Annotated in this window: 39 protein-coding genes and 1 pseudogene; 24 read left to right on the top strand and 16 right to left on the bottom strand. The window is 69.4% G+C overall.

Annotated features, from left to right (window positions below; all coding sequences use genetic code 11):
• Window positions 1–269: 269 nt before the first annotated feature.
• The 8 genes from cas3 (at window position 270) to GSY65_RS00160 (ending at window position 11,263) form a co-directional block, all read left to right on the top strand.
• Window positions 270–3,125, top strand: coding sequence for a CRISPR-associated helicase Cas3' (cas3, locus tag GSY65_RS00195; protein ID WP_236579629.1), 2,856 nt, complete (start codon window positions 270–272; stop codon window positions 3,123–3,125).
• Between the two features lie 626 nt (window positions 3,126–3,751).
• The gene (gene casA / locus GSY65_RS00190; protein ID WP_236579628.1) at window positions 3,752–5,347 is read left to right on the top strand and encodes a type I-E CRISPR-associated protein Cse1/CasA; all 1,596 of its coding nucleotides are present in this window, start codon (window positions 3,752–3,754) and stop codon (window positions 5,345–5,347) included.
• Between the two features lie 63 nt (window positions 5,348–5,410).
• A complete protein-coding gene (locus tag GSY65_RS00185; RefSeq protein WP_159765106.1) occupies window positions 5,411–6,076 on the top strand; it encodes a type I-E CRISPR-associated protein Cse2/CasB in 666 nt (221 codons plus the stop codon).
• A 1-nt stretch (window position 6,077) separates the two neighbouring features.
• Window positions 6,078–7,268, top strand: a complete 1,191-nt coding sequence (cas7e, locus tag GSY65_RS00180; protein WP_159765104.1) for a type I-E CRISPR-associated protein Cas7/Cse4/CasC — start codon at window positions 6,078–6,080, stop codon at window positions 7,266–7,268.
• Window positions 7,265–8,056, top strand: a complete 792-nt coding sequence (gene cas5e, locus GSY65_RS00175) for a type I-E CRISPR-associated protein Cas5/CasD (RefSeq protein WP_159765102.1) — start codon at window positions 7,265–7,267, stop codon at window positions 8,054–8,056. Before cas7e ends, cas5e begins: the two co-directional genes overlap by 4 nt.
• Window positions 8,053–8,763, top strand: a complete 711-nt coding sequence (cas6e, locus tag GSY65_RS00170) for a type I-E CRISPR-associated protein Cas6/Cse3/CasE (RefSeq protein WP_159765100.1) — start codon at window positions 8,053–8,055, stop codon at window positions 8,761–8,763. Before cas5e ends, cas6e begins: the two co-directional genes overlap by 4 nt.
• 47 nt (window positions 8,764–8,810) lie before the next feature.
• Window positions 8,811–10,397: a Mu transposase C-terminal domain-containing protein gene (locus GSY65_RS00165; protein WP_159765098.1), complete on the top strand. Its 1,587-nt coding sequence runs from the start codon at window positions 8,811–8,813 to the stop codon at window positions 10,395–10,397.
• Window positions 10,394–11,263 (top strand): ATP-binding protein, encoded by an 870-nt coding sequence (locus GSY65_RS00160; protein ID WP_236579627.1) that lies wholly within the window; start codon window positions 10,394–10,396, stop codon window positions 11,261–11,263. The genes GSY65_RS00165 and GSY65_RS00160 overlap by 4 nt, the downstream gene beginning before the upstream one ends.
• A 567-nt stretch (window positions 11,264–11,830) precedes the next feature.
• On the opposite strand, the gene GSY65_RS00155 is transcribed toward GSY65_RS00160, so the two are convergent.
• The 4 genes from GSY65_RS00155 to GSY65_RS00140 form a co-directional block, all read right to left on the bottom strand.
• Window positions 11,831–12,040, bottom strand: coding sequence for a hypothetical protein (locus GSY65_RS00155; RefSeq protein ID WP_100572703.1), 210 nt, complete (start codon window positions 12,038–12,040; stop codon window positions 11,831–11,833).
• Window positions 12,041–12,092: 52 nt separating this feature from the next.
• A complete protein-coding gene (locus GSY65_RS00150; RefSeq protein WP_159775454.1) occupies window positions 12,093–13,604 on the bottom strand; it encodes a UvrD-helicase domain-containing protein in 1,512 nt (503 codons plus the stop codon).
• A 589-nt stretch (window positions 13,605–14,193) separates the two neighbouring features.
• Window positions 14,194–15,087, bottom strand: coding sequence for a DUF6083 domain-containing protein (locus GSY65_RS00145; protein ID WP_159765096.1), 894 nt, complete (start codon window positions 15,085–15,087; stop codon window positions 14,194–14,196).
• Window positions 15,088–15,247: 160 nt separating this feature from the next.
• Window positions 15,248–15,511 (bottom strand): helix-turn-helix transcriptional regulator, encoded by a 264-nt coding sequence (locus GSY65_RS00140; RefSeq protein WP_159765094.1) that lies wholly within the window; start codon window positions 15,509–15,511, stop codon window positions 15,248–15,250.
• A gap of 523 nt (window positions 15,512–16,034) precedes the next feature.
• Here GSY65_RS00140 and GSY65_RS33470 point away from each other — a divergent pair.
• Window positions 16,035–16,691 carry a hypothetical protein gene (locus GSY65_RS33470; RefSeq protein WP_236579626.1) on the top strand — a complete coding sequence of 219 codons (657 nt, stop codon included), beginning with the start codon at window positions 16,035–16,037 and terminating at the stop codon, window positions 16,689–16,691.
• A gap of 126 nt (window positions 16,692–16,817) precedes the next feature.
• Here the strand turns inward: GSY65_RS33470 and GSY65_RS00130 are convergent.
• A pseudogene (locus tag GSY65_RS00130) lies at window positions 16,818–17,186 on the bottom strand (DUF6193 family natural product biosynthesis protein).
• A 244-nt stretch (window positions 17,187–17,430) separates the two neighbouring features.
• Between GSY65_RS00130 and tap the strand changes: the two are divergent.
• The 7 genes from tap (at window position 17,431) to GSY65_RS00095 (ending at window position 30,967) form a co-directional block, all read left to right on the top strand.
• The gene (gene tap / locus GSY65_RS00125; RefSeq protein WP_159765090.1) at window positions 17,431–19,683 is read left to right on the top strand and encodes a telomere-associated protein Tap; all 2,253 of its coding nucleotides are present in this window, start codon (window positions 17,431–17,433) and stop codon (window positions 19,681–19,683) included.
• Between the two features lie 12 nt (window positions 19,684–19,695).
• Window positions 19,696–20,253 (top strand): telomere-protecting terminal protein Tpg, encoded by a 558-nt coding sequence (gene tpg, locus GSY65_RS00120; protein WP_159765088.1) that lies wholly within the window; start codon window positions 19,696–19,698, stop codon window positions 20,251–20,253.
• A gap of 482 nt (window positions 20,254–20,735) precedes the next feature.
• Entirely contained in the window at window positions 20,736–22,352 is a 1,617-nt protein-coding gene (locus tag GSY65_RS00115; protein ID WP_201452417.1) for a DUF2397 family protein, read from the top strand.
• Window positions 22,349–23,701, top strand: a complete 1,353-nt coding sequence (locus GSY65_RS00110; protein WP_201452416.1) for a DUF2398 family protein — start codon at window positions 22,349–22,351, stop codon at window positions 23,699–23,701. The genes GSY65_RS00115 and GSY65_RS00110 overlap by 4 nt, the downstream gene beginning before the upstream one ends.
• Complete coding sequence (locus GSY65_RS34230; protein ID WP_159765086.1) at window positions 23,698–28,695, top strand: SbcC/MukB-like Walker B domain-containing protein; 4,998 nt, start codon at window positions 23,698–23,700, stop codon at window positions 28,693–28,695. The genes GSY65_RS00110 and GSY65_RS34230 overlap by 4 nt, the downstream gene beginning before the upstream one ends.
• Window positions 28,692–29,957 (top strand): TIGR02679 domain-containing protein, encoded by a 1,266-nt coding sequence (locus tag GSY65_RS00100; protein ID WP_159765084.1) that lies wholly within the window; start codon window positions 28,692–28,694, stop codon window positions 29,955–29,957. Before GSY65_RS34230 ends, GSY65_RS00100 begins: the two co-directional genes overlap by 4 nt.
• 95 nt (window positions 29,958–30,052) lie before the next feature.
• Entirely contained in the window at window positions 30,053–30,967 is a 915-nt protein-coding gene (locus GSY65_RS00095; RefSeq protein ID WP_201452751.1) for a transposase family protein, read from the top strand.
• A gap of 53 nt (window positions 30,968–31,020) precedes the next feature.
• On the opposite strand, the gene GSY65_RS00090 is transcribed toward GSY65_RS00095, so the two are convergent.
• Window positions 31,021–31,647 (bottom strand): hypothetical protein, encoded by a 627-nt coding sequence (locus tag GSY65_RS00090; RefSeq protein ID WP_159765082.1) that lies wholly within the window; start codon window positions 31,645–31,647, stop codon window positions 31,021–31,023.
• Between the two features lie 42 nt (window positions 31,648–31,689).
• A complete protein-coding gene (locus tag GSY65_RS00085; protein ID WP_159765080.1) occupies window positions 31,690–32,820 on the bottom strand; it encodes a hypothetical protein in 1,131 nt (376 codons plus the stop codon).
• A gap of 491 nt (window positions 32,821–33,311) precedes the next feature.
• On the opposite strand from GSY65_RS00085, the gene GSY65_RS00080 reads away from it, so the two are divergent.
• From GSY65_RS00080 to GSY65_RS00060, 5 genes are all read left to right on the top strand, one after another.
• Window positions 33,312–34,451 carry a nucleoid-associated protein gene (locus GSY65_RS00080; RefSeq protein ID WP_159765078.1) on the top strand — a complete coding sequence of 380 codons (1,140 nt, stop codon included), beginning with the start codon at window positions 33,312–33,314 and terminating at the stop codon, window positions 34,449–34,451.
• Complete coding sequence (locus GSY65_RS00075; RefSeq protein ID WP_236580168.1) at window positions 34,432–35,424, top strand: RelA/SpoT domain-containing protein; 993 nt, start codon at window positions 34,432–34,434, stop codon at window positions 35,422–35,424. Before GSY65_RS00080 ends, GSY65_RS00075 begins: the two co-directional genes overlap by 20 nt.
• Window positions 35,421–36,056 (top strand): hypothetical protein, encoded by a 636-nt coding sequence (locus tag GSY65_RS00070; RefSeq protein WP_236579625.1) that lies wholly within the window; start codon window positions 35,421–35,423, stop codon window positions 36,054–36,056. The genes GSY65_RS00075 and GSY65_RS00070 overlap by 4 nt, the downstream gene beginning before the upstream one ends.
• Before the next feature lie 50 nt (window positions 36,057–36,106).
• Window positions 36,107–38,524 carry a DEAD/DEAH box helicase gene (locus tag GSY65_RS00065; RefSeq protein ID WP_159765074.1) on the top strand — a complete coding sequence of 806 codons (2,418 nt, stop codon included), beginning with the start codon at window positions 36,107–36,109 and terminating at the stop codon, window positions 38,522–38,524.
• A gap of 367 nt (window positions 38,525–38,891) precedes the next feature.
• Window positions 38,892–39,278 carry a GNAT family N-acetyltransferase gene (locus GSY65_RS00060; protein WP_236579624.1) on the top strand — a complete coding sequence of 129 codons (387 nt, stop codon included), beginning with the start codon at window positions 38,892–38,894 and terminating at the stop codon, window positions 39,276–39,278.
• 677 nt (window positions 39,279–39,955) lie between these two features.
• Here GSY65_RS00060 and GSY65_RS00055 read toward each other — a convergent pair.
• The 4 genes from GSY65_RS00055 to GSY65_RS00040 all read right to left on the bottom strand — a co-directional run bounded on the left by GSY65_RS00055 (window position 39,956) and on the right by GSY65_RS00040 (window position 47,856).
• Window positions 39,956–40,099 (bottom strand): hypothetical protein, encoded by a 144-nt coding sequence (locus GSY65_RS00055; RefSeq protein ID WP_159765072.1) that lies wholly within the window; start codon window positions 40,097–40,099, stop codon window positions 39,956–39,958.
• A gap of 876 nt (window positions 40,100–40,975) precedes the next feature.
• Window positions 40,976–45,157 carry a hypothetical protein gene (locus GSY65_RS00050; protein ID WP_159765070.1) on the bottom strand — a complete coding sequence of 1,394 codons (4,182 nt, stop codon included), beginning with the start codon at window positions 45,155–45,157 and terminating at the stop codon, window positions 40,976–40,978.
• A 744-nt stretch (window positions 45,158–45,901) separates the two neighbouring features.
• Window positions 45,902–46,114 carry a hypothetical protein gene (locus GSY65_RS00045; RefSeq protein ID WP_159765068.1) on the bottom strand — a complete coding sequence of 71 codons (213 nt, stop codon included), beginning with the start codon at window positions 46,112–46,114 and terminating at the stop codon, window positions 45,902–45,904.
• 867 nt (window positions 46,115–46,981) lie between these two features.
• A protein-coding gene (locus tag GSY65_RS00040) for an IS5 family transposase (protein ID WP_443043178.1) occupies window positions 46,982–47,856 on the bottom strand; the annotation gives its coding sequence in 2 pieces (ribosomal slippage) (window positions 46,982–47,464 and window positions 47,467–47,856; 873 coding nt in all).
• 939 nt (window positions 47,857–48,795) lie between these two features.
• Here GSY65_RS00040 and GSY65_RS00035 point away from each other — a divergent pair.
• The 3 genes from GSY65_RS00035 to GSY65_RS00025 all read left to right on the top strand — a co-directional run bounded on the left by GSY65_RS00035 (window position 48,796) and on the right by GSY65_RS00025 (window position 51,625).
• The gene (locus GSY65_RS00035; protein ID WP_159765066.1) at window positions 48,796–49,347 is read left to right on the top strand and encodes a hypothetical protein; all 552 of its coding nucleotides are present in this window, start codon (window positions 48,796–48,798) and stop codon (window positions 49,345–49,347) included.
• A 97-nt stretch (window positions 49,348–49,444) separates the two neighbouring features.
• Window positions 49,445–50,716 carry an AlbA family DNA-binding domain-containing protein gene (locus GSY65_RS34225; protein WP_159765064.1) on the top strand — a complete coding sequence of 424 codons (1,272 nt, stop codon included), beginning with the start codon at window positions 49,445–49,447 and terminating at the stop codon, window positions 50,714–50,716.
• A gap of 486 nt (window positions 50,717–51,202) precedes the next feature.
• The gene (locus tag GSY65_RS00025; RefSeq protein WP_159765062.1) at window positions 51,203–51,625 is read left to right on the top strand and encodes a hypothetical protein; all 423 of its coding nucleotides are present in this window, start codon (window positions 51,203–51,205) and stop codon (window positions 51,623–51,625) included.
• A 94-nt stretch (window positions 51,626–51,719) separates the two neighbouring features.
• Here the strand turns inward: GSY65_RS00025 and GSY65_RS00020 are convergent, their stop codons facing one another.
• The 5 genes from GSY65_RS00020 to GSY65_RS00005 all read right to left on the bottom strand — a co-directional run.
• Entirely contained in the window at window positions 51,720–52,856 is a 1,137-nt protein-coding gene (locus tag GSY65_RS00020; RefSeq protein WP_159765060.1) for a hypothetical protein, read from the bottom strand.
• A gap of 243 nt (window positions 52,857–53,099) precedes the next feature.
• Complete coding sequence (locus tag GSY65_RS33455) at window positions 53,100–53,993, bottom strand: hypothetical protein (RefSeq protein WP_236579623.1); 894 nt, start codon at window positions 53,991–53,993, stop codon at window positions 53,100–53,102.
• Window positions 53,941–55,647, bottom strand: coding sequence for a DEAD/DEAH box helicase family protein (locus GSY65_RS00015; RefSeq protein WP_236579622.1), 1,707 nt, complete (start codon window positions 55,645–55,647; stop codon window positions 53,941–53,943). The genes GSY65_RS33455 and GSY65_RS00015 overlap by 53 nt, the downstream gene beginning before the upstream one ends.
• 256 nt (window positions 55,648–55,903) lie before the next feature.
• Complete coding sequence (locus GSY65_RS00010; RefSeq protein ID WP_159765058.1) at window positions 55,904–56,389, bottom strand: hypothetical protein; 486 nt, start codon at window positions 56,387–56,389, stop codon at window positions 55,904–55,906.
• On the bottom strand, window positions 56,386–57,671 hold a 1,286-nt coding region (locus GSY65_RS00005; RefSeq protein ID WP_159765056.1), incomplete at its 5' end, for a hypothetical protein. The genes GSY65_RS00010 and GSY65_RS00005, both read right to left, overlap by 4 nt.

The following is a 57,671-nucleotide window of genomic DNA, read 5'->3' as shown; positions in this document are numbered from 1 at the left end:
ACACGTGTAGGGACGCCGAGTGCACCTTCGGCAGCGTCAACACGCTCGACGGACCCCCGCGCGCGTGGGGAAACAGGGCCCTGAGAGGCCCGTGATGACCAGCAGGGGCGAACCCTCACAGGATGAGGAAACCGGCGAAACCCGGATCGCAGGCTACACCCTGCCTTCCCGGGGACGTGTGCCGGGGGAGGTGCTCTGCATGCGGCAGGATAGGTGCAACACCCGTGATTCCAGGGTGGGTTGACGTAGAGCGGGAGCGTTCAGTGGGGGTGCGGGAGGATGCCTGGCGCGGCGGGATCGATCTGACGCCGTGGGGCAAGTTCGACCGCGGCGTGTGGGCGGTGTATCCGCTGCTGTTTCATCTGCTGGATGTCGCGGCGCTCGCTGGCGTGGTCTGGGACCGGTACCTGACCCGCGGTCAGCGCCGACTGATCGCCGCCGGACTGGGGCTCACTCTGGCTCAGGCGCGCTGCCAGGTGATGTTCATCGCCGGCCTGCACGATCTGGGCAAGTTGTCGGCGTTCCAGGAACAGGAGGCGTATCCCTGGGCCCGGGTCAGCGACACCCTGCGCGCGGACATCCGTGACTGGCAGCGTATGCCGCACGAACGGGCGTCCATGCACAGCGCGCTGCACCTGCTGGCCGAGGCCGGCTACCCAGCGGACACCTCCGACAGCCCCGGAGTGCTCGTCGCCCAGATCCTGGGCGGCCACCACGGCCGGTTCCTGCAGGTCGACATCGACGGCGCAGCCAAAGCCTCCCGGGTCAACCTCGCCATGGGCGGGCCGGCATGGCAGGATCTGCGCCGCCGCTACTTCGCCCTGCTGCGCCATCTGACCGGCGCCACCGCGGTGCCCGCGGACGTGTCGGTGCCGGCGGCCGTGCTGATCACCGGAATCGGCATCATCGCGGACCGGCTGGCCAGCCAGCGCCACTACTGGCTGCCCAAGGCCCAGGCGCCCGCCTTCGGCGCCGGCGAGCACTTCGCCCAGGCCGTCCGGGACGCCCCCGCCGTGGTAGAGGAGTCCGGGCTGGCCCGCATCACTCTGCCGCAGGTGCCGTTCACCCAGGCCCACGGCGGTCTGGAGCGGCCGAACGCCCTGCAGGCCTCCGTGATCGGGCAACTCACTGCCGCGGTGGGGGACAAGGGACCTGGCATCCTGGTGGTCACCGACGCCACCGGCGGCGGAAAGAGCGTCACCGCGCTGGAAGCAGCACGGATCTTCAACGCCTCCGGGGACACGGCCGGCATCCTGTGGCTGCTGCCGACCATGGCCACCACCGATGCCGCCTACGACCTCCTCGAGGCCTACGTCTCGGCCCACCATCCCGAGCACGCCCCGGTCTCCCTGGTCCACAGCCACAGCTACGACAACACCTCCTATACCGACCACCGCCTGGCCGCCCACGACCCCTCCACCAGCGACGCCTACTGGCCCGACAACAGCGACGGCGACGATGAGGAGAGCAAGTCGGCTGCGGGGGAGCGGCCCGAAGAACGCGTCACGGTGCCCGACGGCTGGCTGCGCGGCTGGGACAGGGCCCTGCTGGCCCAGTTCACTGTCGCCACCCACGACCAAGCCCTCATGGCCGCCATGCCGGTCCGCTTCAGCGCCCTGCGCATGCTGGCCCTGTCCGGGCGGACCGTCATCATCGACGAAGTCCACGCCCTGCCCCCGTACATGCGGCAGACCCTGTCCCGGCTGCTGCACTGGCTCGGCGCCCTGGGCTGCCCCGTGGTGCTGCTGTCCGCGACCCTGCCCGGCCACATCAGCAGCCAACTCGTCAGCAGCTATCTCGACGGCGCCGACCACCCGCACCCCGAAACAGCCCACCTGGACTGCCGGCCCCCCTACCCGGGCTGGCTCTACGCCGCCGCCTCGGACGCCTCCCTCACCCGCATCGACCCGGCCGCGGCCAAAGCCCACGCCGACCGCCACCGCCGCCGCGCCGACCTCCGTCTCCACCCGGTGCGCCACCCGTCCTGCACCGACCCCGAAAACACACCCGCCCGGGAGAGCCGCCTGGAGCGGATCACTCAGGAGATCGCCCCCGTCGCCCGCTCGGGCGGCTGCGCGGCGGTGTACTGCGCCACCATGGCCGACGCCCAGACCACCTACACGCATCTGCGTACCGCCCTCGACTGGCCGCACGGCGGCCCTGACGGCCAGCTGCTCCTGCTGCACGCCCGCCTGCCCGGCTACCAACGCGAGGCCCTCACCCGCCGTATCCGCACCGCCCTGACCTCAGCCGGCGAGCGCCCCGGGCGGCTGGTAGTCGTCACCACCAGCCTGCTGGATATGAGCCTCAACATCGACGTCGACGTCATGGTCAGCGACCTGGCGCCCCTGCACACCCTCCTGCAACGCCTGGGCCGCCTGTGGCGCTTCGACCACATCAAGCGGCCCGACTGGCTGTGCGGCGGTCGCCCCCGCCTGATCGTCCTGGAGCCCACCGACCATCGCGGCCGCACCCTCCTCCCGCCCGCCTGGCGCCCCCTGGACTCCCCATTCCTGCCGCTCGCCACCGCCGCCTATCTCGCCCGACGGCCCGAGCAGCCGCTCACCCTGCCCGAGGATGTGCAGCAGCTCGTGGAAGCCGTACACGGAGACGCCGACACCCTGGCCCGCACCGATGCCGCCCTGCGCCGCAGCCACACCCTGCACCAGGCCCGCACCCGCACCGAGGAACACCACAGCCTGCTGCACCTGGTCCCGGCCTGGCACGACACCCTCTCGCTGTCCGATCTGCACCGCCAGAACCTGCACCCCCGCGAGGCCGCCACCCGCCTGGGCGCCATGCCCCGCCGCCTCCTGCCCGTCTATCGCGTGTCCGGCGGCCGCCTCACTCTGGACGCGGCCGGCACCCGGGCGCTGCCCGAGCACCGCAAACCGACCACCGCTCAGATCCGCACGATCCTCCAGCACACCCTGCCCGTCCCCGCCGCCTGGGTCGCCGGCCGCACAAGAGACCACCACATCCCCGAGTCCTGGCGCAGTCACGCCCTCCTCGCCGACCTCGTCCTGCTCCTGCAGGACGCCGGCGATCCCTCCCGGCCGGTGCGCTTTGGCCGGCACCGTCTGCACCTCGACGGCGCCCTGGGACTGGTCCACACCGAAGACTGAGCCGCTTCCCGCCCCACGCCGCCTGCCCGAACCCCCTCATAGGCATCGCTGTTGCAGGAAGGCCGGACCTTCCTGCCCGGGGCACGCAGCTGCGCGGTGCCAGAAGACAGAAGACCGCGAATTCTCATCTCAGGCCGCCAGGACTTCTCATCCGATGCCCCCTGCCGCGGCTGGGACCAGACAGGACCTGACATCTGAGCGAGAACCGGCAGTGACATCGAAATGAGAAGTGACAGCCGTCGCGCCCGTCGGCACGGATCGAGGAGGGCGATACAGAAATGTCTCACCTTCAAAAAAGGGACACCGACCGGTAATTGTCGGCTGGACTATGTGGTTCGGAAGCTGCTCGTCTATAGCTAATATGGAAAACGCGGAGCCGGGCTGACGTTCGAGTCCGGTCTCGCGCGCCCTGCCTGCTGCGCCGTGTGCACCGCACCCTTGGTGCCCCCGTGGTGCAGGGGCGGCACGTCGGCGTGGCCTGACCCGGCCCGCGCCCGCCCCGTCTGCCCCCTCCTTTCCTGCCGCCCTGGTGCGCTCCTTGTGCCTTGGCCTGCGCAGAATTACCGCTCCGGCGCGCGAGTCTCCCCGAAATACATCTCTTGTTCGCACCCGGCAATGGATCCTGTGTGTCTTCCCCGCATTTTGAGACCGACAAAGAACCGTGCATTCCCGTCCTCTTCCCGGACGGACGCCAGGAGGAGTTGGGGTGGCGGGACGTGCTGCTGCGCGCCCACCTCATCAAGGACCTGGCACTTCCCGTGCCGCCGGCGGCATCTGCCGTCTTGCGCCTGCTCGTGGTGATGGCCGCACGGGTCAGCGGCCTGGACGCACGAGGACAGCGGCGCATGACGGTACGTCAGTGGGCTGCCCGCCGAAGGGAGTTACTGGCGCATCCCGCCGGGTTCGACCCCGACGCCGTTCATGCCTACTTCGACAACTACATCTGGGACCTGTTCCACCGGGCGCGGCCGTTCCTGCAAGACCCGAGACTGGCCAGCCAGTGCCCGCAACGTGCCGGCGTCAACAAGCTGGTCTTCGGCCGTCCCGAGGGCAACAACCTTTCCTGGCTCAGCCCGCACTCCGACAGCGACCCGCAGCCGGTGCCCAGCGCCCAGGCGCTGTGGCACATGCTCATCCACCACTACTACGGCGCGGCCGGCCAGTGGTCCGTGCGCACCGTTGGGGGCCGCTCCCTCAACCGGGCGAAAGCCGGCCCACTGCGCTCGAGTCTGTCCTTCCACCCCCTGGGCCGGACCCTGTACGAGACCCTTCTGGCCGGCATCCCCAAGCCCGACCCGTCCTGGCCGGACGCAGTGGACCACTGCCCGTGGGAGGAACCGCTGCCCGACCCCGACCCTGACGACGACGGTGACCCCGTCGAGGGCCCGGACCCCGATGCCGCGCCGCCGTCGGTGTCCTCACCGGGCCGTCTGCTGACCGGCCGCTCGCGTCACGCCGTCCTTCTCATCCCGGCGCCGGACGGACGCCAGGTGACCGACGCCTACCTGACCTGGTCTACCCAGAAGAAACTCCCGGCCCTCGACCCGTACCTCATCCATCACGTCCATGCGGACGAACCGGTCACCCGGCGCCACCGACCACGCCGCGCGGACGCCGACCGGGCCCTGTGGCGCGACCTGGATGCCCTGCTGCTGGCGGGCGACGAGGACGACCGCAAAGGCACTCAGGCAAAGAGCGGCAAGGGCCGCTACACCGTCCAGCGCCCCGACGCCTTCACGACCCTCAACGACCTGCCTCCTGACCTGCGCGCCGTCCTGCGGGTGCGGGTCTACGGATTCGACCAGGACGGCAAGACCACCAACCGCACCTGGTACACGGCCCTGACCCCGCCGATCTGGCCCTGGATGCAGGAATGCGACCCGGCCGCGGCCGAGCGGGTCGCCGCATGCCGCAAGGCCGCCGAAGAGATCGGCGCCCACCTCGACCGCCTCTCCCAGGACGCCTGGAAGCAGACCACCAACTCCGGCAGCCCCCGGCACCTGCCGCCCTGGACCCGCAGCGCCCGCACCCTGTACTGGCCCCGTGCCGAGGCCACCTTCTGGAACCTGCTGGACAACCCCGCCCTCAGCGCCCGCGCGGCGTTCGCCGCGGACGCCATCGAGGCCCTGCGCACCGCCACCCGCCCGGCGATCGCCCAGCACTTCCGCGCCGCCGAAGCCGTCGCCACCGCCCTGGCCCAGCTGCGCCTGCGCAGCCGCTGATCCTCCCTCACCACATCCCTCTGCCCACTCTTTCTTGCCGCCTTATCGGAGGCTGCCGCCCCTATGCCCGTCACCACCGCGCAACGCCGCGCCCACTACGACGACTTCGTCCACCAGGTCATCACCCTGTGCGCGGTCAACGGCATCCGCGCCGACCTCAACTCGGGCTTCGGACGGCCCGTCGCAGAGTGCTCCCGGATGCCCGAGCACCTCACCCGGCACATCGCCGGCTTCGGAGCACGCCGCGCCCACTACACCGTGGCCTCACTCATCGCCCTGCACCGCGACCTGCCCCACCAAGAAGGCCCCTACCAGCCGGAGCAGGCCGCCCCCGGCAAGGACCAGGACGCCACCACCACACCGGCCGCGAACACAGCTCCGGCATCCGACCCGTCGGGTTCGGCACCGGCGGCGAGCACGGCTGAGCGGCCCTGGCGCCGCCGTCCCGATCTCGGCACCCACCTCGCCATCGCCGTGGCCCGCTACGGCTTCAAAGAAGCCACCATGACCAACCGCGTCAAAACCCTCACCCGGCTCGACACCTCGCTGCTGCACCCGCGGCTATGGACGCTGACCGGCCACCTGAACAGCCGCGGCGCCGCCCGCCTCGACTTCGCCGTCCTGCTGGAAGACCTGGCCTGGTGGGACGACGACCAACTCGAGATAGCGGCCCGCTGGCGCGAGAACTACTTCCTCACCCTGCACACCCTGACGTCCAAGGAACAGTGACATGACCGCCTACGCCCCCGCCCGCTACGCCGACTTCCACATCCTGCACCCGCTGCCCGCCTCCCTCCTCAACCGAGGAGAGGACGACCTGCCCAAAACCCTGAACCTCGGCGGCGCGGTCCGAGCCCTGGTGTCCTCACAGTCCTGGAAGCGGGCCGTGCGCCTGCGCCTGGAGGACGTCCTGGACGAACACGCCGCCCGCACCCGCATGCTGCCCCTACGGGTGGCCGACGCCCTGCGCGCGGCCGGCTGGCCCACCGACCTGGCCGCCTTCGCCGGAACCCAGGTCGTGCGCTCAGCCACCACGGAAGGCCTCAAGACCGAGGAAAACCAGCGCGGCATCACCTCGGCCACCCTCTACCTGCCGCGCGACGTCCTCGATGACCTCACCGACCTGTGCACCGAACACCGCCCACAACTCGAAGAAGCCCTCGCCAAGGAAACCGCCGCACAGACCGCCCCGGCCAAAGGCACCCGCAAGAAGCCCAAGGCCGAGGCCGTCCTGCCCACGCCCAGGGTTGCTTCCGTGATACGCCGGCGCACCGCGACCATCAACCTCTTCGGCCGCATGCTCGCCGAGGTGCCCGACGCCCACGTCGACGGCGCCGTGCAGATGGCACCCGCCTTCACCGTCCACCCCAGCTCACCCCAGCCCGACTATTTCACCGCCGTCGAGGACTGGGCAGCCCCGAACGAGGCCGGCAGCGCCCACCTGCAGACCGCGTTCTTCACCACCGGCCTGCTCTACCGCTACGCCACGGTCAACCTCACCGAACTGACCCGCAACCTGAACGGCGACCACGACCAAGCCCTGCACCTGCTGGGCCTGTTCGCCGACGCCTTCATCGACGTCATGCCCGGCGCGAAGAAGACCTCCACCGCCCCGCACACCTACCCCCACCTGGTCCACTACACGATCCGTGACCGCCGCCCCGTCTCCTACGCCGCCGCTTTCGAACAGCCCGTCAAGCACGCCCCCGGCGGCGGCTACACCGCTCCCGCCATCACCGCCCTGTCCGAACACGCCGCCGGGCTGAACCGGATGCTGGGCACCCGCCGCCTCGTCGGCTGCGGCTACGCCACCCTGCACCCCGGCCCCGTCTACCACCTCGGCACCGCCCACGCCGGCCTCGACGACCTCATCGACGCCCTCACCAAAAACGCGGCCCTCCCCACCGGGCCCCTCGTATGAACGGCATCCTGCTGCGCCTGGCCGCACCGCTGATGTCGTTCGGAGAACACGCCGCCTTCCACTACCGCGACACCCTCCCCTTCCCCTCCCGCTCGGCCCTCATCGGCCTGTTCGCCGCCGCCGACGGACGCCCCCGCAGCGAAGCCCTCGCCCCCGACCCGGCCACCGGCCAAAACCCCTACACCGACCTGACGTTCACCGTCCGCATCGACCGCCCCGGCACCCGGCACACCGACTACCACACCGTCGGCGGCGGCCGCCCGCACCGCCAGGGCCTGCGCACCAGCAGCGGCGCCTACCGCCCCCGCGAGAAGTCCACCCTCATCACCGAACGGGTCTACCTCGCCGACGCCGTCTTCACCCTCGCCGTCCAAGGACCCGACCCGTTCCTGGAACACCTCCTGAAGCGGCTCGAACAACCCGCCTTCGGCCCCTACCTCGGCAGGCGCGCCTGCCTCCCCAACGAACCACTCGTCCTCGGCGGCCCGCACCCCGACCCCATCGGTGAACTCCTCCACCACGTCCCCCTCAGCCTCACCACACCACCCCGCGCAGACCAGGCCACCGTGCCCGTCGCCTTCGTCTGGGAACACCCGCCCTCCCACGTACCTGCCGCACACAGCGAACGCGAAGTCGCCGACGTCCCCCACGACTTCACCCCCACACGCCGCTTCCACAAGACCCGCCGCACCTGGCACACCACCGAAGACCTGCCCGCCACCCTGTACGCCCCACCGCCCGCACTCACCGAACTGACCGCCTACATCCACCAGGACGCCACCCCGTGACCAGCACCCCAACCGCCGCCCTCGCCACCACAGCGACACTGACCCGGATCCGCCTCAACCGCCGCAGCCCGGCCGCCCGCCGTGACCTGGCCGACGCCGTCAGCCTGCACAAGAGCGTGATGCTCCTGGCCCCCGACGACCTCGGCGAAAACCCCCGGCAGCAGGCCGGCCTGCTCTTCCGCCTGGAAGACGCCACCGAAGGCACCCCACCCACCCTGCTCGTCCAATCCCACCAGCCGCCCGACCTCACCCGCCTGCCCCACCACTACGGCACCGCCGAAACCCGACCCCTGCACCCCATGTTCCAGGCCCTGACCCCCGGCCGAGCGGTGCGCTACCGCATCACCGCCAACGCCAGCGCCGCCCGCCGCGTCCTGGACGACCACCACCCCGTCGACAACAAGCACGGCAGAAAAATCGTCGCGCTCTACGGCGACGACGCCCTCGCCTGGTGGCAGCGCCGCGCCCACCAAGCCGGCCTCACCCTGGCCACCACCGACATCACCCCCGCCCGCTTCCCCCGCACACGCCGCCGCGTCGACAAGCCCGGCGAACAAGCCCACCCCCTGGGCCCCGTGCACGCACTGACCCGCTTCGACGGCCTGGCCACCATCACCGACCCCGACCAACTCAGCCACGCCCTGCTCACCGGCATCGGCCGCGGCAAGCCCTACGGCGCCGGCCTGCTCACCCTCGCCCCCGCCTGACCCACCGCCCCGACGTCCACCACCCCAAGGAAGCCGCCCGAACGCCTGTGCCCGCCACACCACCACCTAACGGCCCCTACGACCTGACCTCCCTGCGCGCCGCCGCCGTACGCCGACTGCTGCGCCTGCGCGACGCAGACCGCCTCGCTCACCACGATGTCCGTACCGTCGCCGCCGGGTTCGACGTCCACTGGCGCACGGTGCGCCGCTGGATGGACAACGCCGACGCCCACCACGGCACCTACACCCCCCAAGGCCGCCGCCACTTCACCCTCACCCCGGCCATGCACGACGCCCTGGCCCGATGGAACGGCAACGCGGCAGCCACCTACCGCGAACTCATCGCCGACGGCATCTTTGGCAACCCGCCCCGCGTATCCCAGGCAACCTTCTACCGCGCCGTAGACCGGGAACTCACGCCCGGCCAGCGTGCCGCCCTCAGAGGAGGCGAAGCAGCCCGCCGCCGACACGACGTACACGCCCTGCGCCCACACGGCAACCGCAACGACGTCTGGGAAACCGACCACGTCGAAGCCAGCGTCTTCGTCAACATCGACGGACGCCGCAGCAAACCCTGGATCACCTGGTTCATCGACCACACCACCGCCGTCATCTGCGGCCTGGCCATCACCCCCCACCAGCCCAGCCAGGACGCCATCCTGGCCGCCGCCCGCGACGCCATCCTCTGCACGGATCACCACCGGCCCTTCGGCGGCATCCCCCGCAAGATCCGCACCGACCGCGGCCGCGACTTCCTGGGCAAGTGCGTGGACGAGGCGTTCAAAAAGTTCGGCACCGAACTGATCGTCCTGCCGCCCTACAGCCCCCACCTCAAAGGCACCGTCGAAGCCATCAACGGCGCCGCCAAGCACATGCTGTTCAAAGGACTGCCCGGCTACGCCCACACCCCCCGAAGCCGCCGCGACCGCCGCGGCCAGCCCTTATGGGCCCTTCACGAACTCCTCGACTACGAAACCTTCGTCACCGTCGTCCTCGACTGGGTGGACTGGTGGAACAACGACCACACCATCGCCCGCCTCCACCGCCGCACCCCCGCCCAGGCCTGGCACGCCGACCTCACCCCCATCGACACCCTCGACCCCGCCGACCTGCACACCTACACCCTCACCGACGCCGGCCCACCCCGGAAGATCACCAGCAAGGGCGTCCGCTGGAAAAGCGCCTACTACGTCGGCGACTGGATGCACGGCCACTCAAGCGCCGGCGAAATGGTCCGCCTGCGCCACGAACCCCACCACTACCACCGCGTCGAACTCTACGACGCCGACACCCTCACCTACCGCGGCCCCGCCTTCCGCAGCGACGAAATGAGCCCCCGCCAAGCCCGCGCACTGCACAACGCCCGCCGACGCGAAGCCGACCGCTACGCCGCCAAAGCCCGCCGAGCACGCAAAAACGCCACACCCCGCTACGCCGCCACCAGCGTCGCCGCCGCGCCCGAACCCCTCAACCGGCTCACCGCCAGCCAGGCAGCCGCCCAGCTACGCCAGTTGCAGACACCGGAAGGTCACCTGCAGGCCCAGGCCCGGCCCGACCTCCTCAACCGGCCCCAGCCCGACTCCGCCCGCTGGACCAAGCCCCGGCCCGGCCCCAAGCCCCAGGACACCGAGTGACCCACGCGAGCACCACGCCCGACAACCAGTCGGCCGCCGGCCCCAACTACCACTACATGGGACTGCCCGGCGCCCGCGCCATGCTGACCCAGGCCAGCGCAGAGACCTACGCCAACCTCGTCACCACCCTCAACGCCGACGCCGGCAAGGGCGCCATCATGTGCGTCCACGGCGGCGTCGGCCTGGGCAAGACCTTCGCCGTCAACAGCCACCTCCACGACCTCGCCCCCCACACCACCCTGCGCATCAAGGTCGGCTCCGCCAAAATCCAGGCCCTGCGCGCCGCCCTGTACAAAAGGCTCGACCTGCCCGGCGAGGCCCCCCTCAACAGCACCCGCTGCGAAACCATTCTCAAGGAAGCCCTGTCGGAAACCCCGCGCGTTCTGGTCGTCGACGAAGCGCAGTGGCTGGACACCCGGGCCTTCGAATTCATCCGCGAGCTCTGGGACGACGAGGACACCCGCCTCGCCGTCGTCCTGGTCGGCGCTGAAACCTGCTACCAGAAGATCAAGAACCGTCCTGCTCTGGACTCCCGCATCCTCGTCTGGCAGCGCTACAAGCCCCTCACCCCAGCCGAAGTCCTCACCGTCATCCCCGAATACCACCCGCTGTGGGCGGACGCACCCACCGACGAACTGCTGTGGATCGACGACGTCGCCTGCCACGGCAACTTCCGCCAGTGGGCCAAAATCACCTACCTGCTCCGGGAACAGCACGGCGGCCCCGGCTCGAAGGGAGCCGGTAGCACGGGGCCGACGAACCCGCCCACTCCACACGGCGCGGCCGCACCACTCCCTCCCTACAGCCGGGACCTCGTGCGCGCCGTCCTCAGTCGCCTCGACCCCACCCAACGTCACACCGACTGAAGCGCCACCCCGGCGTCTGGGCGCATCCGCACCGTCACCGGCGCTGGCGGTGCGGCACCGGCGGCCATCCGTGATACTCCAACGCCCGGTCATCCTCAACGCGGGGGAGCGGCTGGCACATCCACGCTCCCGGAGGGGGCGAACAATCACCAGCCCGCCCAGCCAGCGCACCACACGGGCCGGTTGCTCCGGAGCCCCGTCTCGGTCCACGAAGCCGTACTCGACCGGTGCCCGCTTACTGCTCAGCAGCTGGTTGGCCGCGTTCGTTGAGGGCGGACCCCCACCCGCGTGGGGAACAACGAGGTGGTGACGCCGCCAGTGGCGCGGCCGTGGATAGACCCCTACTTACGTGGGGATGCTCCCTTGCTGACCTGCGAGGCCAGCTCTATCGAAGAGGATCCTACTCGTGTGGTCCGGGCGGCAGTCAGCAGTGCCTTCTGCCGAGGGCAAGGCGGAGCACGCGAACCGGGCCGAACAGGCGGGTCGGCCACCGGCCTTGGCGGCCTTGTCGGGCGAGCCGCACCTCTCGCGTGGCAGCTGTTCCCGGGGGCTCTGGGTGCGGGCTGGTTAGTGGCTGTTGTCGGTGAGGGTTCCGCGCTGCACCAGCTCGTCGGCGGTGCAGCCGCGTCGCTGCGCCATTGCGTGGAAGGTTTCCCGCTCGCGCTGCCAGGACAGGGCCCGGTCGGCTGCAGTCTGACGGATGTACTCATCGGCGGACAGGCCGAGAGCGGCGGAGTGGGCGGCGATCGCTTCTCTTTCCGCGGCCGTGAATGTCATCGTGGTGGCCTCCTTTGGCCGGTGGAACTGCTGCTCGGCGGGGTGCCGGGTGTTAACCCGCGCAGGTCATGACGCTAGCCGTTGCGCGGGCTTCAGCTGGCGCTCGGTGCGGGGCGGGGTGGGTGTTGATCCATGAGAGGCCGCCGAGGTCGAGGTGGTGGCGGGCGCGGGTGACAGCGACGTAGGCGAGGCGGGCATCGGTGTCGCTGACAGGTTCGGGAATGGGCTGGCCTTGGGCGTCGTGCTGGTCGGTGTCCTTGGGCGGGGGAAAGTCGTCGGCGATTTTGACGGTGAGCCATTCGCGGCCCTTGGCGGTGTGGGCGGTGGAGACGGTGACGTCGGCGTGCTGTTCGTCGGTGAGCTGGTCGACGGCGGTGAGGATGGCGTCGGGTCCGTGGGTGTCGACGAGGTCGACGAAGGGCTGGAGGTCGCGTCCTGCGGGGTCGTGGGCGGCGTAATCCTGCAGTTCGCCCCAGGAGGCGAAGAGCACGAGTTCGGGGTGGGAGGTGCGGCGGCCGTCTTTGAGGTCGCGGGCCGCGAGGGCGAGCGCGGCCAGCTGCTGTCCTCCGCGGGTGAGGGCGACGCGGTGGCCGACGGCGAGCAGACGCATGACTTCGGCCATGGCGCCGATGTTGGTGCGGCACAGCACCGCGTCCGGCCGGTCGAGGCTGCCGATGTCGGTGGGGATGGTGTCGCTGCCGGTCAGGCGGATGGGGGCGTCGGCGAGGGTGAGCCACCGGTTGGCCTCTTCGGCGATCAGGGGGCCGAAGCGGAAGGAGCGGGTCAGGGTGAGAGGGGTGGCGTCGAATCCGGTCATCACGTCCCGGGCGCCGCGCCAGCCGTAGATGGCCTGGGCGGAGTCGCCGACCATGACGAGCTGTGCGTGGTCGCGTTGGGCGGCGAAGACCTCCTCGAGGACCGGGTTGGTGTCCTGGGCCTCGTCGAGGAAGAGGAAGTCCTCTTCGATGGTGGGTGCGGTAAGGGCCCACATTTTGAGGTAGTGGTCGTGTTCGAAACGGACCACGCCCTGATCGGGGTTGTGCAGATCGGCCCAGGCTTTGGTCGCGAACGGCATGACCTCGTCGGCAAGTCGGGCATGGTCGCCGGGTGTGTCCAGGCCACGCAATCGTGGCACGTGGTGGCCGGTCAGGGCGCGGTCGGCGGAGTAGCAGTAGCGGGTGACGGTGCGCAGCACGGTGTGGGAGAGCGCGCGGGGGCCGATCTCGTGAGCACCGATGCGGACCGGACGCGTGATACCGAGCGCCTGGCCGGTCTTCCACGCGGGCTGGCGGGGGCTGTTGAGCCGGCGGGTGTAGCGGTGACCGACGGCGGCGAAGGCTGTGGCGTGAGCGGTCTTGCACAGCACCGTGCGGGGGAAGCGGCCGGCGGCGTCCTGGGCGATGTTCTTGTTGAAGGCGAGGTAGCGGCCGCGGCGGTGGGTTCCGGCCGCGAGGAGGCCGAGGGTGCTGGTCTTCCCTGTCCCGGCGCCGGCCTGCAGAACGAGATGGTGACCGGCCCGGAAAACGTCGGCAGCGTGCGCCTGTTCGTCGGTGGGCGTGTGCAACAAGAACTCCGCGAAAGAGAAGAAAAACATCGGAAGGGGAAAGGGATGATGAGTGAGGTCTGCGGTGTGGGCTGCCGTCCCGGCAAGGTGCAGCGTCCGGGATGGGCTCGCAGCGCTGCCGGGACGCAGTGTGATGCCGGCTGTGCAGGATTCGGGCCGCGCAGACCAGTACTTCTTCGATGGTGGGGTGGTGAGCAGGCTCGCGAGCCGGTTCTCCGGGCGCCGGGCGCGTTCCTGCTCACGCCGGGCACGGTCCGCGGCCACGTACCGGCCGAGCACATCCTGCGGCCGCTGCTCCAGATCTGTTGCGGCCCGGCGGAGGACCGCACCTGCTCAAGAGGCCGAGAACGATGTTGAGCAGAACCCGGCCGTGCCGGTTGGGGCGGTGCGTGGTCAGGATGCCGATCGGCAGTCGCATGCCCCGTTGGTGCCGTAGCACGTGCAGGGCACCGCCCAGGCTGCGCGCTCTGCACTGCTATCAGCTGGGTACGGTCCGCGTTCGCGGTCGGCCGGACGCATGCCCGGGCATGCCGGAGCCTGCCCTGGGTGGCGGGCCTGGGCAGGGTGAGCTCGAGGGAGTGGAAGGGCGTCATGGGCCAACTGCCTCGTGTGCCCTGCCGGTGGGGCCTGGGCGTCGGGTGCGGGTGGGAAGGCGGTTGTGGATGTGCTCGTGGTGGGCCAGGGGGTCGAAGGGCTCCCAGTCGGCCACCGCCAGGTCGGCGGCCGTGGGGATGGCGGCGTGCTGCGGGCAGCGCTGGGCGCGCCAGCGCAGCTGCTCGACGTACGGGATGGCGCTGAGGTCGTAGATGGCCATAACCGCGGAGGGCAGGGCCAGCTGCCCGCTCGTCGCGGTGGCCGGGACCAGCCTCCAGGTGCCGGCCGGGGTCTCGGGGGAGAGCAGAGTGCTGGTGCAGCGGTGACGGCGCCGGGTCTGGGCGATGCACTGGATCTCGTCCACCGGGCGGGCGGCGAGGTAGCGCACGTACAGCAGTTGCACGACGGGGCGGGCCGGGCGGCAGTCTGCCGAGTTCTTCCGTTGGGGTGCCGGGCCGTCCGGGGAGGCTGAGCAGGGGGTGAAGGCGCCGGTGTCGATCAGGCGGCGGGTGTTCACGGCCAGCGACCGGCGCAGCCCGGTCAGCTCGGGCGGCGGCGGGGGAGTGTCGCGGGCGGGACAGACGACGGCGTGCGGCAGACGGCACCAGCTGCTGCCGTCCCCGCCCAGGTAGGCGACACCGGAGCTGACGTGCCAGCGGCACACGGCGGGCACCCGGGCGGCCGGAAGCTCGTGCGGATGAAGGCGGACGGGCCGCCGAGCGCCGCGGTGGTACCACTCGATCCGGTTGCCGCACTCGCGGCACCGGTCGCCCTGACCGCAGCGCAGCAGTCGGCTGACGCCGTCGGGGGAGACGTGCAGGGAACGGCGCACGCGGTGGACGAGGGGGCTTCCGTCCCAGCGCCGGGCCGGGGGAGGTGTGGAGCGCATGCGGGCGAACCTGCCAGCCAACACGCCGCATCCGCGGCAGCAGCTCCGCCGGATCGCCCGGTCAGCCCCATCCGGTGCGACTGGCGTGCGAATGCGTGATCGCGTGTTTGGGCGGGTCTCGCCGGTTCGGGTGATCTGCGGCTGGCACCCGGGCGCGGAGTCAGTCCCCAGCCGGGCCGGGCAGGTCGTGCCCGCGGCACAGGGTGCTGAAGAGCTCGTCGAGCGGGGTGTTCAGGGCGTGGGCGAGAGCGTGCCAGGTCTTCAGCGTGCCGATGGTGCGGCCCTGCTCGATCTCGATGACGGTGCGTCTGGCCAGGCCGCTGCGGGAGGCAAGCTCGTCATAGCTCCACCCGCGCGCGGCCCGCAGGCGCGCGAGTTCGAACCGCAGCGCAGTGAGGTCCGGATCGGGCGGCAAGATCGTCACCCGTCCATCCGACGGTGCAGACCCCTGCACTGCCAGTGCATACCTCTGCCCTATTTTCCCAGGTGGCGGCGCCCGCGAGAGGGCAGACCTCTGCACTACGGTGGGCGGCCGTCCCTCCGCCCACGAACAGGACCGGCACGGACGAAGCGAGGAGGAACACGCGCCCATGAGGCTGCGCACAGCATGTCCGACGACACCACGCGCCTGGACCGTGGAACTGCGCCCGCACGCCGGTGGGCTTGCTCTCGTATGCCGGCAATGCCCGCAAGCCAGCGGGCAGATCACCGCAGCCGCCGCACGCGCAGCCGCCCTCGCCCACCTCGCACGGCACGCACGCGGCAACCTCCTCCCCTCGCACCTACGGATCTGCCAATGTCATGAACGCGGCTGCCACTGGCACCCCCGCCACCGCGGCTGCGCCGGCCCAATCCGCCTCCTCCTCGCACGCGGACACGGCGGACGACTATGGCGGCTCGCCGACGCCTGCAGCGCCTGCGCCGCAGCGACAGCACAGGCCGCCGTAGTGCCCGACACCGTCCTCGCCCGCCTACCGCTGCACCCGACAGCCGCCCGGCGGCACAGACGCCGCCCCAAGGGGCCCGGCGAACAGACCCGGGTACGTGAAATCCTCAGCTACCTGGCCGCCGCGCTTCCAGCGGACACTTCGCCTGCCGCGCGTTTGCTCGCGCTGCAGTGCGCCCTCCGCGTGAACACCACAATGCACGTCCGGCTGCCCAAAGGGGTGCTGCGCAGCCTCCGCCTCAACGCCGTCCAGGACCCATGGCGCGAGCTGGAGCGCGCGCGATGGCTGCGCATCATCCCCGCGACCGGGGCCAACGAGGTCGTTGCCGAACTGCTTGACGCCGCGCTGCTTGGCCAAGCCCCGGCCCGCCCCGACCGGATGCGTGCCGCGGACTGGGCACTGCGCGCCAGCTCCTCCTCGACCGCAAGGGCAATCGGACCGTTGCCGCAGCTGGCGAGCGCCTACCTCGCGGCGCACGCCGATCCGCAAGACGGCAGCGGTCTGGGCGAGCTCGACCAGATGGCGCGCGCCTGTGGCGTCCCGCTCACGGAGCTGCCCACCCTGCTCGACCAACTGGCAGCCACCGGGCTGCTCAGGTCATGGCAGGCCTGCCCAGACTCGGGAGACCTGCACTGGACCCTGGCGTACGGATGGTGAATCCACGACACCAGCCACCAGCACGGAGACAGCCGGTCCAGGTGATGCAGACGGTGACCCGTCTCAGCGAAGTTTGAGCATTCTCCGAAGTCTGACTGGCATGACGGCTGCAGCTCTGCAGCTGATTCAGCCGGTGGAGCTCTCCGGCGGGGGCCACGGACCCTCGAAGGCCGGCCCGCAGTCGTGGGGCAGGTGGGCCACTACCAACGCGGCCGCCTCCCGTGGTGTGAGTACCTCGCCCAAGACGCCCGTGTACTGCGGGGCGTAAACCGTGTACGACTGGGTGCCGCTCGCGATGAACGGCAGGTCGTTGCTTCACGGGAACTGGGTGTTCCTGTGGAAATGGAGGGCCCCGTGGCTCGGAAACGGGAACAGGACCCGCAACCGCGGCTCGGCGTAGGCGGCCTCTATGACCACGAGATCTCCCCGTCGCGCCGTGGGATGTCCCTCCAGCATCAGCCGCCAGGTCTTCTCGACAACCGTCTCCTCGGTCATCCCGCGATCATGACGTCCGTACTCAGCCAGGACAACCCGCTCCACCTCGATGGTCAAACCTCGAGGAGACAGACCCCAGTCGGTCCGACTTCACTGAGGCTCGCCAAAGTTCGCTGAGGCAGGTCATGCGGGCTTCAAGCGGCTTACGGCGAGTCACTCGCCAAAAGGCCCCGCACGCTGTTCGTACGCCATTAGTACGCAAAACATGCGCTTCAGACTATGGTTGAGGCACAGGAGGTGTTCCATGCCCGAGTTGTTCGACCGGGTCGACGCGCTGATCGCGTCCCGTGCCGTGCTTCCGCCACCGGCGGAGCGCAAGCGGCTGCGTCAGGCCCACGGCTTCACACTGGACGAAGTGGCTGAGGCTCTGCAGGTGCGTCGGGCGACCGTCAGTGCCTGGGAGTCAGGTAAGACGGAGCCCCGGCCCCCCGAGCGTGACGCGTACGCACGCCTGCTCAGCAAGCTCGTGGAGCTCTACCCTGCCGATCCCAGCGCCACAACCCCGGTACACGACACGGCCGCTCCCGCGACGTCCGCAAGCACCCCCGCCCCCGCTCCGGAAGCGCGGACTCTGCCCACAGCCCCGGCCTCCGAGGCTGCGACCATGGCTGCTTCCGAAAACACCGAACCCCGCCCCACCGCCACCACCGCTGCTTCGGCCGCCGCGTCACGTCCGCCGCGCATCACCAGACCGTCGTCGGCGTCACGCCGCCCGGCCGCACGGAAGGCCGCCCCGGAGAACACTCCCGCCAATGCCGATCCGCGCTTCGCCAACGGTCCGCTTGCGGTCGTCGATGTCGACGACGACGGCCACGTGCTGGCGTATTGTGTCGGTGGCCTGGTCCTGGACGTGCCCGCCAAGTCCGTCCCGGCCCTGGTCGACTGGACCCTGAAGGAGGCCAGGCTCGGGCAGCCAAAGCTGTCCGGGCCGGGCAAAGACGGCGACCCGCTGATCGTGCTCACCGAGGCCGCGCTGGAGCGCTACGGCCTGCCGGTCGCCCTCACCGATGAGGAGAAGCTCGCCGGACGGATCCCGGAGAGCCACAAGGTCATCAAGCAGCTGGCCCGCGCCGACTGGAAGCTCACGAAAAGGGGCTTCGGGCCTTGGGCGAGGATCTACCGCCCGGCGCAGGGCTCAGAACGCAACTGCGTGCAGCTGTGCATCCCGTCCTGGCACGCGCTCGACTCCCGCCACTGGGGCGAGGCTGCCCAGCTCCCGGCGGCGGAACTCGCCCGGCTCCTGGGCGTGTACACGTCGAGGGTGATGACGCCGCGCGGCTCCACCGCCGTGACCGGCCTGGAGCTGATGACCGCGCTGCACCCACCGACCTACGCCGTGCGCGACGAAGCCACCGGCGGCTTCCGGAAGGCGGACAGCAAGAACCCCGGCTCACTGGGTGAGCATTCGGTGGACTGCGCGCCCTGCGAGGCCCCGGACGGGCACCCGCTCCTCAATGGCCTCCCGCGCTTCCACGTCCGGGGACCGGCGGAGAAGCTGCTCGAGGAGGCGTACGACTGGGCGCGCCCGCTCACCGACGACGAATGCATGCGCCGCAACCTCGTCGGCATCGACGTCAACATGGCCTTCGCCGCAGGCGCCAACGGGCTGATCGTCGGCCTCGGCGAGCCGACGCATGTCAAGCAGCCGGTGTTCGACCCGAAGCTCCCCGGAAGCTGGCTGGTCGACCTGTCCCACGTCGACCTGTCCCGCGTGAAGGTCGCCAAGGACAAGTGGACGGACCTGGACGCCGGCCTGCTGCCCAGCCCGTTCACGCCGAAGGGCGAGCGCCCCGAAGGACCGGCCTGGTACGCGACGCCGACGGTGGCGTACGCGGTGGAACTCGGCTACGACGTCGCGCCGCTCGAGGCATACGTGCGGTACGACAACGGCCGCTACCTCGACGCCTGGTACAACCGCCTGCGCGACGCCTACCTCGCCACGATGGCCGACCTCGGCGTCGACGCCGACCTGTCCCCAGCCGACTTCCTGGAAGCCATGGACGGCTACAAGGAGCGCGACCCGCAGCTGGCGATCGCCGTCTCGGCGATCAAGGCGACGGTCAAGGGCGGCCTCGGCAAGCTGCGCGAACGCCCCCGGGGCGAGGGCTGGAAGCCCGGGCAGCCATGGCGGGCGCTGTCCCGCCCGACGTGGCGGCCGGACATCCGTGCAGCGGTCATCTCCCGCACGCGGATCAACCTGCACCGGAAGATCGTCAAGCACGCGGCGTTCACCGGACAGTACCCGGTGGCGATCCTCTCCGACTGCGTCGTGTACGCGGCCAACGGCGACAGCCCGCTGGACTTCCTTCCCTACCGGGACGGCAAGCCGCTGCCCGGCGGCTTCAAGCTCGGCATCAACCCGGGCCTGGTCAAGCACGAGGGTACCCAGAGCGTGCTGTGGGGCGAAGAGGTCCGCGAGCGGTTCAACGCCCCGGAGCTCAACCTCGCCCGGTACATCAAGGACGGCACCGTCACCGACGTCGACAACGGAGAGTAGGAGAGAGCGACGATGACCCTGTTCGGGGACGGCCTGGACAAGGCGGTGCAGAAGGCGTTCACCCGCCCGGCCCCCAAACGCGCGGGTGCTCAGATGCGGTACCTGGTCAAGCAGCTCAAGGGCACCAAGGCGGTCGCCGAACTGCTTGCAATGTCCCAGCGCCAGGTGGAGCGGTACGTCAAGGACGAGGCCAAGAAGCCCCGCCCGCAGCTCGCCGCCCGCCTGGAGCGCGAGGTCAAGGCACGGTGGCAACCACAGATCCGCGCCCAGGCGCGGCAGAAGGCGGCGACCACCGGCGGCATCGTCATCGACACCCGCGCCCGGATCGGCTACAAAGCGCCGGTCGGCACCACTGACGAGGACCGGCTCCGTCACCTGACCGTGGCGCTGCCACCCCAGTACGCCGCCCGCTTCTTCGAGGCCCAGGAGCAGGGCGCCACCGACCAGCATCTGCAGGAGATCGCCGCCGAAGCGCTCAAGGAGGTGTACTTCCAAGACGGCGGCCGCCGCGCCGGCCAGCTGGAGGAGGTGCGCTTCACCGACATCATGCACCTGGAGTTCGAGCTGTAGGCGTCCCCGAACACTCCGCGCGCTCGGACCTGTGACTGAGTCTTGCGAGCTGTCTTGCTCAGCCGAATAGAGAGCCCGAACGCATATGCGAAATGCGTTGCTGCGAATGCGTGTTCGGTATCTTGTGCGGATGCGGCGCGTCTCCCATGAGGATCTGACTTGATTTCGGCTGATGCCGGCAAGTGAACTGTCGCTGATCCGTGGCGCTCCGGAGGGTTGGTCCTGTGGACCACGATCATGTCGAAAGCTTTCGTTTCCGCAGCTCAGATGGTTTCTTCTGGGATTTTTCCTCCTCGTGATAGGCGAGACGAAAACGTCCGTTCTCCCGCTTGAATCAGTGCCCCTGCAGTGGTGCGTGGGCACTGATTCAAGTCATTGACGAGTGGTCGAATCCCCTCGAATTCCCGGGTCTCGAGCGGGCGTTGTCAGTGGCGGCGTCTAGCTTTCACATACGGCTCGGTAAAGGGAAGCGGCGCCGGTTTTTGCCCGTCCACTTCGCCGAGACGCCATGGTGCCGTCGTCTGCAGGGGGAGATGGTGTTGCGTTCGCGGATGTGGTGGCAGGAGGTCGTACCGGGGGACTGGTACGTGTTCGGGACGCCCGAGGGCCTGGTGAAGGACCGCTATCTTGCGCTGCTGGCCGCCCTGGAGGAGTTGTCCACGCGGGGGCCGATGGCGACGTTGTCCGACATCACCGCCCAGCTGAAGAGGGTCGGCTATCACGATCCACTGCCGCAGGCTGAACTGCGCTCCCTGCTGGACCAGTTGATGGAGTGGCAGTTCGCCGAGCCGTTTCACGACTACGCGGCCCCGCTGCGCAGCCTGCAGGGTCTGTCGGCGCGTGAGGAGGCCTGGGCACTGACCCAGCGGGGACGCGGCATCGTGGCCGCAGTGCGCACCGCGGTTGTCGACGTGGTGCGTGCCCTGCAACTGCCCAGCCGTCTTCTGGAGGAGGTTCAGGACACGCTGCGGGCGATTCTCGATCACCTGAAAGATGACCACGGCCGGTTGCCGGGTGACCTGGAGGACGTACGTACCCGCATCGACGAACTGCAGCGGGTGACCGCCGACTTCTACGCGGCACTGGCGAAGATGGTCCAGTCTGACGTGACCGACAACGACGTGTTCGGCGAGAACCGCGACCGCGTTGTGGAGGCGCTGCGCCAGTTCCCCCGCGAATACGGGCGCGGCCTGCCACGAGTCGAGTCGGCGCTTGCCGAACTGCGTGCAGCCGGGTTTGCCCGCACCGCGGAGACCGCCGTCGCGCACGCCGGTCTCCTGGATGCTGCCGACCAGCAGCACTGGATCGACGAACGCGTCCGTCGCCTGACCGACCTGGAAGCATGGTTCGAACCGGGCGGCACGGTGCACCGCCTGATCGACTCGGCCAGCGGCGCCGTGCACACTCTGCTGGTCGCCATCGACCGCCGCTACATGGCCCGCCGGCGTGGCAGCGACCTGGGCGTCGATTTCAGAGCTCTCGCCTACAGCCTGTACCGCCAGATAGACGACACCGAGGCCCGCCGCGTATACGCGGCCGCCTTCGGGGACTGGCCCGCCTGGCACGCTGTCATCGGTGCCGCCGAGGAGGACGTCGCCCACGGCACCCCCGCCCATTCCGGCGCCGGCCGTCACCAGGTCGAGGTGACCTTGCGGGAACACGAGCGGCACGGGCGGACCACTGGGCGCCCCCGCAAAGTGCCCGACACCACCGCCGACCGGACCGCGGCCCACGCCCAGGCACAAGCAGCCGCACAGCGTCGCCGCCAACTGGCCGCACTGCTGGCCACCGACGGCGAAGTCGGCCTCGAATACCTTGGCCGACTGCCGTTCGAGGCGGCGCTGATTCTGCTCAACGCCGTCGAGGTCGCGCTCAACCAGTACCACCCGCAGGACGGCGTGGGGCGGGCCACCGTCGACGAGGCCGGCCTGGACGTCACCGTCAGGCCCGGCCGGCCCGACACCACCGTCACCGTCGAACTGGCCGAAGGACGCCTGTCCGGACCCGACCTTCGCCTGTCGGTCACCCCCCAGGACCACACATCCTCTCCCCGCCGCCCAGCCGAGCAGACGGCAGGGCCCAACTGGAGCGTGGCATGAACGACACCCTGCTGCTCGACGCGGACTTGCGCGCCAGCGCCCGCCTGCTCAACGCGACCGGCCGCCTCACCATCGAAGACGATCCCGAGCACTACCGGGTGGCCGTGCAGGGCCACCCGGCCCTGGCGGAGTTCTTCCGCACCGAACTGAACTGGACCCTGGAGGTCCACAAGGTCGCCGGTCTGATCCGCCTGCACAAACGCCGCCACGATGTGCCGGCCGACCGAGGCCCGAGGCTGGTGCGGGAGAAGCAGCCGCTGGCCGGCACCCTGGTAATGATCCTTATCTGCCTGGCCTGCGAACAGTTGTGGCGCCGCCCGCGCATGAGCGTGCGCGAACTCATGCAGGCCATCGCCCAGGTCTGTGCTGCCGACACGACCGACGGGCGCCTGCCTCGATTCCCGGTCGTCGCCACCGAGGACGTCAGGAAGAAAGAGGCGCGCCACAACCGCCAGAGCCTGGCCGACGCCCTGAAGATCCTCGTCGCGGAAGGCACCATCACCGTCGACGCCGACCTCGACCGCGCCCTGGCCGACGAGGACGGCGACCTCATCGTCACGGCCTCCCGGGACCGCCTCGCCACCAAATTCTCCTCACTGTCACCCACCCTCCTGCAACTCGACGGCGTGCCGCCGGACCAGCACGCCGCCGCCCTGTCCGCCGAATCCCTCCTGGACCACACAGCCCACACCGCAGGCGAAGCCCCCACGCTGGAGCAACGGCGCCTGAACGCCATCCGCCGCCTGGTCGACGACCCCGCCACCGACCCTCTCGACGACGACACCGACACCACCCCCTACCTGCACACGCTGACCGGACGCGAACGCGCCCTCAACGCCGTCGCCGCCCTCGGACTCACCGCCACCGTGCGCCGCGACTGGTGGCAGGTCACCGACCCCAGCGGCCAGTCCAGCAGCATCGACTTTCCCAACGGCCGCCGCACCGAACGCCAGGCAGCCCTCGCCCTGTTGGCCACCCTCCCCGGGCGCGAGGACCCCACCGCACCGCTGACCCTCACCGACATCGCGGACCTGTTCCTCCAACTCCGCGCCAACCAGCCCCGCTGGGCGGCCACCTACGAACGCATGCCCGCACTGGCCAGCGCCGCGGCCGCCGAACTGACCAGCGTCGGCCTGCTCACCCCCGACCCCGCCCTCCCCGATACCTGGCTGCCCACCCCCGGCGTGCACCTGTGGCGCATCCGCGTCCGCCAGCCCGCCCCGCCGCCCTCACCAGCCGCCACCCCGGACACCAGCCCGGCCATACCCCTGTTCCCGCCGCCCGAGACCACCCAGAAGGCCACCAGCCCCGATGCCGCGCGCCAGGCTCGCCGAGGAGACGACGGATGAATCCCACCGAGCACCCCACCACACACCTGAGCCTGACACGCGACGAGCCGATCATTGGCACCCCCACCGCCGAAGGCCGCTGGCAGCCCACACGCGCCGGCATCGTCAACTCCTGGGCCTGGGCCAGCGAACAGCTGTACTTCTCCGACGGCTGGCTCGCCCTGGTCGGCCCCAACGGCTCCGGCAAGTCCCTGACCGCCTCCATGCTGATCACCGTCCTGCTGGACGCCGACACCTCCCAGACCGCCCTGTCGGTGTCAGGCAAGGCCGCAGGCACCCTCACCAGCCGCCACACCGACTTCAACGACCGCGAAGACCGCACCGGCATGTGGTGGCTCGAGTACGGCCTGCACGATCCGGCCGACGGCAGCACCCGCTACATGACCACCGGCCTGTGGTTGCGGGCCACCGCAGGCCACCTGCACCGCGCCTTCTTCCTCGCTCCGGGCCGAGTGGGCAGCGATTTGACGCTGGAACAGGAACGCGAGCCCGTCGCGCTGGACGCACTCGCCGGACAACTGGCCGCCTGCCAGGGCGAGATGTTCACCGACTCCAAAACCCTGCGCGGCTCCCTGAAACAACTCACCGCCCAGGACGAGCGTTCCTACCGCCACACCGTGCGCACCCGGCTGTTCGCCCCACTCAACGAGGTCCAGTTCGAGGCACTGCTCGCCGTCCTGCGCTCCCTGCGCAGCGTGCGCACAGCCGAAGCCATTTCTCCCACCCGGATGCGGCAGGTCCTCACCGACGCCCTGCCCGCCCTCGACACCGACAACCTCACCCAGGTCGCCGAGGCGATGGAACGCATCTCCGAACTCGAAAACAAGCTGGAGCGCACCCGGCAGGAAGCCAAACTCCTGGAGAGCACCGACCGCAGCTACCGCCGCTACCTGCACACCGTGGCCCAGGTGGAAGCCGCCGCCCTGACCGCAGCCAACACCGAGTTCGACGACCATGCCCGCAGCCTCAAGAAGGCCACCGACCAGCTGACCACCGCCCGGCAGGCATCCCAGGACGCGGCGCAGGAGCACGCCCGTGCACAGAGCGACATCTCCCGCACCCGGGGGCAACTGTCCGCGGACGAAGCACTGCTGAGCGAACACGCCGGGGCCGAACTGCCCCACCACGAGGACCGTGCCCGCGAACTCGCCGCCCAGGCCGAAGCCGCCGCCCAGCGCGCGCAAACGGCCGGCACCGACGCCGGCGAGGCTGACCGCAAGGCCGCCGACAGCCGAAACGACGCCCGGGCCGCCCAGACCCAACTCACCCACATCTCCGGAGACCTGCGCACCACCGCCAGCACGCTGGGAGCGCATGCCGCGTGCGAACAGCTCGTGGCGACAACCGAAACGCTCACGCAAGCCCGCACCGCTGCCGACACCGCGCTGGACACGGCCTGGTTGTGCAGCCATCCGCTGGCCTGGGCGGAAGACCACCAGCGCCAGATCCAGGCCGTCGACCGGGCCTTGCAGACCTACCAGCACATGCAGGACAACCAGCGCACCGCCACAGACGAACAGCGTGCCGCTGAGGATGCAGAACACGCACGCCGTGAGGCGGCCTTCCAGGCCACCAGCGACCGCCGGCACGCGGAGGAGGAACTCTCTGCCCGCCTCGACGCCTGGCAGCAGGCGGCGCCGCTGCTCGGACCGCTGCCGCCGCACCTGAGCGAACCCGTGGAGGCCGAGGAACGCACCGACACCCGCCAGCTCACCGCCTGGCTCGCGTCCACCTCCGCTGCCGCCCGCACCCGCATCGACCTGGCCGGGCACCAGCAGCAAGCGGCCGCCGACGCCGCCCTCGCCCACGTCGCAGCCCGCACCGCAGGCCAGGCCTGCACCGACCACGCCGCAGCCAAAGAGACCGCAGACGAGGCCGGCGCCGCACACGAAGCCGCCGTGCAGCAGGGACGCGTCGAGACGGAAGCCGACGAGGACCGCCGTACCCAGGCACGCCGAGCCCACCAGCAGACCTGTAGCGATGCCCAGGCAGCGCTCGAGGCAGCCGAACAGGCCCACGCCGAGGCCGACGCGGCAGCCCTTCAGGCGGTTCGCGACTGGCTGGGCCGGGTGCACGGATGGCGCGACGGCCTCACCCATCTGTCCGCCGCCGACCTTCCCCTGCCGCAGGTGACCGCACCGACAGCCGACCTGCACGCGCTGCGGCCCGCCGACCTCACCCTGGCGGTGGTGCGTGCACACGCCCAGGCCACACCGCACCTGCAACGCCAGGCCGAACAAGCGGCCCAGCAGGTCCAGGCCGCGACCGAAACCGTCACCGCCGTCACCGAAGCATTGCACCAGGCACAGCAGGCCGCCCCCATCCCGGCACCTCCGGCCTGGCGCACCCGCACCGAGGGGGACGGCGTCCCGCTGTGGGCGCTCGTCGACTTCGCCCCCGGCCTGAGCGCCGCCGATGCCGACCGCATCGAAGGCGCCCTCCTCGTTTCAGGCCTTCTGGACGCCCTGGTCACTCCGGACGGCCGGGTGTGCGACGGCGATCTCACCTTCACCCCCACCACCCCCGCCCAGGGACGCACCCTGGCCAACCTGCTGGTCGTCGAGGACACCCCAGCCATCGACACCACCCGCGTACGCGAGATCCTCGCCGCCATCCCGCTGGACGCCCCCGGCAGCGACCCGGCAACCGGCCGGCTGGCCCACGGCGTCCTCACCGCCAGCGCCCCAGCCGGATACCGGGCCGCCTTCATCGGCCGCACCACCCGGGAGAGGACACGCCAACAGCGTGTCAGGCGCCTCGAAGCCGACTTGGCCGCCGCCCACCGCACCCTCCAAGAGGCCGAAGGACACCTGGCGCGCCGCCACCAGGACATCGCCGAAGCCGCTGCGGAACGCGACAGCCTGCCGCCCGCCGACCGTGTCGACGACGCCCGCGGCCAGGCCGGCGACCGGCGCGCGGCCGCCGAAGCCGCCCAGCACAGCACCACCGTGGCGCTGACGGAAGCCGACCGGGCTCTGGAACGCATCCTGGCCGAACTTAAGGCAGCCGCAGCCACCCGTGCCGCCGCCGTCGCCACCGCTGCCCTCACCCACGAACACGCCCGGCACAGTGAGGCCCGCGCCGCCGAAGCCGCCCAGGCCGCCGCAGATGCCGCAGCCGAGCAGGAGGCTGCCGCCCAGGCCAGCGCAGACGCACGGGCCCGCGCCGCAGCGGACCAGCAGGCCGCCGACGCCGAACACGAAAACTTCCCGCACCAGCAGATTGAAGCCGTCGAGGCAGCGCACACGGCGGAGAACGCAGCCGAGCAGGACCTGAACCGAGCACGCGCCGAAGCCGTCAAGGCCGTAGCCCGCCACGAGGACGCCTCCAAAGCCGTCAGTGAGGCACTGCGCGTACTCAACCGCACAGCAGCCCTCCCCACAGGCGACATGCTCCGCACCGAACCAGACCATCTCGACGCCCGCCGGGAAACGGTCGCCCAACTCGTGGGCCACATCCAGGCCTGGGCTCCGGCCGCCCAGCGGGTCGCCGAACTGCTCGCACGGGCCGACAGCGACCACCAGGAGGCCGCCGAGCGCCGCACACGTCACACTCACGCCGAACAGGAAGCCGCCCACGCCCAGCGACGCGCCGAGGAGGAAGCCGCAACGGTTGCCGAAATGCGCGCTCTGCACGGCGCCCAGTACCAAGAGCTCCTGGCCCACCGGGACGCCACCGCCGAGAGACTACGGCAGGCCGAAGAACGTGCCGAGCAGTGCCGCATCCGCCAGCAGGAAGCCGACGGGCAAGCCATCGCCGCCGAGGCCACCCTGACGATGATCGCCCCGCAGCGGGAAGCCGCCGAGAAGAACCGCGACGCCTGCACCGCCCGCCTCGCCCGCCTGGCCGAGGAGCGTCTTGCCGTCGTCCCCGACGACCTGCCCACCACCGGCCCCGGCCGCCCCGCCAACCTCACCGCAGGCCTGGCCTGGGCCAGGCGCCTGCTGGCCGACGCCCCCGGCGCCACCGACCGCCGCACCGTCCTGGAACGCCAGCGCGACCGCGACCTGGCCCTGCTGGAAACCGCCGCCCGCAAGGCCAGCACCGACCTGGCCGGCTTCGACCGGCAGGTCACGCTGGTGGGCATCGAAGACACCCCCTGGCGGCGTGCCGTCGTCGCCGACCCCGCCGCGGTGCGAGGCCAAGACGTCCCCACCACCGTCCAGGACCTCAAAGCCACCGCCGCCCAGCTCGAGGACGACCTGCGCGCCGACATCAAGCAGGTCCTCAAGACAAGCCTGTTCACCCGCCTCCAGCGCGACATCCAGCTGCGCCGGCAAGCAGCCGCCGAACTCGTCGCTCAGATCCACGACACCCTCAAAGACGTCCGCACGGGCGTGGCCCACGTCGGCGTCCAGGTCGAATGGGACGTCCGCGAGACCCCCGAGGCCCAGCGCATGGTGGACCTCATCGGCAAGCCGCCCTCCGACGACACCTTCGAGCAGATGTACGACGCGCTGCGCCAGCGCATGAACGAAAAGGCCGGCGAGCCCTGGGCCGAACGCGTCGCCCACACCTTCGACTACCGCAGCTGGTACGACTGGACCATCTCCGTCACCCACGCCTCCTTCGAGGCCGCCGGCAAGGAGAAGTTCCGCGAAATCACCGCCCGCTCCAACCCGCTGGAAGCCCTCTCCACCGGTGAGAGGCGCCTGGCCACCATGCTGCCCCTGCTGGCGGCCGCCTGGTCGATGTACTCCACCCCCGGCTACGCTGGCCCCCGCCTGCTGTCCGTTGACGAGATCGACGCAGCCTTCGACGAACGCAACCTGCGCCAGGTCCTGGCCCTGCTGCGCTCCTGGAACTTCGACGTCCTGGCCACCGCCCCGTTCATGACCCCCTTGATCAAACGAGAGACCCAGCGCGCCATGGTCCACGAGGTCGTCACCGCCGGCCGGCGCCGCATCACGGTCCCCTGGCTGTGGCACGGCCACGGCGAACCCCAGCCCCTCACCCTCGACGTGACGGCTGCCCAGCCCCAGGACACCCCATGACCGCCGACCACGCGCTCCTCGCCGCCGATGCGGAACTCGCCCCGCTGTGGCAGGCCATCCACGACCGCCTGAGCGCCGGCAGCACTCCGGCCGACATCGCCACCGTCACTGTGCCCGGCCTGACGCCGGGCGCGGTGGCCGCCCTGAAGGCATGGCTCGACACATCCGCCCAGCGCCGACGAGGCCGCACGCGTGTCCCCCACACCGACCGCGGCGTCAAAGTGCCGCTACCCCCGCTCATGGACGCCCTCGGCCTCACCCCGGACACCCTGCAGTCCCTGGTCGAGGACGCCGTGGGCCGCGCAGTCGTCAATCGCCGGCACGACCGCATCGCCACCGCCGAACTGCGCCAAGAACTGGTCCGCTATGCCCAGGAGCAGCTGCCGCACCTGCCCCGGCTACGGGCCCGGCTCACCTCAGGAGCCGCCGAGGAAACCGTTCCCGAGCTGCGCCGTCTCATCGACGCCCTCGCCTCCCTCACCCGCCGCCTTCCCCACACGCCACCCCGCGCCCTGGCCAAACTCGCCCACGACCACGCAGGCGACCCGCACTACTTCGATCCCGTAACCGGGCCCGGGCAGCGCCTCATTACCGCTCTTGCCGAGCTCGCAGGCCGCCCGGAACCCACCCGCCCCGACCACATACGCGCCCTGCTGGCCAGCCACGGCATCATCGCCGACCGGCTTTCCGCCACCGTCCTGCTCCACCAGGTCAGAGCTCTCGGCGACGGCCCCATCGACCGCCGTCTCAACGAGGCCACCACCCCCGTCGCCCTCAACCTCCTTGATCTCACCCGCACTCCGCCCCGGCTGGCTCCGCATCCGCTGACCGTCGTCGAGAACCCCTCTGTCCTCGAGGCCGCGATGGAGTGCGCCAGCCCCCAGTCCATGGCCTGCACCAGCGGCCAGCTCCGGGCCGTCGACCACGCCCTCCTCCAACTGGCAGTCGACCAGGGCGTTCCCCTGCGTTACGCAGGAGACCTGGATGCCGCAGGCCTGCACATTGCCGCCACGGTGCAGCAGACCTACGGAGCGGTGCTTGTCGCCATGGACACCGCACTCGTGCGTGCAGCAGGCGACTGGCCGTCCGTCATCCCGCTCGGCCCTCTCCCGAGCAGTTGTGATCCCGAGCTGGCCTCCCAGCTGCAGGTAACAGGGCACGTCCTCTACCAGGAACACGACGCCGTCCTCGCCCGCCTCCTCGGCCCGGCATCCACACGACGGGAAACTTTGCACCCTGCTCCACGACAGGCGGGGGAGTGAGCCCGGTAATGACGCAGATACCGGCTTACGAGTTGGTGCGTGATAGCGGGTGAGGCGTCGTTCCTGGCCAGTGGCATGATCCGGGTGTGGCGATCATGGTCAATCGGGCGGTGTTGGCGCATCCGCTGTTCACGGGGATCTCTCGACGGCATCTCGCGCTCCTCGTCGAGGAGTTGGCGGTGCCGTGGCAAGCCGGGGTCGAGGGTCGTCGCCATGCTGCACGAGGTGGGGCCAGGAAGCGGGCCGCAGGAGCTGGCGCCCGTCACCAGCTGGTCTTCGTCGACCGGCTGGTGGCCACGCTGATCCATCTGCGGCACGACCTGCCGCACTCGGTGCTGGGCCTGCTGTTCGGCATCGACCGCTCTACCATCACCCGTGCGATCGCCGAGATACGGACGCTCCTGGCCGAGCGGGGATGCGCGGTCCCCGACCGTCCCGGTCTGCGATTACGGACTCTGGCCGACGTGTTCGCCTATGCCCAGGCCGAAGGCGTCGAGCTGCGGCTGGACGCCACCGAGATCCAGGTCCGCCGGCCTCCGGCCGGCCGCGGCGGACGGCGCGCATTCGTTTCCGGGAAGAAGAAACAGAACACCATGAAGGCCACCGTCATCGCCGACTGGCGCGGCCGCACCTTATGGACCGACACCATGCGGCCTGGTCGTATGCACGATGCCACGGCTGCCCGCAACGAAGGCATCGACGTCTGCTTCCAGCACTTCCCCGACGTTGAGGTCCTCCTGGACGACGGCTACCTCGGCCTGAGCCGCGACCACCGCGGGCAAGCGATCACACCGCCAAGAAAACCACGGCCCGGAGCACTGCCCGGCAGAGTCGAACAGTGGGAACGCGACCGCCACGGGCACTCATCCGACCGCATCACCGTCGAGCACGCCCTTGCCGATCACAAGCGGTGGAAGCAACTGACGCGCTGGACCCACCGTCGCGACCGCCTTCCCGACACCTACCGCGCCATCGCCAGCCTCGTCTCCGACCGCACCGCCACGACCTGAGAAGGGCCGTGAGCAGGACAAACACGCCTCACCCGCTATCACGCACCAACTCGTTACGCGTTATCGAAGACCACCGAGCGAAAACCTTCGGTGAACAGTGCCCCGTACTCCATCGCGGCGGGTACGTCGGCGGTGATGTCGGCCGGGTAGATCAGCCGGACGAAGGCGTACGTTCCGGGGTTCTTGGCGAGGTAGGTCTCGATGTCTCGCCAGAGCCGGCCTGCCGGTGCGAGGCGCCGGTTGGTGCCGGGCGTCTGCAGGAAGTAGTTCGGTCCTCCCTCCAGGCCTCCTTGAGCGTGAGACATCGCGTGTCCCTTGTCGAACCCCGATCGGCCCGGGTAGCCGCGGTGGTAGGAGTTGTCGCGGCTGTTGGGTGCCGTCTGTTTCGATATCCCGTGCACGAGCACAGTGCGTTCTGCCGCAAGGTCGAAGAGCACGTCGAAGGCTCCGTCGCTGAATGTGTAGAGCTGACTTTGGGCGACTGCCTGCTGATAGAGGTGAGTTGCGAGGTCTTCGACATCCCCGGCGAATCTGGCAACAGCCTGCGCGTCAGCCTCAACGGGCAGGTAGGGCACGTATGTTGCGGTGCTGGACCGTATCCCGGGCACGGCGGCCACCGCTTCGTCAATCCGCTGTGTGATCGGTGCCTGGGGACGACGGTTACGTTTCCTGGGCGTCATGGGATCCTCCCGTCAAGTCGCTGCTGTGTGTGAGGGAGTGGTTCAGGGGTGGCTCGGCGGGGCGAACGGGTTGGCCTTGCAGCTGCGGCTTTCTTCGCCGGGTTCACACACTTCGATGCGTGGCGAACTGACGGTCAGACCAGCCGGGTTGCAGGCGTCTTTGCCTGCGAGTGTGATGGTGACGGTTACCGGTGTCCGGCCGGGTATCGGCATGTCGACGTGCTGTCTGGCATGTTGCGATGTCAGCGTTCCCGACCGGGTCTGATCCTCACGCGTGCTGACCGTCCAAGGAACAGCTCCACAGGGGAGGTCCAGGCGCAGGTCGACGACCAGTCTTGCCCGGTCGTACTGCACGGTGTCCGGCACGAGAACGAGTTTTGCGTCGGCGGGCAGCCTCGAACCGGGAGGGATCATGGACGTCCATCCGAGATCAGTAAGGAACGGCCCGTACGATCCTTGTGAGTTGGGCGGGTTGACGGTTCGGTCGTTGTCGATCTGCAGGGGAATGGCCGTCGCGGGCTGCGGGGTGTGCTGAGGAGAACTGCCGGCCACTACGGCCACACTCAAGACGGCGGCCAGGGCGCCGGGGGTGAGAAAGCCCAGGCGGTCCAGAATGGCGTAGGACCAGATCATTCTCCGGGCCACGTGCAGATAGCGTCTGGCGACGTGCCGCAGGTCTCGGTCGGTCAGATTCATGGCCAGAAGCTGGGCATCCCAGATCTCGAGTTGGATCCCGTGCTTCTTCCGGGCCTCGGCGACGAGAGCGGCGCGCTGCCCTTTCGCCAGAGGTTCTATGGCGAAGTAGAAAACCCTTGTAACGGGCTCGCCCTGGGAGCAGATCGACGTGAGATCTTTCCTGATCTTTGCGGGAAGCCTGGCCCGCTGGAGGGTGCACGCCATCGCCGCGGGTTCGGCCGAGACCAGCGTATTGAACACTGAGGTCCGTCCCTGGTCCGGTGAGGCGGAACTGATGTCGCTCCAGTGGGTTTCCGCGTCTCTGCCCTGGTCGCCTCCGCTGCTCACCGGGCCGGTGGACGGCATCAGATTGCTGGCCAGTCGTTTCCGCGCCACGGCCAGGCACAAGTCCTCGAACTGGTGATGTGCGTTGTGCGATCCGAGCCGGGCCAGCTGGAACTCGATGTAGCGCTGCAGTTGGACAGGGTCCGTGAACACGAGGTCTCCGCCGAGCCGTACACGCGACAGGGAATGACACGCCTCGGCTTTCGGCGCGGCGCGTACCGGCCGAGAGACTATCGGCACCTCTGCCCGGCCCGGCTCTTTCCTGGCTGCTGAAATCCAGCCAGAATTCAGCAACTGTTACCGTGGGTTACGATCCTGTTCACCGAACACGCGCGTCAACGGCCGGGCCACCGGTACATTCAAACCGTCGAACATGCTCGCGAATTCGGGTGATGTCTGAATTTCGTCTGCGGGTCGCCAAGAGCCTGCATCACTGGATGCTCTCTCATCTCCCGCTTCGCGAGGACTGCGTTCCGCTACGATGAACATGGGGGTATCACGGGGTGTACTGAAGGTGGGTCGTGCAGTGTCCGGCTCACCTCTCTCGTCTCCGGCGCCCTCTGGGCAGCGTCGGAGCGAGGCGACAGCCTTCAGGGCAGCCGTTCATGTCGGCAGAGTGTCAAAGATTTTCACGTGGGGTGGGAATGACAATCGATTTCGGGGATCTGGTCGTCGATGAGGCGATCGTGCACTCGATTCCGCGGAAGCTGAAGGCCGACCTCACTCCCGTGAAGGTCAAGTTCAGTGAGGCCATCTGCAGCCTCGACGGAACGGTCCGCGGCGAACTCGAGCTGAAGTTCAAGGACGTACTGGTCAAGCTGGGCCGCGAAGTTGTCGTGGACGCGGAGTTCAAGTCGCAGCTGCCGGACCAGGTCAGAGCATTCCTGAAGGGTGAACGAGGCCTGGTGGAGGCCTCGAAGGAGATCGCCGAACTGCTGCTGGCCAGTCAGCCCACCAACAGCTCCGAGGGGCTGCTCCTGGTCTCCTCGGTAAGGCTGGGCGGCCACCGGGGCCTGCTCATGGTGAAACTGGAACCCGAGTCCGGGATGCAGGCCACCGCGATCACCACGGAAGGCGGTCTTCCCACCTTCAGCGTCGCGTACTTCGCGAACCTGCTCTTCACGGAGGCGTCCAGGGTCTACAAGCTCGCCCTGTTCACGGCCGACGGACTGAGCGAAGACAGCCTCGAGGGCTGGGCCGCCGACAAGCAGATGGCCGGCAAGAAGCTGGCCAAGTTCTTCCGCGAGGCGTTCCTGGGATGCCAGCTGAAGAACGAACCGCGCCAGCTCACGCTCCGCTTCCACGACGCCGTCGCTGACTGGATCAACTCCCAGATTCCAGACGCCGACACACGGATCGCCTACCTCATGGCCCTCCTCGTCGAGCTGCAAAGCCCCACCCCCGTGATCGACCCCTACGCCTTCACCAGGTCACGGCTGCAGCCCGGGCACCGGACCAGCCTCGAGAACTATCTCCGCGACAGCGAGGTCCCCGAGCAGGTCTTCGACAAGGACACGGAGCTGGTCGAAACCAAGCTCCGCAAGATGCGCGTGGCCTTCGACAACGGCGCCTTCCTGGTCGCCCCGATAGAGGCGGTGGACCACGGCTCCATCACCGTCGAAGACCTCGACGACGGCAGGACACGGCTGACCGTGACCGGCGTCATGACCGAGACACGCAGCTACGGACAGGGCAGGCCGAAGCAGCGCACCGCCCAGCCCAGCGACACCGTTCCGGCCGCCCGCAACCCCCAACTCCTTGACCGTGACGCTGACCGCTCATGACGCCTACCGCCGCTACCGCCAGGAGCGGCCCAGGATCGAAGAGGCCGTGGAGCTCACGGCTGCCTACATACGCCGCCGCGCGGCCCGCCGGCACCTGAGCTGCCAGGTGACCTGCCGGGCCAAAGAGGTCAGCAGCTTCATCAAGAAGGCCTACCGCAAGACCGAATACACCGACCCCTGGAAGCAGATCACCGACAAGGCCGGCATCCGCCTCGTCGTGCCCTACTCCAGCCTCCTCGACGAGGCCCTCGACCTGGTCACCGGCGACGGCTTCACCTGCATCCGGATCGAGGACGACCGCGAGAAGCCCGGCTTCGAAGACCGCCTTGAATATCCGCGCCTGCACGTTCAAATCCGCGCCCACGGGGAATGGTTGGACCCAGACGGGGCGCCGTATGAATGCGAGGTGCAGATCCGCACCGAGGCAGCGGACGTGTGGGCGCGCATGTCGCACGCGCTGATGTACAAGCCGGGGGCCACCACTGACATCCCGTCCGATGTCAGACGCTCGCTGTACCGTTTGATCGCCCTGGTGGAGTTGTACGACTCGGAGGTCGAACGGGGGGTGACAGCGTTGGCCGAACACCCTGACTTCAGCCGCAGCAACCGCCTCCTGGCCGAGGCCGAACGCATCTACCAGACCTTCAGCCAACACCCCTACGACCGGACCCTGTCCGAGGACGTCGTCGACGTCCTGGTCGACGCGATCGGGGACGAGCCCGGCTACGCAGATCAGCTGGTGGAGTTCGCCGAGCAGAACCGCGGCCGCATCGAGCGTGCCTACGAGCAGTTCGGACCGACCAGCGAACAATTCCTCGAACACGGCCGCTACCTCCTGGTCAGCCAGCCCGAGAGCCTGATCATTTTTGAGAGACTGGCCAACGCCCTGCACGACCTGCAGGAGACCTGGGAGGGAAACTTGGAGAACCGACTGCTGACGGACCTGGCCAGAATCTGGGGAGTGCGCTGGTGAGTTCAGCCCAGCCGGAAACGCCCGCCCTCGCAGCCGCCACCGCTATGTTCGTGGAAGTACTCGTCGTGGGCATCGGATTCGTCACCGGGCTCGCCCTGCTGGCCGCTGCGGCTGCCGGCCCGGAAACGACCGCCCGAGCCGCACCCGTAGCAGGGTCAACCCCCGCCGCAGGGGCAGGCCTTGCTGCTGCCTACGCTCTGGGCATCCTCATCGACCGGGCCGCCGACAAGGCCCTCGCGCCCGCCCGCCGACGCCTGCGACAGGCCTCGTTTCCCACGGACGGCGCATACGCCCGGGCCCGCCTGACGCTGGCAGAACAGCCCACACTCGTCGCGCTGGCCGACTACGCCCGCTCACGGATGAGGATCTGCCGCGGCTGGATCCTCAACACCGCCCTGCTCACCCTCGCCGGCGACCTCGCCCTCCTGCGCTACCACGTCGAGCACCGCACGCTGCTCCTGACGCTGACCACCGCCCTCGGCCTGGCCCTGACCGCGGGCTTCTACTTGTCCTGGCACACCATCACCGCCACCGGCTACCGCAAACTCGCCCAGCAGACCATGACGGTCACTACCCCAGCGGTTCCTGCGCAGGGGAACACGGCGCCGACCACGCCCGCGCCCCCCGGCTGAGCTGCTTTACTCGCAGCGACGACAGAAACCGGCGACGGACGACCCATGCCATGACCACCAGCCCCACCCCGCACGGCCCGCGAGCGAGCCTCTACCGGCACCAGGAAGAAGGACTGCGCCGCACGGCCAGACATCTGCGCCGGCCGGGCAGCCGCGCCCTGTACGTCTCGGCAACCGGCACGGGCAAGACCGTGGTCGCCTCGCGCCTCGCGGACGCCCTGGCCGCCCGCCTGGTGCTGTTCGTCGTGCCCACCCTGGACCTGGCAGCCCAGACCGCACTGGCCTGGAGAGCAGACGGCCGCAGCGAACACATGGTGATCGTGTCCTCCATGGACGCCTCCGGCCACGACTCCCTGGTCGCCGCCCACGTCACCTCGATGTCCCAGACCCGCACCCTGGCCCTGTTGATGGCGTCGGTCGGCCCCGGCAAGGACGAAATCCCGGCGCTCACCGTGATCTGCACCTACGACTCCCTCGACAAGATCGAAAACACGGTGCACAGCGCATTCACGGTGCCCGCCTTCGACCTGGCGGTCATGGACGAGGCCCACCGCATCGCCGGACGCACCGACAAGAAGTGGGCCGCCGTCAACGACGCGCACCGCATCCGCGCCGACCGACGCCTCTACATGACCGCCACACCACGGATCTTCGCAGCGCCCGACCTCGCCGAATCGGCCGCCCCCGCCCGTGCCGGCCGTCGCACCAGCACCGAACAGCCCGGTCTCGAGGCGCTGGCCAACAGCATGGACAACGAAGCCACCTACGGGAAAAAGGTCTTCGAATATCCCCTCGCCCAGGCCATCGCGGACGGCATGGCCGCGGACTACCGCATCGTGGTGCCCACCATCACCGACACCCAGCTACGCGAGCGCCTCAACCTTCCCGCCCTCAGTGGACAGCGCGCCAGCGCGCCCGGTACCGAGGACGCGCTGCGCACCACCGCCCTGCACCTGTCCGTCCTGCGCGCCATGCGCCAACACCAACTGCGCCGGATCCTGGTCTACTTCAACCTCGTCAGCGACGCCCGGCGCTTTAGCCGCGAACTCGACCACACCCTGCGCCTGCTGCGCAGGAACGCTCCCGACCTGTGCCCCGACACCCGCCCCGAGCTCCTCTTCGTACATGGCGAGCACACCCCCGAAGAACGCACCGGCATCTTTGCCCGCTTCGCCGCGGCCGACAGCGCGATCCTGGCCAACGCCCGCCTCATCGCCGAAGGCATCGACATCCCCAGCGTCGACGCGATCGTCTTCGCCGACCCCACCCGCAGCGTCGTCCGCTGCGTCCAGGCCCTGGGCCGTGCGCTGCGCCGTGACGTCTCCGGCAAGATCGCCAGTCTCGTCGTGCCCGTCTACATCCCGCCCCAGGCCGACCCCGAGGACATCCTCGGCACCCCGTACGAGCCGGTATGGGCCATCACCACCGCGCTGGCCAGCCATGACCACCGCATTCTCGAGCGCCTGCCCGACAAGACTCACCGTCTGTCCACCGAGACCAGCCAGCTCATCGAGCACCGCTGGCACTTCGACTTCACCGTCCGCCCCGAACGCATCGCCCGTGCCCTCGACCTGACCTCCTTCGACCCCCGCGACAGTACCTCTCGCTCCCGCCGTAAAGGCTTGGCCGCCGCCCAGGCCTTCCACGACACCCACGGCCACCTTGACGTCCCCTCCGACTACACCGACTCCTACGGCTACACCCTGGGCACCTTCATCACCACCATGCGCGACGCCCGTACCGCTAACCGCCTGGATACGGAATGGATCGCCGAACTCGATGCCCTGGACATGATCTGGGACAAGCACGATGCGGCCTGGCGCGCCCGGCTCACCGCCGCAGCCGACTACCACCGCGCCCATGGCCACCTCGCCGCACCAGCCACCACACCTACCGGAGCCTGGCTCGCCGAACAGCGCTCGCTTGCCACGCACGGCCAACTCGACCCCGCACGAGCCGCGGACCTCGCGGCTATCGACCCGGACTGGCTCCTGCCCCACGGCCCGGACTGGCACCGCAAATACCACCTACTGCGCGCCCACGTGGCTGCGGGAAACGACCCGCACGCACTCGACCGCACCACGGTGCTGGGGACCGTGAAGATCGGCAGCTGGCTACATCGCCAACTCAGCGGCTGGCACACCCTCGCCGGCCATCAAAAGCGCCTCCTGACCGACATCGGAGTGGACGCACAGAACCATCCGCTGACCGCAGCCCGTCGCCCCCGTCGCACCTTCGCCGAGAACGTGCAGATCCTCGAGTTCTTCCTGCACCGCGAGCGCCGTGCCCCTGCCGCTCGCGAGGAAATCACTGTCGACGGCGACCGGGTCAGAATCGGCTCCTGGCTGGCCAAAGCCCGTTCGGCACACCGCAGTGGTCAACTCTCTTCCGAGCGCGTCGCTTTGATCGCGCCGCTGTTCCACGGCGACTGGGCTGACGAGAGCGCCCCTCCCGCCGTACAGTCCTAGCCTTGCCTCCCATGAGCGGCTGCGCAGCTCACTCACCGCGGCGGTCCGTCAGGGCCCCGGTCCGGCGCGAGCTGGCCGGCTGCCGCCATCACCAGGCGGGAGAGCAGATTTCCGGAGAAGCCGAGCAGCTCATCCGACCATGCCGGGGCCCTTGTTTTGGAATGCGTTGGCGCGCGTCGGCGGGTTCAGGCAGCATCCCGCCCATGGAGCAACCGCCCGAGTTCCTCCGTCGCGGCGACGTCGAGCTGCGTCGCTGGCGCGAGGACGACCTTGAGATCCTTTGTCAGGTGGTCGGTGAGGCACTCGATCACCTGCGCCCCTGGATGCCGTGGGTGGCGAATCTGGTCGCGAGCTGTGGGAGGGGTTCTTGGCCCGCAGTGACAGGGGATGGGAGGCTGGCTCGGACTTCCGGTATGCGATCACCTCGGGGGGAGATGTGATCGGCAGCTGTGGGCTGCGTCAAGTCGGGGCCGGCGTCTGGTACATCGGCTACTGGCTCCATCCTGCATGGACGGGCAAGGGATTCGCGACCATGGCCGCTGGGGCGCTGGTGGGTGCGGGGAAGGGTATCCCCGGTGTCGATCGGATCGAGATCCGTCATGATGCGGCCAATCCCGCCAGTGGCGCGGTCGCGCGTCGGCTCGGCTTTGCCGAGGCGGAGCGGGTGAGGGAACCGGATGGTCCGGAAGCCCCCGGCGAGGTGGGCGTCACGGTGGTTTGGTGCATTGACGCCCGGCCAGCGGCCGCATCCTGAGGGCCGGGCGAGGCCGTTCATGATCGCGCTTGTGGTGGCCCTCCGTGGCTCCGGCACTGAAAGTGATCCAGAACCAGGAGTCGAGCGACGCCGAGAGCCTGTATCAGTCGGTCGATGTTGGACACCAGAGAGGCCAACTCGTTGTGAGGTGTGCGGCGTAGGCTCAACACTCGGATTCGAGCTAGTGCGCGATTCCAGGGTGGTCGTCAGTCATTGTCAGTGGCTACAGGTACAGTGCTCCCCTCGAGATCGGAGGGGCTGCCTCCAGGGCGTTGCGCATTATGAAGCCCCGGGCAAATGGCGCCAAAATGACCACCGCTCAGGCGTGCCACACCTCACCATTCTAGTGTGATTCGTGCCACAGGGGCGGCGGGCAAGCTGCACCATACCCTCAATGAGCTGCATCCTTGCCGGTTTCCGACAGAGAGTGCCCTGTGCCCACGATGTAATCCGCGCGTGCACTTTGCGCTCCAGTCAAGGCAAGATGGGGGCACTGCCGTATCGAGATGTGGCTTGCATCACATCTACCCTTGTCAGGGTTGCGTACGGCTCGGTAACGCATTCGGGCATACGGAAGGCCCCACCCGCTGCCTGGCAAAGCTCTGGGTGAGGCCCTCCTGGTACAGCGCACAACCGACTGCTGCGAGGCCCCGGCCGTCAGGCCGGGGCTTTTCGCGTTACCAGGGCCAGTGATCCGACACGATCTTGTAGATCGTGTAGACCGGCCCCAGCCAGCGCACCAGCCTGTACGTCTGGTCACGCCTGCTGCAGCAGCGGCAGTGCCCCTCCGGCACGTCGTTCATCGCCATCGGGTCAATCACCGCCCTTCCATGGGCCACGACCATCGTGGACACCCGGGTGGCGCGCGAGAGTCTCGGACCCCAGGGCGATGACTGATAGCTAGGCAGATTACCCGCACGCTCCGCCAACTGGGTGAGGTGAACTCCCGCCCCGCACACCGCGAGTCGGGTACGGAGCGTGACCATGACGCGATCAAGGGCCAGGTGGTCTACACATACTGACCGGACGGGCCTTCTTAGCTGCGACGTCTCCTGACGGTACGTCTGGTGCCGAGCGGCGGTTCCCGTTCCGTACGTGGCGGTTCTCACACAGGGAGCGCGTATATCGGGTGAACGCGCGCCCCCTCGAAGCGCTGGAATCCATGCTCTTCACTGTTTGTCAGCAAGCTTCAATGCTGCGGGAGTTGCTATGCGATCCTGCCCTGAGAGGACGGGGAAGCGCTGAGACTGGCAGAAGAAGGCCCAAAGAGTTTCTTCTCATCGTCAAAGGCGTCACCGCTGAGACCGTTCTCGATGCGGACGGCCTTCATGAAGAGCACTCCGCACTTCACCAGAGACGGTGGACGAGTGATCCGGCTTGCAAAAAGGCGTCCTTCTCCGTCGCGCTCTGCAACGACTTGCCCGTGGAGAACATCGCGAGGAAGAGGCAACGGGCTTCAACGTGAAGGCGTAGTGATCATCTACCGTCAGTTGAGCCCGTGTGGTGGTAGGGGATCGTTGAAGACCAGGCAGGTGTCAGCGTGGCGGACGATCTTCGCGTCATTGGTCGCCGCGTCGCGCAGTGACCTTTGCGCGTTCGCACCATCGGAGGCGACGATAAGGCTCTGGAAGATGCCCGACTGCTCGTGCAGTGACGGCCTGCCAGTTGTTCCGCATGCCGTTGTCGTCCCAACAATGTCACTGCCCGAAGGAGTCGGGGGAGATGCGTTCGAAGACGAGCGGCAGGTGGGCGATCGTACCGTCGGGGTGCTGGTAGCGGACGCGCGTGCTCAACAGACGTCCGTAGTGGCCGTTGGCGAGGTGGGTCCGCAGGATGTCCTTGCCGATGGTCTCCAGCCAGATGATCGTCAGCTCGTGCTGCTGGAGCCAGTCCGCCAGCCAGGCGTGGTCGATGGTGAGTTCGTTTTGGCCGCCGCCGAAGACCCGGCGGACGACGGCAACGGTGTTGCCGTCGTCGTCGCGCCAGGCGCAGCGGCCGTCCCAGCGCAGCGTGCCGGGCGCCGATCCGAACAGATCGGGGGCGGGGGCGAGCAGGCTCACGGTGGGGACGGGGGAGTACTCGTATTCGCCCAGGATGTCGTACGTGGTCGGGGTCGTGGGAACGCCGAACGGCTCCTCGTGCTCGTGGTCCTTGACGTGGAGTTCGGCTGCGAAGTGCTGCCCGAAGGGGTATTCGCCTACGAACCCGTCGGTGAACATGGCCCCGCTGATGCGGGCGATGATGTCGGTGAGGTCCGTGCCGTCCAGTTCTTCACGCAGCGCCGGAAGATCCGCCGTTCTGACGAAGCGGGACATCATGTGCACCCACAGAGACGGCCGGTCGTTCTTCGGTTCCGCGTCCAGCCTCCACTCGTAGTTGCCGGCGAGGACTGTCTGCGGTGTGCCCTCGCTGGTGATGAGCACGGGCACCTCGGGCAGGTCACCGTTTTCGGCGATCCAGTCGGCCGGTGATGCCGCCCGGTTGAAACCCGCCCAGTCGTATGCGGGGACATGGGGGCGTGGCGGTGCTGCTTCATCGGGGCGGGCGTCGCACATGGTCGGGTCCATTTGGTGCAGGTGGCTCGCCTCGGGGCCGGAAATGGCGGGTTTGGGCGGGTCCCAGCGGTCGCGTCGGCGCGGTACGTGGTCGCCGATGCGTCCGAGGAGACGAGCGAAGGCGATCCACTGGTACTTCTTGCCGATCCGTTCGATCCATTTCGGTTTGCTGCGTCCGGCGCCGTACGTGTCCAGCATTTCTTGGTCGAAGTCGGCGTGCAGGGCCGGGTCGTAGCCGAGGCCGGTGACGTCCGTGACGACGCGGCGTGCGATGGCTGCCGGGTCGAGGCCGGGGTAGTCCCGCACTGCGGGAGTGATGACGTAGGTGAAGAAGTCGTCCGCGGTGCAGCTGAAGTGCAGCTTGGGGTAGCGCGCCGAGGCGTCCTTGTAGAGCTGGGTGTCCGCGGCGGTGGGCCAGGTGATCGGCCACGGTGTGGCGTAGGGCGGACGGGTCCGCTCGATGTCGATGCCGTCGGCCAGGGCGCTGTGCTGCTGTGCGCGGCTGATGATGCTGCGGGCCACATCACGCAAGACGGCGTTGGCGCGCGGTGCTCGTGCGAACACCATCTCCCACACGGCGTGGGCTGCGCCATTCCAGGCTGTGGCTGACCCGGCGCGTAGCAAGGCGGTGTAGGCGGCGTAGCAGGTCCGTTCAAGGATCCAGTCGTCGTCGGCGTCCGTCATCTGGTGCAGCACGGCCGGAGTCTGCTCCGGATGCTGGATGAGTAGGCGCGCGGCCGCCATGGTGGCGTCGTCCCGCACGCGCCGATCAGAGCAGCTGGTACACCACAGCAGTGCCATGACCCACAGCCTGCAGGTACGGGGCGTTGTGCGCGTCACGTCCGCGTGCCGGGCCCAGGAGATCAGCCGGTGCGCTGCGCCGCCGGTGTCACGCGTGTGGTGCAGCCAGGGGGTCAGGAGCGAGTCGACGTCCGCCATGGACCGGCCGGCCAGCGACTGGTGAAGGAACTCGGCGTTGAGCGGATGATCGGGTCGTGGGGAGAGCCGGAAGAGCATGTCCAGGGCCTCAGGAAACGCCGGGGTGGCGAGCGAGTCCAGGACGGCCTGGGCGGTGCGGGGGGTGATGCTGCTCTGGTCACGCCACGCAAGGCCGGCCACGACGGCCGTCAGGGACTGCTCGTCGCCGACTTCGTCGGCGAAGTCGGTCAGCTCCATGCCCCGGTCTCCCAGGATGACGGAGAGGGCTTCCAGCAGGCCGGGATCGACGAGAGCGTTCAAGCCCAGCAGGTCACGCAGGCTTCCGGATGCCAGCGCCTGGCGGACGTCCGCCGCGGTGGTGAGTGTTTTGGTGGCTGCGCTGACCACGAGGTGCTGACCCAGCCGTTCGAAGGCCATGGCTACGACATGACGCTGCGGCCCCGTGGCCCCGGAGTCGGTGTCTTCAGCCAGCAGGCCCTCACCTACCAGTGCATCCAGGAGGGACGTCTCCGCCTGCTGATCGGCCCAGATGCTGCGCATCAGGGCGTTGGCCTGCGGACGGTCGAGCCAGGGCTGTCCGGCGGAGCTCAGGGCCTGCGCAAACGCATCCATGGCCTGATGGACGATCTGGTCCGCTTCCACGGCGCCCAGCTGCTTACTGACGCGCCGGTTGATCTGCTCGAGCAGGAGAGCGGCTAGGGCATCCAGGCCCATGGATGTCTCGTTGAGCGAGCGGTGTCCCTGGCGGTTGAGGGCCTCGCACAGCAGCCGCAGAAATAGCGGGCTGCTGAACTCTGTCTGCACCGGCGGGGCAGCCGGGGGCTCCAGGCGGAAGTAGTCGGCGTACTCCTGCAGCGCGTCGTGCTCCACGCCTGCAAAACCATGATGGATGATCTCCGTCAGCTCCAGGTCCTCCGGCAGGACCTGCGAGCGGTAGTGCGATCTCAGGGTGAAGACGACCCGCAGATACGTATAGCGGTTGATCTTGGTGATGAGGGTGTCGAGCTGGTCCTGCCACACGGTCCGTGGCCGGGACTCGTTGAGTGCGTCGATCACGACGAGGACAGGGTTGCCGGAGGTCCGGCCCGCCTGGTCCAGCAGGGCGAGCACGTCGTCCCCGCTGAGGTCCTGTGGTAGCCCCAGACGTTCGCGGATCTGCTGCAAGATGTCGCCCTGACGGAACGGACGGCCATGCAGGAACACGCCCAAAAGGCCGTGCTCAAGGCGGCGCTGGACGGCATCGAGGGTGACGAAGGTCTTTCCCTGTCCGGCTTCGCTCGTCAGCAGCACCGCGCGGGCGGAGCGCAGGTCGGCCAGCGCATGCACACGAGAGGCCAGCTCGGTGAGCACCTCCTTGAGCTGGCGCAGGGCATCGACGGCGGTTGCCGGCAGGGAGACCATGTACTCGGCTTGCATCTGGCGCCAGGACGGGGTGTCCCAGCGGGGTCCGAACTGCGCATCCAGGACGGCGGTTTCGGCTTGTTCCGTCGAGGCGACTTGCTGCTGGGCAGCAGCCAATGCCTCGCGAAGGTGGGCTACCGCATCAAGTGAAGGATCCTCTTTCCACCGGGTGAGCGTGTCGATGAGGAGGGCGAGGCTTTGCCGAGCGGGATCGAAGTCGACCCCAACGGGGGCCCCTGCGGTTTCCGTCCCCAAGGGATCCTGGCGCACGTTATCCGTGAGGCGCCGAAGACTTTTGATGTCGCTTTCGAGGGCTACGGCTACCTCGGGGTCGCCGCATACGGCGGCCAGCGCCTGCGTTGTTGGTACCGGCACGTTCAGCGCGGGAAGGTAGCGAGGCCGGGCCGCCTGGACGGCTTCCTCCAGCCGGTCCTGCCACCACTGGCCGGCCAGGATCTCGGCGTCGAACCAGTAGCGCGTCCGCGCACCATTGAGGTCGATATTCCGGAAGCGTGTGATGAGATTCGTGGCCCACTCAACACGGAAGGCGACCCGCATGCCGCGCTGGGACGCCGCGCTCTGCCAGCCGCTGAGCCAACCTCCCGGACCGTAAACCTTCTCGTGCAGCGACTTGCCTTTTCCCTTCCGAGGGCCGGTGGGATCGACCGGGATGGCGATGAGGTACTCGACCAGCTGCGGGTGTTGTTCCAGTGCGGTACGCACGGAGTCGTCGAGCTGGGCCTTGTCGACGTCCCCCTGCCGTGTCCAGTACTTGGCCTGCCAGCCGACTTCTGTGCCGTCGGCAAGGGTCCAGAAGCACTCGACTCCGCCATCGCCGCCGGCACCGGCGAGACTGACGAACACGGCACCATCCTGCGGCTGGTCCTCGGCCGCGAGCTCGCAGACGAACTGCTCGAAGCCGGACCGCTGTCCCTCAGCCCCGGCCGACCGGATACGCGAGAAGTCGATGTCCGGGTGATGCATGGTTCCCCCGTGAAATGGCAGAAGGAGGTCATACCGCCGTGGAAGGCTAACCGACCGGATTCCCGGCTTATGACATATCACCGTCATCCATGGCTCCGGCCGCTGCCTGCACTGACAACGCCAGGGCGCTGGACGGCGGTTCGTCTGGTCTTCGCCTTGAGGCGGGCAGAGCGCTGCCGTGCCTACTTCGGCTCGTTCGGGCCCGAGTCAGCGCACGGCTTCGGCGTCGAGCCGACCGGCGGCGTCGGCGAGCTGGCGGGCGTGAGCCGCCAGGGCCCTCCAGTCGGGGTCTGGGCTGCCTGGATGCAGGCGGCCAGGTGAGTCTGCAGCTTGGTGTCCGTGTCGGCGGGAGGTTCAGGAGCTGGTGTGTGCTGGTCCGCGTCGGCCGCAGGCGCGGTGGCGGGGGAGTCCTGGCGTGCGGTGCGCCGCTGCTCAGCGGCCCGGATGCCTTCCCGGAACCGCTCGACCTCACGCAGTTTCGCAGCGCGTGAGCCGTCGCCCTGGGCGGTCGGTTTGCGCGCGCCTTTGGGCTTTTTGTCCTTTGGGCCGCCGTGGTCCCCGCTGGTGAGCTGCACGCGTTTGGACGAGCCGTCCCGCCGTTGCCGTCCGCCCCTGCTCATGCTTCCCACGCTACCCGGGCCGGGCACGGCTGCGACTGAGCTGGTCATGGAATCCGTTCCCGAGGCGGAACGGCGGACCACCCCGCCCGACGGCGGCGCCTGTCGGCAGTGAGCGGCTGGCTGATCATCGTCTGCGGTGGCGCCAGTGCTGGTGGACCTTGAGGACCTCGTAACTCCATGCCGTTTGCCGCTGGGTGGTGTTCGTGCCGCAGGACAGGCCCAGGTGTCCGGCGATGACGGGAAAGCGTGGATGCATCTGCCGGTTGCTGGTGGCCACGAGGGCGGACAAGAGCGGTTCGCCGTCCTGGCGGTCTTCGTCGACCAGCCACAGGATCACGGATTCATCGTCGGGGTGGAGCCGGGGCAGGCCGGGCAAGCGCTTGCGGATCAGAGGCCAGCTGGTGGTGGCGCCGGCCTTCGCGCTCTGCTCCAGCAGCGGACGCAGGCCGGTCGCGATCTCGTACAGCTGCGCGGCCTGCAGGAAAGCGGGCCGGGACCGGCGGGAAGGCTGCTGGGCCGACGCTGCTGTGGAGGCGTCAGCGGGGCGGGCTGCCTGCCGCGTGCGCGGGGAGGGGGGCTTGCCCGGCCGGTCTTGTTGCGAAGAGGGGGACCAGGCAGGCTCCGGCTTCTGCGTACGCTCGGCAGGCGTCGGCCGCGGCGGCGCGGCGACGCTCCGGCCGGGACGCGATGGAGGGCTGGCGGGGCGGATGACGCCTGGAGCCGTTCGGCTTCCTGCCACCTGCGGGAGGCGAGGATCTCCTTGTAGGACTGCAAGAGTGTTCGCTGCTCCTGGTCTCACTGGGCGGTGCTCCTGCCGCTTGCTGCCAGGCCAGCGCGTACAAGTCGGCCGCCGCGGCGACGGAATGCCGGTCGATGGCCCGCTTCAGCTCCGTCAGCGTGTGGTTCAGCGTGCGGCGCACCGTGGCGATCTCCATCGCAGAGCGCGGCGCCCGGCCGGTGGTACGGCGGCGGAAATCCGTCTGCCAGTCGGCGCCACCGCTCAGACGCACCCGGTTCCTCGTCATGTCCACTCCCCCCAACGCCCCCCGCAACTGGGCACATCACGCGTGCGACGGCACGCCGTTGCGGCGTCCGGCCGTACGCGAGAGCCCTGATTTACCCGCAGTTGGCCGTTGCCAATCCGGGCGATCGCACGGGAGACGAGGGAGTACGCGACCGCTAGGGCGTGTATCGAATGTGCTGGTCACAGCCATTCATTGATGGCCGCTACGAGGACGGTCGCCTCGTAGCGGACCGCGAGCTTGTCGTACCTCGTGGCCACGGCCCGGTGCCTTTTGAGGCGGTTGATGCCGCACTCGACCGCGTGCCGAGCCTTGTAGTCCTGCGGGTCGAACTTCGGCGGTCGGCCGCCGCGCGAGCCGCGTTTCTTGCGGTTGCGGGCCTGGTCGGCCTTGTCCGGGATGGTGCAGCGGATCCTGCGCTGCCGCAGGTAAGCGCGGTTCTTCCGGGAGGCGTACGCCTTGTCGGCGCGCACACGATCGGGCCGGGTGCGCGGCCTGCCTGGGCCAAGACGCGGGACGCGGATCTTGTTCAGGACAGGCTCGAACTGCGGGGAGTCGCCCCGCTGGCCGGCCGTGATCACGATGGACATGGGCTTCTGGCCTTGTTCGACGGCCAGGTGCAGCTTGGTGGTCAGGCCACCGCGCGAGCGGCCGAGGCCGTGGTCGTCGGGCTCGACGCCGACGCCGCCGGGCGGCTCCTTCTGCAGCTCCCCTTTTTCCTTGCCCCGGCGGCGTGCTGGTGGGCCCGACACACCGTGGAGTCGACGTTGATGTCCCAGGTGATCAGCTCTTTCGCGTCGGCCCGGGCCTGGAGCGCGGTGAAGATCCGATGCCAGGTGCCGTCCCGCTGCCACCGCCGGAACAAGTCGTACGCCCGGCCCCACGGCCCGTACTCGGCGGGCAGGTCCCGCCACGGAACGCCAGTACGGACCCGGAACCGTATGCCGTCGATCAGCTGCCGCCTGGCCCACGTCGGCGGCCGTCCGGGCTTCTTGCCCTTCGGCAACAGCGGTTCCAGCACCGCCCATTGCGCGTCCGTCAGATCTCCACGTGCCACGAAGCAAGATCATCTCACGTTCAAGATCCACTTTCGACACACACCCTAGCGGCACGGACTGGGCATCGCCTTTCAACGGCGTTCACCGACAGCCACGACGACGGCGAGGACGGCGGCAAGCGCGGCGACGCTGGCAGGCACGACGCCCGAGATAATCAGTCTTGTCGAACGTCGGCGGCCGTCCCGGGAGTCCTGCTTCTGACGGTTGCGGACGCGGTCCACCGGCACCGGACGGTCGCCCTGATCCCACAGGCGGCTTGCCCACCCCCGACCACCGGCCGGGCGAGATCGAGGAGATCGGCACGATGACCAACAACACTCCCCAGCCCTCCGCCGCCCGCCCGGTGCTTCAGCGGTGGCTCACCGGCACTTCCCCCACCCACCCCGTACGGCTCATGGAAGCCGCCGCAGGGACGAACCCCGGCTGTCCTCGTCGGACTGGACGCCCTGGAGACGATGGCGGCCGCACTCGACGCCACGGCCGCTGGCGATCCTCGCCGGCGCAGGAAGATCGCGGAGTTCGGGCAGCTGACCTCAATGGGGCAACTCCTGGAGATGCGAGCCGAGTTCGCCCTCGCCCTGACCGATGCTGGGAACGCCTACGAGCTCGACCTGTGCACCACTCTCGGCTGGCCCTACGCATAGCGGCCGCATCTTCGCTCCTGCCGCCGCGGCCGTTGTCTGCCCGCCGCTCACCCGACCCTGGCCTGCTCGCGCAGCGTACGGGCCCACCTCTCGAACCGACGCCGACGCTGGTGGACCACTATTACGACTGTGCGAAGAGACAGAACCCATGGGGTTGGCAAGAAGATGATCGTCGGCGTTGTGATTGTGGTGGGGGCCGCTGGCGCCTGCACGGGTCACGGGTCCGCCCCCGCCAGCAGCAAGCCCCCCGTCAGTGGCAAGCGCCCGGCCGTGAATAAGCACGGGGCCGTAAAGGTGAGCAAGTCGTCGAGCGCACCGCCTGCCGGAACCAATTTGCGCTTCAGCGGCGACATCAAGGGAACTGCTCGCGGAGCGCTGAAGGTACTCCACGGCAAGAGCGGGGCCCACTACGACTACACCGTGCCCGATGGCACCACGCAGTGCGTGATGCCCGCCGCCGACGGCTCTTGGGAGGCGCAGTTCACGGTGCGCATGAACGGCATCGACTGGGAGATCTCCATCGGAAACGGTGCCTCCTTCGGCTCCCCGAAGCCGGGCAAACACCTTGCGGTGTACGACGCCGACACGAATGGCACGTCGAACACGCTGACCTTCGACATCGCCTCGGACAAGGCCCCGAGCAGCGTCGTCCTTGGAGGAGGGGCTGGCAGGTTCCAGTACATCTACTACCTCCCTGACGGCCACAACGACGGCAAGGCGTTGGTCACGATCGATCACGGACTGACCTCCGGCACCCTCGACGCCTGGCTTGCTCCCTGGCAGCAGGAGAACGATCAGGAGAAGCCGCTGTTCCACATCACCGGCCGCTGGGCCTGCAACAGCTAGGAACTATTGCGCCGCCCGCAGGCGTGCGCACCGCGGTGACGCTGGCCTCGACCGGGCACGCCACCCGGTGTCAGTGCCGCGCCGTAGGGTGCCGGACATGGCCCGTTCCTGGACGCGACTGCACGAGCACCTCGGTGCCCAACCCGGCCCCCTCACCTTCGACATGGTCAAGAAAGCCGCCGAAGACCACCTCGCCGAGTCCGACGACCTGGACTGGAAGGAACACCTGCCGCAGCCCCCGCGGGACGGCCGGTGGAACGAGTTGGCCAAGGACGTCGCCGCGATGGCCAACACCCGTGGCGGGCTGCTCATCTACGGTGTCACCGACCAGGACACGAAGCCGGTCGGCATCGACCCGGACCAGGTCAACAATCAGCAGTACGCACAGTGGATCCGCAACCACGTCCAGCCCTACCTGCCCGATATCACCTTCACCGTCCTGCCCTCAGACGACGGCGCCACGAGCTTCCTGGTCATCGACGTGCCCGCCAGCCCCATGGCCCCGCACCATGTGTACGGCACCGCCGCCAAGGACAAGGACCAGCAGGCGGCCGTCGTCCCCTACCGTGACCGTGACCACACCGCCTGGATGGCCGAGCACCAGATCGAACGCGCCTACCGCGAACGCTTCACCCGCGTCCAGCATGCCCAGGAGGAAGCCGACCGGCTCTTCGCCCACGCCCTGGAGAACGTCCTGGCCGAGCAGGCTAAGCCGTCGGCCTGGTTCATCGCCGTCGCCAGGCCTGATCGGCCGCTGCCGCGCACCGCCGAACCTCTGCCCCGGGAGGCGGCCAGCTACATCAGCACCACGGCGAGTGCCAGCTCCCAGGCCCTGGCACGCAACCCTCACGTTGTCGGCCCGCTGCGGACCCTGGAGAGCGTGTCCAACCCCCGGCCCGGACTGCGCCGTTGGGTCTTCAGCACCCTGCATCCGAGCCTGGGCCGGGGGGTCTACGCGGAGCTGCACCACGACGGCAGCATGGTCCTGGCCGCCGACCTGTCCTGGAAGGCCCTGCGCGGCGACCCGGCCGATCCCGACGCGAGGGGCATCCTGGTCGATGCGGACGTCGTCGGCGCCGCCTGCCGCGACACCCTCGCTCTCACCCGGGGACTCGCCCGCCGCCTGGGCGTGGACAGTCTCATCCCCGTGACGACGACCATCGCCACCGCCGAACCGGCGCCCATGACGCCGGTCGTCACCGAGTACGCCACCTTCAGGAGCATCCCCGACCAGGCCCGCCGGCCCCGCCGTATCCAGCCGGTGACTGCCCTGGTGACCCCCGCCGACGAGGACGACCTCCTGCGCACGAACGCCCAGGAGACCTTCACCGACCTGATGCACCAGTTCGGCATCACCGTCGCGTTGTAGCTGGGAGGTCCGGGCCACCCCGGGCATGCCGCCCCGCGACGGCACCTATCCCGACGGGCGACATATGCGATGTGACGCCTTCGGGCGGCCAAGATCGCGGATGATGAGCGGGCAGGGTCCCGCGCCGATCCCAGAGCCAGCGCGGGCCCCGCACACCATGTACGGCGCGCAGGGGTGTCACGGTTGCCGCGGTGGCGCTGCCGTACTGCGGTGCGCCGGGCGCTGCGTTGTGCTGCGGCCCGTGTGGGTGTCGACGGATGCCGCGGCCGGTGACCATGCCGAGCGGGCACCTGGCCGCAGCCGACCACGGCTGCTCGGGCCTGCCGTAGGCACGGACCTCTGGAGGGCACCCCGGCTCACTGGCGCATGCCCTCTCCCGCGCGGTCCGTTCCCTGCTCCTCGATGCCCTGCAGGGGGGAGCGGTGCGCGAGGATACCTCTGAGCCCCATATTGCGCTTGCCGCAATATTTTGCGATTGTCGTAATCATGGATTTGATCGGTGACATCACAGCCATCCGCATCCCCCTTCCGCAGCCCGGTGACGTCACGCCGCAGGAGGGCTACCTCGATGCACGCGAGGAGGCCGAACGAGCGCGTGGGGACTACGCGTTCGCCCTCGAGGCCCAGTGCGACGACCTGCGGGAAGACCCCCTGCTGATCGCTCTCGGCAACGCCCGCGCCGCCCGCGAGGCCGCTGACCGCGAAATCCGCCATCTCCTCGCCTACGGCCGGGAGTTCCATGGCGAGCGCCCCTACAAGCTCGAACCCCTCGCCCAGGCCAGCGGCATGACGCCCTCCGGGATCCGCACCGCCTACGGCAGCAGCGAGATCGAAACCGTCGCCCGCGGCATCGGCCGTACGCCCGACAGCCGCCGCGCCCGACCTCCGGCCACGCCGGAGCCCTCATGAGCGAACGCGAGGCGGGGATGCACAACGTGCTTGAGGCTGCAGGGCCGGCGAGATCGCCGAGTGTCGGTCCGGTCTTTGCACCCTGAAGGTACGGTCACGGGGTCGGCTTCTGATGCCGGGCGAGGAGTTCGGTGAAGAAGTCCGTCAGGACTTGTTCACCGCCCGGGCCGGTCAGTTCCCAGCCGCCGAAGCGGTAGATCTCGTATCCGGCGAGCCTGAGCCGGCGGTCCTCGGCGACCATCTCCGCATACAGCTGCGGCGCGGCGGTATGAGTGACCCGCCCGTGCTCGTCGGGCGGGTTGGGGCGGCCGTAGTGCTGTACCCCGTCGACCTCGATGACGATGCGCGAGCGGTCCGGCGCCAGGAGCAGGAAGTCCATCCTCTGCCGGTGCAGCGCCCCGGACTGCTTGCCGCTGCGCCGTGTGTAGGGGTCGTAGTGGAGATAGACCTGCGGGATCAGCGCGGGCAGGTCGAAGCCGCCTTCCTTGGCGTAGCGGGCGCAGTAGGTGATCATGAGGAGTTGTTCGGGCGGCGAGTCCAGTGACCGGTAAAGGCGCCGGTAGAGGGCGTCGGCGGCACTCTTCTCGTCGGCGCCGGGCTGGTGGTTGGTCGTCCACCAGGCGACCATCTGTCGCCAGGTGAGTCCGTGCGGCGGCAGGGGATCGGTGAAGACCAGGCAGGTGTCGGCGTGGCGGACGATCTCCACATCGTTGTTCACCGCGTCGCGCAGCACGATCTGCGGTTTCGCGCCGTCGGCGGCGAAGATCAGGTTCTTGAAGGTGCCCGAAGGCCTCTTGGAGAAGCGGCGTTCGTATTCCAGCTCCTGCAGGTCCTCGAGCGCGTCGCGGGTCGGGCCGAGGATCTGCTCGATGCAGTCCCGGCGGGCCTGCCAACTGTTACGCATGCCGTTGTCGCGCCAGTAGGTGCCGAAGCCGCGCGGCCCGTCGAACGCCCGAAACGGCCAGGCGGGCGGTTTGAGAGCGAGGCGTTCCAGGACGGCGCGGTGGGCCTTGATGACGATGGGGACGTTCTCGTCATCCAGGTGCCTGCTCTTGCCGTCGGTGCCGTGGGAGACGAAGTCGTGGTGCAGAAGCCGGGTCAGTGCGATGGCGACCGCCAGGTCGGTGCGGCCGCCCGGAGGGCCGAACCGCAGCGACTCGATCAGCTCGACATCGAGCACCCACGGCTCGGCCCATCCGTCCCCGCTGCTGAAGAATGCCTCGACGTCCACGCACCCACCCCCTGCGACCCGTGGAGAGCACCCGTCCCCCGGAACAGCCAGTTCACCAGATGCCGCTGACACGCCGTCACCCCTCCACGACACTGGGGCAGTTCCGGCTGACGCCATGTCTACCGCCGCGAGTTCACACAAGCCCAGACGGCCAGCACGGCACCTTTCCGTGTTCCGGCCACCCGGTGGTGGCTTGCCAGAAGGCCTTGGCAGGCCACCACCGTGCCGCGATGCCGGCGGCGGTCACGAGGTGCGCACGGCTTCGGTGTAGGTGGTGAAAAGCCGGTCGCCGGTCAGCTTGTGGTGTGCGAGCTGTTCATGGACCGCCTGTTCGTCCGCCCAGCGGTCCGGGCTGCTGGCGAGCGCGGCCGCGTAAGCCGTCACGGCTTCCTTCAGCTTCTCGAACAGGGCCGGGGTGACGACGCGCATGCCCGGCACCGCGGTGGCCTTGGCGTCACAGACCCGGCTGGGGTGCAGCATGACCGGCAGTGCCTCCACCTCCGGGTTGTGGTCGTTGAGCCAGCGGACGCTGCCGCCGAGCTGGTCCATGTCCTTCTTCGCGATGGTGTCGGTGGTGCACCCCGTCTTCAGCTCGACGACCGCCTGCCGCGCCGCCGAGAGCGCCCACAGGTTGTCCGGGCCCGTGCCGTACTGCTTCTCCGGGCGGGTGCTGGCGAACCCGAGATGCAGTCCGAGCTGTTGCCAGGCCCGCTCGGCGTCATCGGAGCGCTCCTCCTCGCCCCACACCACGTCCTCGAACAGCGCCTGCACGCCGAGCCTGAGGCTGGTGCCGTCGCGGTACCGAGCGGCCAGGAAATCGGCGGCGGCGCGCGACTGCACCGCGGCCGCCTTGAGCTGGACGGGGGCACCGTGGTTGACGGGACGCAGGACGAACGCGTTGTCGTTCAGCGCCCCGGCCAGGGCCTGCTGTGCGGCCTTCTGATCGGTCAGGTGCAGGTAGGCGGCCTTCTGCTCCCGCAGCCAGCCCCGCAGCGCCTTGTCGCCGTCGCCGAGGGCGTTCACCGCCTTCTGCACCCGCTCCGCCGCAGCCGGGGTACGGCCGGTGGCCGCGAGATCGAACGCCTCACGCAGCGCCACGGCCTCGCCCCGCACCGTCCCGTGCTCGGCGTAGCGCACCTCCGCCAGCGCCCGCCGGCTGCGCTTCCGCCAGCGCCCGCCGGCTGCGCTCCCGCCACTGCGGCACCCGCCCCAGGCAGGCCCGCAGCGCCTGCCGGACCGCGTCGAGGCCTTCGCCCTTGATCTGCCCGGCGATGTCCCGGCTCAGCTTCAACTGCGCCTGCGTGGCGGGGGAGAACAGGGCCAGGTGACGGGCTTCGTGGATCGCCGTGGCGAGCTTGGCGCCCAGCAGCAGGACCGCGCAGTAGTCCTCGCCGTCGCGCACACCGCGACCCATGCCCTGCTCGATCCGCTGGACCTCCCGGGCCAGGCGGATGGTGCTGTCGGCCAGTGCGACGGCCTCGCGCCGCTCCACCCCGTCCAGGGGCCGGGGGACACCGTCGAGGACCAGCAGACGGCAGGCCCCGGCCGGGAGGTTGACGCCGTCGTACTTGTTGACCAGCACCACCAGACCCACGTGGCCGGCCTGGAGGTCCTTCACCCCCGCCTCGAGGTCCCCGACTCGCCAGATGTGGTGGGCGTAGGGCGCCCAGTTCGCGGCGGCGCGGTCGCTGGGCACCAGCACCACCACGTTGACCGGTTCGGTCTCGGCGACACCATCGCCGTCCTGGTCGCCGTCGGCGAACTGGCGGGCCAGCACACGGACGGCCTCGTCGTCCAGGTCCGGGTTGAGGGCCACCGGGGCCAGGATCATCCGCTCACCGAGGTCCGCGGCGCTGCCCGGCGTGACGGGCTGGGCGACGAGCGCCGGGTCGGCACCGAAGTCGGTGACCAGGGCGCTGTCGTCGGCGAGCGTCGCGGTCAGGTAGACCCTGCGGCGGGCGCGCACGAACGAGGGGATGCGGTCGATCGGCGGGCACGAGGGCCTGATCTCGATCGCCGCCGACGTCGCCGTGGCGGTGCACAGGTGCATCACCTCGGCGAGCAGCGGCCACACGAACATGAAGGTCCGCTCCTCCCGGTGCGGGCGCAGGATCTTCAGCACCTCCTCGTGCTTGTCGGCCCACGCCCAGAACGGGATAGGTGCCAAAGCGGTGGGGTCCTTGTCCTCCAGCTCTGCCCAGGCGTTCGCCGACTGGTGGCGCAGGTCTTCCGCGAACAGCTGCAGCAGCTTGTCGTACGCCCCGTGACCGGCGGGCACCCGCAGCCGGAACTGGTCCTCGGTCCGCGCCAGCGCGGCGTGCGCGTCGTCGACGACGACGACACCCAGGTCGATCGGCTCCTTACCGTCCCCGACGACACCGAAGGCCGACTTGCCGTTGATCAGCTTCTGGTAGTTCGTCACCAGCACGGCCTGGGCCGACAGGAACGCCGGGTCGTGCGGATCGTCGGTGGTGGCGATGCTGAGCCTGGCGGCCTCCTCGCGGACCTGCTTGACGAGGTAGTTGTCCGGGGTCAGGTAGACGGCCTTGCCGATGCCCTCGTTCAAGGTGCTCTGCGCGATCAGCAGGCCGACGGCCGTCTTGCCCCCGCCGGTGTTCTGCTTGATCACCACATCACGGTCACCGCGCCGCTCGAACCACTTGTCCAGCACCTCGCCCTGCTCGTGCCGCAGATACGGCCACGGCCGGCTGGCCAGCCCCGCGTAGATGTCCCGGGGCCGCAGCAGCGCCTCGCTGTCCCCCGTACCGATCCGATCCCAATCCAGCGCCACTGCGCCGTCCTCCTCACCTGCTCGGCGGCATAACGCCGCCTGCACTTCCTCGTCTTTTAGGGGCTGCCGCACACTTGGCGGCGGCCTTCGCACCGCAGCGAAGTTCCCAGGCCCTGGTACAGCTCCTGCTTTCGTCCGCCTCCTGTGCCCACCGGCGGGGGTGCCTTCCGGCCGCCTGGAAGCGGCGGCCGGAAGGCACCCGTTCACGCACCATGCCCGGTCCGTCAAGCCGGCACCGCAGGACAGAGGCTGTCTCCTACCGTTCCTGGGCTGGCAAGGAGACCAGCGTCGCGGGGGTCTGCGTGAGATCCACTCGTGGGTGGGCCGAGCCGTCCGCCGGGTTCAGCAGCCGGGCCGTCCACCCCTCGGTGCTGCGCACCACCTCCAGGGCGCTCAGGTCGGCCAAGGGCAGGACGGTCAGCAGCAACCAGGCCCCCCGCCGGGCCGCGCCGGTCGTGGGGTGCGCGTAGTGCTCGGCGAGCCGGTCGCCGACCGCGCCGGAGCCCTGGCGGCACACGCTGCCCACGTAGCGGCACCGGCGGCGGCTGTCCCACGCGACATACACCGCACAGCTCGCAGCCACCCGGCGGCGCACCGCATCCGGCCGGGCCGGGCATACCATCACCGGCGCATGCCTGCCGCCGTCCTGGACCGCGCTGTCGTCGAGCACCGGGCCCACCAGCCGCAGCACCGGCCGCAGCGCTCGGCCGATCTGCGCGGGCAGCGTGAGGCCGGCGCTCACTCGGTGTCCTCCTCGTCCTCGTCGAACACGAAGAGGGAGGTGTCGACGGGCCCGAACTTCGTGAGGATCTCGGCGAGCTGGGACAGCTGCTCGCGCTGGCCCTGGACGGCATCGAAGGTGCCGAACACCTGGTTGCCGCGCCTCTGGCTCATGCGGGCCAGGGCCCGCGCGGCCTTGGCGGCCGAGGTGATGCCCTGCTCGAGCGTCCGGCGCAGGCGCACGTCCTCCGCCTCGGGCTCCTGGTGCTTGCCCCCCGTCTTGGCCTTGGCCTCCGCGCGGTTCTTGGCGATGGTTTCCAGGGCCTGGGCCGGGTCGGCGGCGTGGACGAGGTCCCACTCGTAGTCGATGATCATCTGCTGGCCGGCCTTGTCGAGCATGGGCTCGCCGTCGCGGACCAGGACACCGTCGACCTCGCGCTCCTGGGTGTGGAACAGCTTGGGCAGCACGGCCGGGTCGGCGGCGACGTGGGCGCGGGCGATGGAGTGCAGCATCCGCAGACCCCCGGCACTCCGCGCCAGCAGATCCAGCAGCTTCACCGGCGTCGCCCGGAAGGGCGCCTTGCGGGCCTCGCGGTCGGTGCCCTCCTTCGAGCCGCGGTCCCGGGTGATGTAGCCGTCGAGGATCGCCGCGGTGCCGCCCAGGACGGTCAGCTCCGCCACGGCGCCCGTCTCGCCGGCCACAGCGCGCTCGAGGATGTCGTCGAGGACCTCGAAGGTGTCCTCGCCCTTGGTCAGCTCCCACGGCTGCTTCCACACCGTGTCGGTGATCGTGCCGCCGTTACCGAAGGCGCGCAGCGGCTGTTCGATGCCCTCCTGGCTGCGGTAGTCCGACAGCGCCATGGGCGCCAGCCGCTCGCTGACCCGCTGCCGGTCGGCCTTGCCCATCCCGAATTCCTGCTTGATCAGCCGGTTCATGGCGTCCGCGTGCGGCCCGGCGAGCACCGCGTGCTGATGGACCGCGGCCGACCACAGCCGGTGCGCCGGAACGCCGAGCAGTTCGTGCATGGCCTGCGCGCCCACGGTGCCCGACAGCACCCGGTGCACGTCCGGGGTGACCAGGCCCTCACGGTGGGCGTGCCGGTAGACCCGCTGCATGCCCTGCGTGTTCTGCGCCCCCGGAGTCCAGGCGGTGACGTGCACGTGCAGGTTGGCCAGCAGGTCGTCCCGGGCCGCCACCAGGTCCGTCAGCGGCCCGCCGCTGTCGGACCGCGCGCCGACGACGACGGTGGCCGGGAAGGCGAGCGTGTGGCCTTCGCGCCGGGTCGCCTCCGTCAGCACGGGCG

Origin of the sequence: Streptomyces sp. HM190, assembly GCF_009857135.1 — a bacterium.
GTDB classification, from domain to species: Bacteria; Actinomycetota; Actinomycetes; order Streptomycetales; family Streptomycetaceae; genus Streptomyces; species Streptomyces heilongjiangensis.
This window is presented reverse-complemented; position numbering and strand designations above follow the sequence as displayed.

Bases quoted from the DNA above. Each gene is read 5' to 3' on its own strand.
- GSY65_RS00025 (WP_159765062.1), top strand. From the start codon at position 51,203: ATGGATTTGATCGGTGACATCACAGCCATCCGCATCCCCCTTCCGCAG.
- GSY65_RS00100 (WP_159765084.1), top strand. From the start codon at position 28,692: ATGACCGCCGACCACGCGCTCCTCGCCGCCGATGCGGAACTCGCCCCG.
- tap (WP_159765090.1), top strand. From the start codon at position 17,431: ATGCCCGAGTTGTTCGACCGGGTCGACGCGCTGATCGCGTCCCGTGCC.
- GSY65_RS00080 (WP_159765078.1), top strand. From the start codon at position 33,312: ATGACAATCGATTTCGGGGATCTGGTCGTCGATGAGGCGATCGTGCAC.
- GSY65_RS00090 (WP_159765082.1), bottom strand. From the start codon at position 31,647: ATGACGCCCAGGAAACGTAACCGTCGTCCCCAGGCACCGATCACACAG.
- GSY65_RS34225 (WP_159765064.1), top strand. From the start codon at position 49,445: ATGGCCCGTTCCTGGACGCGACTGCACGAGCACCTCGGTGCCCAACCC.
- GSY65_RS00145 (WP_159765096.1), bottom strand. From the start codon at position 15,087: ATGCGCTCCACACCTCCCCCGGCCCGGCGCTGGGACGGAAGCCCCCTC.
- GSY65_RS00095 (WP_201452751.1), top strand. From the start codon at position 30,053: ATGGTCAATCGGGCGGTGTTGGCGCATCCGCTGTTCACGGGGATCTCT.
- cas5e (WP_159765102.1), top strand. From the start codon at position 7,265: ATGAACGGCATCCTGCTGCGCCTGGCCGCACCGCTGATGTCGTTCGGA.
- tpg (WP_159765088.1), top strand. From the start codon at position 19,696: ATGACCCTGTTCGGGGACGGCCTGGACAAGGCGGTGCAGAAGGCGTTC.
- GSY65_RS00050 (WP_159765070.1), bottom strand. From the start codon at position 45,157: ATGCATCACCCGGACATCGACTTCTCGCGTATCCGGTCGGCCGGGGCT.
- GSY65_RS34230 (WP_159765086.1), top strand. From the start codon at position 23,698: ATGAATCCCACCGAGCACCCCACCACACACCTGAGCCTGACACGCGAC.
- GSY65_RS00065 (WP_159765074.1), top strand. From the start codon at position 36,107: ATGACCACCAGCCCCACCCCGCACGGCCCGCGAGCGAGCCTCTACCGG.
- GSY65_RS00185 (WP_159765106.1), top strand. From the start codon at position 5,411: ATGCCCGTCACCACCGCGCAACGCCGCGCCCACTACGACGACTTCGTC.
- GSY65_RS00155 (WP_100572703.1), bottom strand. From the start codon at position 12,040: ATGACATTCACGGCCGCGGAAAGAGAAGCGATCGCCGCCCACTCCGCC.
- cas7e (WP_159765104.1), top strand. From the start codon at position 6,078: ATGACCGCCTACGCCCCCGCCCGCTACGCCGACTTCCACATCCTGCAC.
- GSY65_RS00110 (WP_201452416.1), top strand. From the start codon at position 22,349: ATGAACGACACCCTGCTGCTCGACGCGGACTTGCGCGCCAGCGCCCGC.